Here is a 56,965-nt window from a genome sequence, read left to right as displayed (position 1 = left end):
GCCGCCTGCAGGATCAGCTGGCAGGCCTCCGGGATGGTCATGAAGTAGCGACTGACCTCCGGATCGGTGACGGTCACCGGCCCGCCACGCAGGATCTGTTCGCGGAACAACGGCACCACGCTGCCAGCCGAGGCCAGCACGTTGCCGAAGCGCACCGTGACGAAACGGGTATGCGTGGACTTCTGGTCCAGGCTCTGGCAGATCATCTCCGCATAGCGCTTGCTGGCGCCCAGCGCATTGACCGGGTCGACCGCCTTGTCGGTGGAGATGAACACGAAATGCTCCACGTGTGCCTCCAGGCAGGCGCGGGCCACGTTCTCGGTAGCCAGGATGTTGTTGCGCACCGCTTCGCGCAGCTGCCGCTCCAGCACCGGCACATGCTTGTAGGCGGCGGCATGGAAGGCGGTGTCGACGGGGTGCAGCGACAGGGCGTGGCGGATCACCGCCGGGTCACCGCAGTCGCCCAGCACCGCTTCGACCTCGACATCCGGAAAGCTGCGCCGCAGCTCGCCCTCGATGGTCAGCAGCAGCAGTTCGCTGATCTCGAGCAGGATGATGCGGCCGGCGCCGTGACGCGCGCACTGGCGGCACAGCTCGGAGCCGATCGAACCACCGGCGCCGGTGACCATCACCGTACGCCCGCCCAACCAGCCACGGATCAGGTTCCAGTCCGGCATGATCGGCTTGCGGCCGAGCAGGTCCTCGATCGCCACTTCCTTCAACTGCCCGGGCAGCGACTGGCCCTGCAGGATATCGCTGAGCTTGGGCACGGTGCGGAACGGCACGCCGGTGCTTTCGCAGATGGCGACGATGCGCTGCATGCCCGCAGCGTCCAGCGACGGAATGGCGATCACCAGCAGCTTGGCCGCAGTCTCGCGGACCACTGTCGGCGCATCGTCCAGGGTGCCGAGGATCGGCAGGCCCTGCAGCTTGGCACCGCGCAGGTGCGGCGCGTCGTCCAGCAGGCCGACCGGCTCGAAATTGCCTGAACGGCGCAGGTCGCGGACCAGGGTCTCGGCGGCCTGGCCGGCACCCAGGATCAGCACGCGACGCGCGGACGAGTCCGACTGCAGCGCCTGATAGTCCTTCCAGGCCCGGTACAGCAGGCGCGGCGCGCCCAGCAGCGCCGACAGCGCGAACGGATAGATCACCAGCACCGACATCGGCACGCCGTCGAAGCGCTTCCACATCAGCACCAGCACGATGGCGACCATGCCGATGAAGCTGGCCTTGAAGATGTTCAGCAGGTCGCTGACGCTGGCGAACCGCCACAGGCCGCGATAGAGCCCCACGCGCCAGAACACCATGCCCTGCAGCAGCAGCACCAGCGTGGTGTCGACATTCCAGAGTGGGAGCTCGGGGGCGTTGGCCAGGATCGAGTACCGCCCCGCGTGGAGCAGCTGCCAGCACGCCCAGACCATGAACAGGTCATGGCAGACGATGGCCGAACGCGGCATCAGGCCGAGGATTCTGTCCCGCCAGGGTGAAGCCATAAGTCAGGTATTTCCTTTTGGGTGGCGCAATCCATTGCGCAGGAGGAGCCAGAGGACGCTCAGCGCGGTGAACCACGCGATCGCCACGGCAGCCTCCCACCTCGGCTGCAAATTGGAGCAGACATTAAGCACTGTAATACTGAACAGGCCCAAAGCAAAGTACATCCCTGTTACCTGGGCGTGACTGGCTCCTGCCTGCACCGCGCGCTGGTAAACGTGCTGGGTATGGGGTTCCATCCAGCGTTGTCCGGAAATGATGCGCGCCAGCAGTGTGAAGCCCGCGTCCACAAGGAAGGGCGATGCCGACACCAGCAGCAGGATCCAGTGGATGTCGGTCTTTACGCTGGCCAGTGCCAGCACTGCCGCCACCGCGTAGCCCAGCGCGCCACTTCCGACATCGCCCATGAAGATCCGGGCCCGCGGGAAGTTGAACGGCAGGAAGCCAAGGCAGGCCAGGCCCAACGCGACCGCCGCCAGCGAGTACGGCCAAGGCAGCAGCGGCGCCAGCCCCAGCGCGACCACGATGGCCTGGCTGGCGGCGATGCCGTTGATCCCATCCATGAAATTCCAGATGTTGATCAGCGAGGCAGTGAACAGCAGAACCAGTACGGCCAGCAGCCAGCTGCCGCCATGGACCTTGACCAGCGCGGCCAGCAGCGCGGCGGCGATGAAGTGCACCATCAGGCGGCGCATGGCCGGAAGCGGCCGGTGGTCGTCCCACCAGCCGATACCCGCCACCAGCGCCAGGCCAAGGCCGGCGACCAACAGGCTCGGACGCGCTTCGGGCCAGGCCCACATGGCAGCACCGGCGGTCACCAGCAGGCTGATGACGATGGCGATGCCGCCGCCACGCGGGGTCGCCACGCTATGACTGCGGCGTTCGCCCGGCTGGTCAAACAGTTGCCGGCGCAGCGCGTAGCCCCGCGCTGCCCAGGTCAGTGCCGCACTCAGCAGGGCCAGACCCAGCAGCGCGCCCATCACGAGCCACGGCATGGATCAGAGCACCGCGTAGTTCAGCAGCGGCTTGACCGTACCCCACTCCTTGCAGCTCGGGCACTGCCAGTGGTGGGTGCGCGCACCGAAACCACAACGGGTGCAGCGATAGGCCGGATTGCGCACCAGCAACTGGTCGGTGATGTGCTTGAGGTCGTGCAGGGTCGCCGTGGAATCGGCACCTTCAGCCAGGGTCAGGTCGATCAGCGCGGACTCGCCACGCACCGACGGACGATCCTTGAGCTGGCGGCCCAGGTAGGCACGGGCCGGGGCCACGCCCTCCTGCTCTTCCATCAGACGGGTCAGCGCCAGCACCGGGGCAATGCCACGGTAATGCTCGGTCATCTCCGACAGGAAGGCGCGCGCGCCGGCCAGATCGCCCACCTTGCGGTAGTTCTGCATCAGCGCCGGCAGCAGCTCCGGCAGATACTCCGGATCGTTGCGCGCCGCGCGCTCGAAGGCGCGCACGGCCGCTTCCGGATTGCCGGCATCGGTTTCCAGGCGGCCTTCAATGATGCCGGCACGGACCGACATCGCATCGGCCTGGTAGGCCCGGGCAATCGCTGCCCTCGCCTCTTCCAGCTTGCCGGCACCGCGGAAGCGTTCGGCCAGTTCGCATTCGAACTGCCCGATCAGCTTGCCCATCGGCTCGCCGGTGACATCCTCGAAACGGGTGGCGTTGTCGATCGCCTTTTCCCAGTCGCGCTCGGCCTGGTAGATGCCGATCAGGTGCTTGAGTGCCTGCGGGGCACGCTGGTCCAGCTGGGCCAGTTCGGTGAACACGGTTTCGGCGCGGTCCAGCAGGCCGGACTTCATGTAGTCCTCGCCCAGCGCCAGCAGCGCCTGCACGCGTTGCGCATCGCTGAGGTCGTGGCGGTTGACCAGGCCCTGATGCAGGCGGATGGCGCGGTCGACTTCGCCGCGGCGACGGAACAGATGGCCCAGCGCGACCTGGGTCTCGAAGGTTTCCTTGTCCAGCTCGGCGATGTGCAGGAACAGCTCGATGGCCTTGTCCGGCTGCTCGTTGAGCAGGTAGTTCAGGCCACGGAAATAGGTGCTCGACAGGCGGCTGACCTGGCTGTCACCGTGGCGTTGACCACCACGCCGTCCGATCACCCACCCGGCCAGTGCGGCCAGCGGAACGAACAGGAAGAACCAGAACCACTCGGTGACGAAATCCATCTTCGATCAGCGTCCATCAAAAGATTGGGGGGAAGCAACCGGTGCCGGCGTGGCGACAGCGGACTTGTTGGCGCGGCGCAACTGGCTGTAGAGCGGAATGACCACGCTCACCAGCACCAGGCCAGCGCCGACGATGACACCCACCAGCAGCGCGGCGATCAGGGCCACGCCCACCGAGGTGTGCAGTTGGGTAAACAGCAGGTTGATCGACATCGCGGTCATGTTGACCGCACCGATGATCAATCCAAGGATCAGTACCGCCAGCAGGACCAGCAGACGAAAAACCTTCATGCGACAGCTCCAGTGGCAGGAGTCCGTAGCTTATCCGACTCGCGGCTGGATTCGCACGCGGTGGCGCGACGGCAGGCTCAGGCCGGATCGGCGTCCAGCGGCAGCACACTGCTGACCCGCTCGCGCAGTTCCTTGCCCGGCTTGAAATGGGGGACATGCTTGCCCGGCAGGGCAACCGATTCGCCGGTCTTCGGGTTGCGACCCAGGCGCGGCGGACGATAGTGCAGCGAGAAGCTGCCAAAACCACGGATTTCGATGCGATCCCCGGCGGACAGCGATCCGCCCATCATTTCCAGCAACGACTTCACCGCCAGATCGACATCATCGGCCTTCAGGTGCGCCTGGCGGCGCGCAAGGATTTCGATCAGTTCGGATTTGGTCATTACCGGCTCACATCAGGGGTATCCCAGCCTGAAACGGCCCGGGCAATGCCCGGGCCGTCCAGGAAACAACGAACAGCGTAAGGCCGATTACTCGGACTTGTTGCCGTTCAGCTGTGCACGCAGCAGCGCGCCCAGCTGGGTGGTGCCGCTGGAAGCCGAAGAGGACTGGTATTCCTCCAGCACTTCGCGCATTTCAGCGTCGTCCTTGGCCTTGATCGACAGCTGCAGGGTACGGCCCTTGCGGTCCATGCCCACGAACTTGGCTTCGACCTTGTCGCCGACCTTCAGGTGCTGGGTGGCGTCGTCAACGCGCTCGTTGGCGATGTCGCGGGCCGAGACGTAACCTTCGATGCCGTCAGCCAGCTCGATGATCGCGCCCTTGGCGTCGACTTCCTTCACCACGCCTTCGACCTTGGAGCCCTTCGGATTGGCAGCCATGTACTGGCCGAACGGATCCTGCTCCAGCTGCTTCACGCCCAGGGAGATGCGCTCGCGCTCCGGATCGACAGCCAGGACGACGGCGTCCAGGGTATCGCCCTTCTTGAAGTTGCGAACGACGTCTTCGCCGGTGGTGTTCCAGCTGATGTCGGACAGGTGGACCAGGCCGTCGATGCCGCCGTCCAGGCCGATGAAGATGCCGAAGTCGGTGATCGACTTGATCTGGCCCGACACCTTGTCACCCTTCTTGTGGGTGGCAGCGAAGGTTTCCCACGGATTGGCGGCAACCTGCTTCATGCCCAGCGAGATACGGCGACGCTCTTCATCGACGTCCAGCACCATCACTTCGACTTCATCACCAACCTGGACAACCTTGGACGGGTTGACGTTCTTGTTGGTCCAATCCATCTCGGAGACGTGCACCAGGCCTTCGACGCCCGGCTCGATCTCAACGAACGCACCGTAATCGGTGACGTTGGAGACCTTACCGAAGACGCGGCTGTTGGCCGGGTAACGACGGCCGATGTTGTCCCACGGATCCTCGCCCAGCTGCTTCAGGCCCAGCGAAACGCGGTTGCGCTCGCGGTCGAACTTCAGCACGCGGACGTCCAGCTCGTCGCCGACGTTCACGACTTCCGACGGGTGACGCACGCGCTTCCACGCCATGTCGGTGATGTGCAGCAGGCCGTCGATACCGCCCAGGTCCACGAACGCGCCGTAATCGGTCAGGTTCTTGACGACACCCTTCAGGATCGCGCCTTCCTGCAGCTTGTCCATCAGCTGCTCGCGCTCTTCCGAGTGCTCGCTTTCGACGACAGCGCGGCGCGAGACCACGACGTTGTTACGCTTGCGGTCCAGCTTGATGAGCTTGAACTCGAGTTCCTTGCCTTCCAGGTAGGCCGGATCGCGCACCGGGCGCACATCGACCAGGGAACCCGGCAGGAAGGCGCGGACATCCTTGATGTCCACGGTGAAACCACCCTTGACCTTGCCGCTGATGCGGCCGGTGATGGTTTCGTTCTTTTCCAACGCTTCTTCCAGCTCGTCCCACACCATCGCGCGCTTGGCCTTCTCGCGCGACAGGACGGTTTCGCCGAAGCCGTTCTCGATCGAGTCGAGGGCGACCTTGACGATGTCGCCTTCGGCGACGTCGATTTCGCCAGCGTCGTTACGGAACTGTTCGATCGGCACGATGCCTTCGGACTTCAGGCCAGCGTTGATCACCACGACGTCGCCGCGGACTTCAACAACGGTACCGCTGACGATGGCGCCCGGCTTCAGCTTGGCCAGGTTGGCCTGGCTGGCTTCAAACAGTTCGGCAAATGATTCGGTCATTAGATTTACTCTGTTGGACACATGGGTCGGTGGCGTCCCCTTCAGGGGAATGGCGACCGCCCGCCTGTTGGTCGACCCCGGAAACGCAGGTCGTGTGTAGTAGGAAAACCGCCACGCATCATTGCGCGACGGAGCTGGTACAGCACTGCTATGCGCGACCACCACCGATGTTGCTGGCAGTGCTCCCGCGCGAACGGATCAGGCAGCCGGAACCGGAAGCAGATCCATCACTCTGGCAACGACATCTGCGATGCCGATGCCTGTGGTGTCGATGAGGACAGCATCGTCTGCCGGCTTCAGGGGCGCCACGGTACGCTGAGCATCACGGGCGTCGCGGGCCATGATCTCGCGCAGGAGGTCATCAAAGTTAACAGAAACCCCCTTGTCTTTCAACTGCTTATGCCGGCGCTCGGCGCGCTCCTCGGCACTGGCGGTCAGGAAGACCTTGTAGGGGGCGTCCTTGAAGATCACCGTGCCCATGTCGCGGCCGTCGGCGACCAGGCCGGGCAGCTCCCTGAATGCGCGCTGGCGCTCCTTCAGGGCCGCTCGGACCTCCGGAATGGCGGCAATGGCCGAGGCCAGGGCGCCGGTGGTCTCCAGGCGCAGCTCGTCGGTGGCATCGGTGCCATTGACCATGACCCGCATCGACTCGCCCTGTTCAACAAACTGAACATGGGTATCGAAGGTGCAGCGCACCAGCGCCGAGGCGTCGGAGGTGTCGATGTCTGCCCAGCTCGCGGCCACGCCCACTGCGCGGTACAGCGCGCCCGAATCCAGGTAATGCCAGCCCATCCGGCGCGCGATGATGCGGCTGATGGTACCCTTGCCGGCCCCGGAAGGGCCGTCGATGGTCAGGACGGGGGCGAGTGGATTCATGGGGGTCCCAGAGCGTGTGAAGGGGTCATTCTAGCCCCTGCCAGACACCCCCAGCGGGATCTTTTGTGCAACCACTTGAAACCACGAGGAAAAGCCCGGTAGAATGGCGGGCTTGAACGAGCGTCAACTGCCGATTGTCTTTCGCATATCGCGGCCACGCTCCACCCGAACAACTACTGTTTACGCCGAGGTATGCCATGAAAGTCCTGTCCTCCCTGAAGTCGGCGAAGGCCCGTCACCGTGACTGCAAGGTCGTGCGTCGTCGTGGCAAGATCTTCGTCATCTGCAAGTCGAACCCGCGTTTCAAGGCGCGTCAGCGCTAAGCCCAACAGCCTTCGCGGCTGCGGCTGGCCCTACGCGGGGCCGACCCGATTCAAAAAGCCGCCTTCGGGCGGTTTTTTGTTTATGCGGCTTTTTCCTGCCGTTTTTGCTGTAATCGCCTTTCTTGACCACTGGGGAGTAGATCGAGATGAAGCGTTACCTGTCCGCCCTGGCCGTGATGGCCACCTTGGCCGCCGCCACACCGGCACTGGCCGATACCCTGCTTGTCGACCGCGCCCGCGAGAAGCCGGCCGGTGCCCTGCCCGTGCGCGGCCAGAGCATGCAGCAGGTGCAGGCGCAGTTCGGCGCGCCGAGCGAACAGCTGCAGCCGCGCGGTGGGCAGAAGCGGCAATGGCCGACCATCAACCGCTGGGTGTACCCGCAGTTCACCGTCTACTTCGAGAAGCAGAAGGTGATCGAAGTGGTGGCCAACCAAGCGGACCCGAACGAAATCGGCCCGAAACCGCCGATCCGTTGATCCCTTTACCCGCCGTGGGCGGGCCTGTGTAGCGAGACCATGAACCAGACCCTTCGTTTTCCTGCCGAGTGGGAAGCCCAGAGCGGCGTCCTGATTGCCTGGCCCACTGCCGACACCGACTGGGCTGACCGCCTGGGCCAGGTGGAAGAGACCTACATCGCCCTGGTCGCGGCCATCACCCGCTTCCAGCCGGTGCTGATCTGCGTGGCCGACGATGATGTGGAGACCTACGCCGAGATGCGGCTGCGCTCCAACCGCATCGACATGGACAAGGTCCACTTCACCACGGCGGCCTACGACGATACCTGGCTGCGCGACTCCGGCCCGATCACCCTGCGCCGCGCCGATGGCGGTTTCCAGCTGCTGGATTTCCGCTTCACCGGCTGGGGCGGCAAGTTCGACGCCACCCTGGATGACCAGCTGGTGGGCGTGCTCGACCAGGCCGGCGTGTTCAACAACGCCCCGGTGCGCAGCATTCCGTTCGCGCTGGAAGGCGGCGGCATCGAGACCGACGGTGAAGGCACCCTGCTGACCACCTGGAAGTGCCTGCACGAGCGCCACCCGGACCGCGACCGCGCCAGCCTGAGCGCCGACCTGGCCGACTGGCTGCAGCAGGACCGCGTGCTGTGGCTGGACCACGGCTACCTGGAAGGCGACGACACCGACGCACACATCGACACCCTCGCCCGCTTCGCCTCGGCTGACAGCATCGTCTACCAGGCCTGCGACGACGAGAGCGACTCGCACTACGCCGAACTGCAGGCGATGGGCAATGAGCTGGCGGCGCTGCGCACCAAGGACGGCCAGCCGTACCGCCTGTTCCCGTTGCCGTGGGCACAGCCGGTGATCGACGAAGGCCGTCGCCTGGCCGCGTCGTACGCGAACTACCTGATCGTCAATGGCGCGGTGCTGATGCCGGCCTATGGCGATCCCGCCGACGACCTGGCCCGCGATGTGCTGGCGCAGGCGCACCCGGGCCGCGAGATCGTGCAGGTGCCCTGCCGCTCGCTGATCTGGCAGAACGGCAGCCTGCACTGCATCACCATGCAGCTGCCGGAAGGCCTGCTGAAGGCATGACGGATGATGCCGGGCCCCGCCCGGCACCGCTTTTGTAGCGTCGAGCCATGCTCGACTGGCTTCTTGTAGAGCCGAGCCCACGCTCGGCTGGCCGCTCGCGCGATCGAAGCAGAGCGCAGCCGAGCATGGGCTCGGCTCTACAACACCGGCCATTCAGCACGCGACACGCCGTCGCCGCCCATCCGCGCTAACATGCTGGTTTTCCCCCGCAGGAACGCCCCGCATGAACTCGCGCAGCCCCCTTACCGTCGCCCTGATCCAGGAGCGCAACCACGGTGATGCCGCCGCCAACCTGGCGGTGATCGAAGCACGCGTGGCCGAGGCGGCTGCGCAGGGTGCCAAGCTGGTGCTGCTGCAGGAACTGCATAACGGTCCGTACTTCTGCCAGCACGAGTCGGTGGACGAGTTCGACCTGGCCGAGCCGATTCCGGGCCCGAGCACCGAGCGCCTTGGCGCACTGGCGAAGAAGCATGGCGTGGTGCTGGTCGGCTCGCTGTTCGAGCGCCGCGCTGCCGGCCTGTACCACAACACCGCCGTCGTCTTCGAGAAGGACGGTACGTTGCTGGGCAAGTACCGCAAGATGCATATCCCGGACGACCCGGGCTTCTACGAGAAGTTCTACTTCACCCCGGGCGACATCGGCTTCAAGCCGATCGATACCTCGGTGGGTCGCCTCGGTGTGCTGGTCTGCTGGGACCAGTGGTACCCGGAAGCGGCGCGCCTGATGGCGCTGGCCGGTGCCGAGCTGCTGCTGTACCCGACCGCGATCGGCTGGGATCCGGACGACGTGCAGGACGAGAAGACCCGCCAGCGCGACGCCTGGGTGCTGAGCCACCGCGGCCACGCCGTGGCCAATGGTCTGCCGGTGCTGAGCTGCAACCGCGTCGGCCATGAAGCCTCCCCGCTGGGTGCGTCGGGCATCCAGTTCTGGGGCAACAGCCACGTGCTGGGCCCGCAGGGTGAGTTCCTGGCCGAAGCCGGCACCGATGCCACCGTGCTGCTGTGCGACGTTGACCTGCAGCGCAGCGAGCACGTGCGCCGCATCTGGCCGTTCCTGCGCGACCGTCGCATCGATGCGTACGGTGACCTGCTCAAGCGCTACATCGACTGAGCCGGAGCCCGCGCATGGCCGTCCTCATCCGTGATGCCGGCCCGGCCGACATCGCCGCGATCACCGCAATCTATGCGGTGGAAGTGACCGACTTCGTCAACACCTACGAGTACGACATCCCGGACGCGACCGAGATGCTGCGCCGCATGCGCGACATCATCGATCGCGGCTTCCCCTACCTGGTCGCCGAGATCGACGGCCAGGTGGCCGGCTATGCCTATGCCAACACCTACCGCACCCGCGTCGCCTACCAGTGGACCGTGGAAAACTCGGTCTACGTCGATGCCGGCTTCCAGGGCAAGGGCGTCGGCACCGGCCTGCTGCAGGCCCTGATCGACGCCTGCGTGGCGCGTGGCTACCGGCAGATGGTGGCGGTGATCGGCGAACCGACCAATACCGCTTCAATCAAGCTGCACGAACGCTTCGGCTTCGAGCTGGTCGGCGTGTTCCGTGGCCTCGGCCGCAAGCACGGCCGCTGGCTGGATACCGTGCAGATGCAGCGCGCGCTCGGCGATGGCGCCGACACCGCACCTTCCAATGAATGAACCCATGACCGAAACCCTTCCCGAGACCGGCGACGACCTGTTCGCCGGCCAGCCGGTACGCGTCGTCGAACGCGACGGCGTGCGCTACACCCTGCTGGGCACTGCCCACGTTTCGCGCGCCAGCGTCTTGGCGGTGGAAAAAGCCATCGACAGCGGCCGCTTCGATGCCGTTGCCGTTGAACTGGACCCGCAGCGCCTGCAGGCACTGAGTGATCCGGACACGCTGGCCAAGCTCGACCTGGTCGAGGTGATCCGCAAGGGCCGCGTCGCCCTGTTCGCGGCCAACCTGGCGCTGTCCGCCTACCAGCGCCGCTTGGCCGAACAGCTGGACATCGAGCCGGGCGCCGAACTGAAGCGCGCGGTGGAACTGGCCCGCGAACGCGACCTGCCGGTGTACCTGATCGACCGCGAGGTCGGCCTGACCTTCCGCCGCGCCTCGCAGCGGCTGGGTTTCTTCGGCAAGCTGAAGCTGGTCGCCGGCCTCGGCGCCGGCCTGTTCTCGTCCGAGGAAGTGGGCGAGAACGAGATCGAGAAGCTCAAGCAGGGCGACATGCTGGAATCGAGCTTCGGTGAGTTCGCCAGCGAGAGCCCAGCGCTGTACGAGACCATCATCGGCGAGCGTGACCGTTACATGGCCACGCGCCTGCGCGAGGAGCACAACCCGCAGCAGCGTGAAGTGCTGGCGGTTGTCGGTGCCGGTCACCTTGCAGGGCTGGCGCGTTACCTGGAAACCGACACCGAGGCACCGGCGCCGCTGCGCGCCGAGCTGGAAGCGGTACCGAAGAAGCGCAACATTCCGTGGTTCACGCTGGGCATCCTGGCCATTGTGGCGACCGGCATCGGCGTGGGCTTCTACCGCGGCGGCCTCGGCGTCGGTACCGAACTGCTGGCGACCTGGGCGATGTATACCGGCGGCCTGGCGGGCCTGGGCTGCCTGCTGGCCGGCGGCCATCCGCTGAGCATCCTCACTGCAATCGCGGTGGCGCCGTTCAAGCCGTTCCGCCTGAGCATCCCCACCGGCGCGTTCTCGGCGCTGGTGGAAGCGCGCCTGCGCAAGCCGGCCTACGAGGATTTCCTCAAGCTGCGTGACGATGCGCAGAGCCTGAAAGGCTGGTACCGCAACCGCGTTACCCGCGTGGTGCTGACCTTCATGCTGACCAACATCGGCAGCATGCTCGGCCTGTGGCTGACCACCTTCAAGGTGTGGGGCAAGGTCGCGGGGTAGGCCTTTCAACCGGCCACAGAATCTGTAGCGCCCGAGCCCATGCTCGGGCGACGCCGCGACGCGGCGAACAGCAGCCGAGCATGGCTATGCCGGCCGTCCTGGCCGACACCCTCCGGGCCCTCGCAAGCGACGTTGGCAGCGGCTCCTGCCGCTGCCTTCGGCTCTACAGAGGCAAACAGACGCGACGAGCGAAAAAAAGGGGGAGGCCGCCCCACTACGACCGGCCTCCCCCACACCACAACACGTTGTCGCGCATTACGGTCGAGCAAGCTCGACCACTACACCGGGGTACCCGCCACGACCTCCAGGCCGCGCGCACGGCGGATCAGCCGCGTCACGGCATTGCGCAGGTCATCCAGCACCGCGTAGATGGTCGGCAGGAACAGCAGGCTGACCACGGTCGAGAACGCCAGGCCGCCAGCAATCGCGCGCGCCATCGGCGCGTACTCCGGGCCGTTGCCAAACATCTGCGTATTGGTCAGCGAGATCGGCACCATCGCCAGGATTGCCGTGCCCATGGTCATCATGATCGGGCGCAGGCGCTCGCGCGAGCCTTCAACCAATGCCTGCGTGCGGCCCATGCCGCCGCGCCGCAGGTTGTTGATGTGCTCGATCATCACGATGCCGTTGTTCACCACCACGCCCATCAGCACCAGGATGCCGATGAAGGACATGATCCCGAACGAGGTGCCGGTGATCCAGAACAGCCAGAACACGCCGAAGATCGAGAACAGCACGCCACTCATGATTGCCGCCGGGAACAGCAGCGACTCGAACACCGCCGCCATCACCACGTAGATCATCACCAGCGCGATCAACAGGTTGAACACCATCTGCTGCATCGCTTCGTCATCGTTGCCGTAGTCACCGCCATCGAAGGTGAAGCCATAGCCGGCCGGGAAGTTCATCGGCTTGAGCACCGACTCCATCGCCTTGCGGCCATCCGGTGCGGTGACCTTCTCGGCCAGGTTGGCCTTGATGGTCAGCGTGGTCTGGCGGTTGGTGCGGCCAATCTGGGTGGCCGACGAGCCGACGTCAACGGTGACCAGGCTCAGTAGTGGCACGGTGCGGCCATCGCCGGTACGCACGCTGAAACCGGCCAGGTCTTCCGGGCTGCTCTGCTCGGCGCCAGCGAAGCGCACCCATACCGGTACTTCGTTGTCGCCGCGGCGGAACTCGCGCATCGGCGCACCGCGCAGCGCCAGGCCGACGAAGCTCGCCACCTGCTCGGCATTGAAACCAAACGCCGCCGCACGCTCGCGGTCAACGCGCACCTTCAGCTCGCCGCCCTTCTCGCCATTGTCGATGCGCACATCGCGCAGCTCGGCGCGCTGGGCCAGCAGCGGCACTACTTCCTGGCCGATCTCCTGCAGCATCGAACTGGAGTCGCCGACCAGCTGCACCTGCACGCCCTGGTTGCCGCCACCACCGCCGTCGCCACCCTGGTTGCCGACGAAGTAGTCGGTACGCGCCGACTTCGGCAGGCCCTTGCGCAGTTCTTCCTGCAGCGCCTTGATGTCCTTGGCGTACTTCTCGTCCAGGGTGACCACGGTCGAGCTGCCTTCCTGCTCGCTGTACCAGGAATAGACCTGCTTGACGTGCAGGCGTTCACGGTTGGCGTCGATCCAGTTCTCCACCCGCGCCACTTCCTCGGACATCTGCCGGTAGGTGTAGGCGCCCTTCCACATGTAGCCGATGAAGATGTCCTTGCCGCCGTCACCACCGAACATGTCGATCTTGGTCAGCTTCATCGGCACCAGGCTGACCAGCACCACCAGCAGAATGCCGAGCAGGCTCCAGCCACGATGGTGCAGCGACCAGTCCAGCAGCCTGGCGTAGCGGCGCTGCAGGCGCGCGATCATGCCGGTCTGCGAGTGAACCAGCTTGGGCGTGGCCATGCGCGCGGACAGCATCGGGATCAGGCTGACCGCGACCAGCCACGAGGCCAGCAGCGAGACCGAGATGGTGATCGCGATCTGCGCCATGAAGATGCTGATGTTGTTGGTCTCGCCGAACAGGTTCGGCACGAACACGATGCAGTGGCACAGCGTGCCGGCGCTGAGCGCGATGGCCACGTTGCGGGTGCCGATGATCGAGGCCAGCCGCGGCTGCCCGGGCAGGCGCTCGCGCTCCTGGTAGATGCTCTCCACCACCACCACGGCGTTGTCGACCAGCATGCCGACGGCCAGCAGCAGGCCCATCATGGTCAGGATGTTCAGCGTCACCCCGACGAAGTACATGAAGCCCAGGGTGATGGTGAAGCAGATCGGGATGGCCAGGGTGACCATCAGCGTGGACGGCCAATGGCGCAGGAAGAAGAACAGCACCGTCACCGACAGGATCAGGCCGACCGCACCGGCCTCGGCCAGTTCCAGCAGCGAGGAGGTCACCGCCTTGCCCTGGTTGTCGATCACCTTGATCTGCACGTCGCGCATCGACGCCTCCGCACGGATCGACTCGACCTCGGCCAGCGCCGCGCGCGAGACTTCCACCAGGTTGGCGCTGCGCTCCTTGAAAATATCCAGGCCGACGGCCGGGTTGCCATCGAGGCGGCGCCCATAGTTCATCCGCGCCGGCTTCAGGCGCACGTCAGCGATATCCCCAAGGCGCAGGCCCTTGGCGTTGATCACCAGGTCGCGCATTTCCTGCAGGTCGGTGATCTCGCCCACCGGCTGCACGCGCACGCGCTGGCCGTTATCGTCGATCTGCCCGGCGGAGATGGAGAAGTTCAGCGTGCGCAGGCGCTCGCTCAGCTCATTGATGCTCAGACCGTGCGCGTTGAGGCGGTTCGGATCGATGGCGATCTCCACCTCGTTCGGCGGCGCGCCGGTGATGTCGACGCGGGCCACGCCGGGGATGCGCTCGATGCGCCGCTTGAACTCGCGGTCGAGCATGTCATAGGCAGTGGTCAGGTCGGTGGTGCTGGCCAGCCGCACCTTCAGCACCGGCTGGTCACTGCTGGACCACTTGAACACGTTGTAGCGCTGCAGGTCATCGGGCAGGTCGCTGCGGATCGCATCGATGCGTTCGCGTGCATCGGAGGCGGCGATGGCGATGTCGCGGTCCCAGTCGCTGAACTCGATGAAGATCAGCGCCGCCTCGGAGGTGGCCGACGAGCGCATGCGCTTGATGCCGGTCATCGTCGCCAGCGATTCCTCCACCGGGCGGATGATGGTCCGCTCCACTTCCTCCGGGGTTGAACCGGTGTACGGGATCTGCACGAACAGGAACGGCGCGGAGATGTCCGGCAGCGCTTCCAGCGGCAGCCGGAACGAGGCGATCAGGCCGATCACCACCAGTGACACAAAACACATGATGGTGGTGACCGGACGGCGGATGGAGAATTCGGCAACACTCATGCCGGCTCCTCCACACCCGCCGCGCTGCCTGCTGCACCCGGCTCGATCTCACCGGCGTGCTTGCGGCCACGCTCGCGGTAGTAGGCATCACCGCGGCGATCCATCAGGTCGTACACCACCGGGATCACCAGCAGGGTGAGCAGGGTCGACACCAGCAGGCCACCGATCACGGTGATTGCCATCGGCGCACGCACTTCAGCACCCTCGCCCATCGCCACCGCCAGCGGCAGGAAGCCGAACAGCGTGCACAGCGTGGTCATGATGATCGGCCGCAGGCGCGAGCGCGCACCTTCCACCAGGGCCTCATGCTTGGCCACGCCGGCCTCGCGCAGCTGGTTGACCTTGTCGATCAGGATGATCGCGTTCTTGGTGACCAGGCCCACCAGCAGGATCAGGCCGATGAACACCACCACCGAGATGGGCTTGCCGGTCAGCATCAGTGCCAGGATCGCGCCGACCAGCGCCAGCGGGATGGTGAACAGGATCACGAACGGATGCAGCAGCGACTCGAACTGCGACGCCATCACCAGGTAGACCAGGAAGATCGCCAGGCCGAAGGCGAAGATCAGCGACTTCGCAGCTTGCGCCAGCTCCTCACCCTGGCCGCCGATGTGCAGGCCGACACCCGCGCCCAGCGGTTGCTCGGCGACCATCTGCTGCACTTCACGCATGGCCGCCCCCAGATCGATGTCGCGCAGGTTGGCCGAGACCACGGCCACGCGGGTCTGGTCGGCACGATGGATCTCGCTGGGGCCGGTGGTGGCAACCACTTCGGCAACCGCGTCCAGCGTCACCGGACGGGTACTGCCGGGATTGACGATCAGGCGACGGATGCTTTCCACGCTGGCACGATCACCTTCCTGTGCACGCACCAGCACGTCGATCTTGCGGTCGCGGAAGCTGTAACGGGTGGCGACATCACCGCGCACCTTCTTGACCACCACATCGGCGATCTGGCGGGTGGTCAGGCCCAGCGCACCCGCGCGTTCCTGGTCGAAGCGGATCTGGATTTCCGGGAAGCCCTCCTCCACCGTCGACTTCACGTCGGCGTAGTGCGCGTTGCCGCGCAGCATCGCCGCCAGGCGCTGGCCGGCCACTTCCAGGGTCGCCATGTCCTGCCCGCGCAGCTCGATTTCCAGCGGCGTGGAGAAGCTGAACAACGCCGGGCGCGCGAAGTCGACCTGGGCACCCGGATGCTGGGTCATGGTGTCGCGCAGGCGCTCGGTGATCTCCGCTTCGGTGCGCGCGTTGCCGCCGCCTTCCATCACCACGGTCAGCTTGCCGATGTTCTCGCCGCTTTCGGTCGGGCTGGCATCCAGGCGGGTGCCGCTGCCACTGACACCATACAGCGAGGCCACGCCTTCACCCTTGCCATGCGCCAGCTGCAGCTCGCGCACCAGCGCATCGGTCTGCTTCAGCGGCGTGCCGGCCGGCAGCTTCACCGTCATTTCGAAGCGGTCCTGTGCCAGCTGCGGAATCAGGTCGGCACCGAGCATCGGCACCAGCGCCATGGTCGCCACGAAGATGATCGTGGCCACGCCCAGCACCTTGCCCGGATGCGCCAGCGCGCTCGGCAGCAGTCGCAGGTAGCCGCGCTCGGCACCGGCATAGGGCTTCATCGCCAGATCGCTGGCCTTGCGCATCACCGGGCCAACCACCGCCACCACGCCACGCCACGCCCGCACGACCAGCCAGGCCAGTGCATAGAAGCTCCAGCGCGCGGTCGCCACGGCACCACGGCGACCCAGCGCCACCGGCTTCTGCCAGCGGTTCTGCGGCTGCCACGGCTCGTTCGGTGCCTCTTCCGGGAACGCCAGCGGCGGCCGTCCCTTCAGCGAGCTCAGCATCGGGATCAGCGTCATCGACACCAGCAGCGAGATCGCAATGGCGATCGCCACGGTCAGTGCCTGGTCGCGGAACAGCTGGCCGGCGATGCCGTCGACGAACACCAGCGGCAGGAACACCGCGATGGTGGTCAGGGTCGAGGCGACCACCGCCATGCTCACTTCGCGGGTACCGACGATGGCCGCCTGCAGGATGCCCAGGCCACGCTCGCGGGCCTTGGCGATGCTCTCCAGCACCACGATCGAGTCGTCCACCACCAGGCCGGTGGCCAATGCCAAACCGCCCAGCGACATCACGTTCAAGCTCAGGCCGAGCTGGCCCATGAAGAAGAACGTGGCGATGATCGAGACCGGCAGCGACAGGCTGATCACGAACGTGCTCCAGCCATCACGCAGGAACAGGAAGATGATCAGGATCGCCAGCAGGCCACCGATCACCGCATCCTTCTTGACATCGGCGATGGCGTGCTCGATGAAGCGCGACTGGTCCTCGATGGTGGTCATCTCGACGTCGGACGGGAACGTGCCCTTGATCTGCTCCAGGCGCTTGCGCAGCGCTTCGGCGGTGGACACGGTATTGGCGTCGCCTTCCTTGTAGATCGCCAGTTCGACCGATTCCTTGCCGCCCAGGCGGATCACCGCTTCGCGCTCCTTGTAGCCCTGGCGCACGGTGGCCACGTCCTTCAGGCGCACCGGCACACCGTTGGCGACCACGCTGGAGCCACCACCGGACGATGCGCTCTGCGCCGCCGAGGCCGCCGCGATGGCTGCCGCCGAACCGGTCGAGGCGGCGATGTTGAACATCTGCTGCAACGCCGAGTCGGCGGCGCTGCCGTTCGACGCCTGGGTGGTGACCAGCAGGTTGCGGATCTCCTCCAGATCGGCGAACTGGTTGACGGTACGCACCAGGAAGCGCTGCGAACCTTCCTCCAGGCGGCCGCCGGAGATGTTGATGTTCTCGTCCTTCAGGCGCTTGATGACGGTGTCGATTGGCAGGTTCAACTGAGCCAGCTTCTGCTGGTCGATGTCGACCTGGATCTCGTCCTCGAGGCCACCGCCAACCTTGACCGCCGCCACGCCGGTGACCGGCTCCAGCTTCTTCTTCAGGTCTTCATCGGCATAGCGGCGCAGGCCGGTCAGCTCGCGGATCGCGTCGGCATCGCTGGCCGGTGCCGCCTTGTTCGACAGCACCAGGCGCATGATCGGCTCGGTGGACGGATTGAAGCGCAGCAGCACCGGGGCCTTGGCCTCCAGTGGCAGGTTCAGCGCTTCCATCTTGTCGCGCACCTCCAGGCTGGCCTGGTCCATGTTGGTGCCCCAGGCGAACTCCAGCACCACATCGCTCTGGCCGGTGCGCGAGACCGACTTCAGCTTGCGCAGGTTCTTGACCACGCCGACCGCTTCTTCGACCGGCTGGGTGATCAGGGTTTCGATTTCGGTCGGCGCCGCACCGGTGTACTCGGTGCGCACGGTCAGCGTCGGGTAGCTCAGGTCGGGCAGCAGGTTGACCTTGAGGTTGCCCAGCGCGATCAGCCCGAACAGCAGCAGGGTGACCGTGCACATGGCGATGGTCACGCGGCGGCGGGTGGCGAATTCCACCAGGCCGCCGCGCATGCCCGCGGCGGCGCCGTCACTCGCCGGCGAGGCACCGTGGTCGTGGCCCGGGGCGGTCATTGCTTGCTCCCGGCCTTGTCTGCCGGCTTGGCGGCCGCTGCGACCGTCTTCGCCTTTGCCTTCGGATCGGCGATCACCTGCACTGCGGTGCCGTCGCGCAGCGCGACCTTGCCGGCGGTGACCACCTGATCACCGGCCGCCAGGCCATCACGGATCTCCACCCACGGGCCCTCGGCGTAACCCAGCTTGACCGGAACGCGTGCGACCTTGCCTTCGCGCACCCGGAACACCGCCGGCTCACCGTCGTCGAGCAGCGCCAAGCGCGGCACCACCAGCGCATCGGCACGCTGGTCGTAATCGATGCGGATGCGCCCGAACATGCCGGGCTGCAGCGCATGGGCCGCGCCATCGAAGGCGCTGACCACGCGAAACGTGCCGCTGCCCGAATCCACCACCGGCGCGATGCGGTCGACGGTGCCGGTGAAGCTCTGGCCCGGCAGCGCGTCGGCCGCCAGCGTCACCGGCTGGCCGGCGCGCAGGGTGGCCAGCTCACGCTCGGGCACGTTGAGGGTGGCTTCCAGGCGCGAGTTGTCGACGATGCGGAAGATCGGCGTGTTGATCTGCACGAAGTTGCCGGTCTTGATCGAGCGCGAGGCGATCACGCCGGAGATCGGCGCCACCACCGTGGTGTAGGACAGCTCCAGCGTGGCCAGGCGGTACTGCGCACGGACGTTTTCCAGGTCGTAGCGCAGCTGGTCAACGCTGGCCGCACTGACCAGCTGCTGGACGACCAGCTTCTGTGCACGCTGATAGTCGTTTTCCAGCTTGCGCATCTGCGCTTCGCTCTGCGCCACGGCCAGGCGTGCGCGGTCCGGGTCCAGGCGCACCAGCGGCTGGCCAGCGGTCACCCGCTGGCCTTCCTCGACCAGCACCGCCAGCGCCACGCCGGAGGTCTTGGCGACCACCTGCGATTCGGCGCGTGGTTCCAACGCGGCGGTACCGGTGTAGCTGGCCGCGACGGCACGGTGGCTGGCCACGGCCACTTCGACCGGGACCGCGTCGACCTTCTTCTCCTCCTTGGTCTCGGCGGCCTTGGCTTCGGAATTGGGCCCTGCGGCGCAACCGCCCAGCAGCAGGGAGGTGGAGATCAGCAGTGCGGCAGCGCAGATTCCGCTGCGACGGCCGGACAGGAAGGTTGGGTGCGACATCGTCAGGTCCCTGGAGGATGCGTGGACAGGTGTGGTAGCAAAGTAATGCACCACTTCACGGCAACACCATATCCCAAAGGTCATGGTGCCTTCGTGCCACTGGTCGGCCCGCCCCCCATTTCAGCTAGATGAAACCTGGGGCTATACTCGGGTCGTTCCGTACCCCACGCCGGAACGACCAGACCCGAATCCCCGGAAACGACACCATGCGCCCGCAGCCGCTCGCCGCTTGTCTCGCTCTGGCCGTCCTCCTGCCCCTTGGGGCCGCCGCACAGCCCGCTCCTGCTCCTGCCACACCGGCCCCGGCCCCGGCTCCCGCCGCTGCGCCAGCGCCTGCCGCACCCACCGGCAACTTCGACAATGGCCGCGTCCTGGCCTACACCTGCCAGGGCTGCCACGGCATCACCGGCTACAAGAACGCCTACCCCAGTTACCGGGTGCCGAAGATCGGCGGCCAGACCCAGCAGTACCTGGCCCAGGCCCTGACCGAGTACCGCCAGGGCAAGCGCCGGCATCCGACGATGCAGGCGCAGTCGATGAGTTTCAGCGAACAGGAGATCGCCGATCTCTCTGTTTACCTGTCCACCGTCAAGTAAGGCCCGCCCATGTCGAAAGCCGCGCATCCGATGCGTCACGCCATCGCCCTGTCCGTTGCCCTGCTGCTGGCCGCCTGTTCACAGTCGCAGGTGGAAAACAGCGAGAAATCCGCCGCCGACCCGGGCCATGCCAGCGGCGAACACGGCTCTTCTTCTTCGGCCGGCCTGCCCGCAGGCCGCGAGGCCGCCGGCGAAGCCCGCGCCAAGGTGAAGGGCAAGGCCACCAACCAGAGCTGCATCGACTGCCACGGGGCCGACGGCAATGCGCCGATCGATCCGACTTACCCGAAGCTGGGTGGGCAGTACGGCGATTATCTTGCGCACGCACTGCAGGCCTACCGCGCGGGTGACCGTCAGCACATGCTGATGACACCGCAGGCGAAGGACCTCAGTGATCAGGACATCGCCGATCTGGCGGCGTATTTCGGTAGCCGGCCGAGCCAGTTGCGGGATCTGCACGGGGTCAAATGACCGCTCTGCGCGGATCATGACTGCTGCAATCTGATGCGTTCATGGGCGTTACTTTTCTTTGCGCGCAAAGAAAAGTAACCAAAAGAAACGCTCCGCCGTCCGCGAGCCGATGCTACGCACCGGTACCCTGCGCTCCTCGGTCCACCGAGGGACGGCGCGGGAACTCGCTGCGCTCAGACACCCGCGCCTCTTCGCCCTCGCCGGACCTGCGGTGCTCGGCTCGCTTCAAGGCGGAATCAGATCAAAAACCACAGCCGCCCGCAGGGCGAGACGGCCGTGGTAGCCGCTCAGCCTTCCAGCTCTTCCCAGCGTGCGTACGCGGCATCCAGCTCGGCCTGCACCTTGGCCAGCTGCTGGGTGTGCGCGGTCACTTCGGCGCTGCTGCGGGTGTAGAACGACGGATCGTTCATCGCCGAGGTCAGCCCTTCGACATCGCCTTCCAGCTTCTCGATGGTCTTCGGCAACTGCTCCAGTTCGCGCGCTTCCTTGTAGGCCAGCTTGCGCTTCGCTGCGGCCGGAACTGCGGCCGTCGGGGTGGCCGGTGCAGCAACCGCCGGCTTGGCTGCCGGAGCCGCAGCAGGCGCTGCGATGCTGGCCGCATAACGCTGCCAGTCGCTGTAGCCGCCGACGTACTCACCGATCACGCCGTCGTCTTCCATCACCAGCGTGGAGGTCACCACGTTGTCGATGAAGTCACGGTCGTGGCTGACCAACAGCAACGTGCCGGTGTAGTCGCCCAGCAGCTCTTCCAGCAGCTCCAGGGTTTCCACGTCGAGGTCGTTGGTCGGTTCGTCCATCACCAGCAGGTTGGACGGCTGCGCGAACAGCTTGGCCAGCAGCAGGCGGTTGCGTTCGCCACCGGACAGGCGGGTGATCGGTGCGCGCGCACGTTCCGGGGTGAACATGAAGTCCTGCAGGTAGGCATGCACGTGCTTGCGCTTGCCGTTGAACTCGAGGAAATCGCGGCCTTCGGCCACGTTCTCGATCGCGCTCCAGTCTTCGCGCAGCACCGCGCGGTACTGGTCGAAATAGGCGATCTGCAGGTTGGTGCCGGCGTTGACTTCGCCCTTGGCCGGCTGCAGTTCACCCAGCAGCAGTTTCAGCAGCGTGGTCTTGCCGCTGCCGTTGGGGCCGATCAGGCCGATGCGGTCGCCACGCAGGATGGTGGTGGTGAAGTCGCGGACCATGGTGCGCTCGCCGAAGGCGAACGAAATGTCCTTGACGTCGATGACCTTCTTGCCGGAGCTGACGCCCTGCGCGGCTTCCATCTTGACGTTGCCACTGAGATCGCGGCGCTGCGAACGCTCGGTGCGCATCGCCTTCAGGCGGCGCACGCGGCCTTCGTCGCGGGTGCGGCGGGCCTTGATGCCCTGGCGGATCCACACTTCTTCCTGCGCCAGCAGCTTGTCGAAGCGCGCGTTTTCCTGCGCCTGCGCATTGAGGCGTTCCTCGCGGCGGCGCTCGTAGTTCGCCCAGTCGCCCGGCCAGCTGGTGACCTGGCCGCGGTCGATCTCGACGATGCGGGTGGCCAGCGCACGCAGGAAGCGGCGGTCATGGGTGACGAACACCACGCTGCCACTCCAGCCCTTCAGGAACGCTTCGAGCCAGTCGATGGCTTCGATGTCGAGGTGGTTGGTCGGTTCGTCCAGCAGCAGCACATCCGGGCTGGACACCAGCGCGCGGGCCAGCAGCACGCGGCGCTTCATGCCGCCGGACAGGCGGCCGAACTCGGCCTCGCCGTCCAGGTCGAGCTTGGTCAGGGTTTCGCTGACGCGCTGGTCCAGGCCCCAGCCGTTGGCGGCGTCGATCTTGGCCTGCACGTTGCCGAGGGCTTCACCATCGAAGACCTCGGCATGGCTGAGGTGGTGGAATTCGGCCAGCCACTGGCCCAGTTCGCCGAGGCCATCGGCGACGACGTCGAACACCGAGCCGGCCGCGCCGTGCGGCACTTCCTGCTCCAGGCGGGTGACACGCACGCCCTGCTGCACGCGGACTTCGCCGTCATCGGGCTTGTGGTCGCCGGACAGCAGCTTGAGCAGGGTGGATTTGCCGGCGCCGTTGCGGCCGATCAGGGCGATGCGTTCGCCCGGCTCGATCGACAGTTCGGCCTTTTCCAGCAACAACGGGCCGCCGACGCTGAAGTCGACGTTCTGTAGGGTAATCAGAGGCATCCGGATATTGTACGGGTTGGGGGCGTCGGCCGGGTTGCACCCGGCACCCGCAGAGGCAACGTCAACCGCCGAAGCAACAGCTGAAGCAGGTTTCCTGTGGGCTGGCGAGGCGGTGTGGGTCTGCAGGACACGCCGTAAACCCATCCTTGGGGGCTCGATGGCGCCATCCGTGGCGCCAACGGTCCTGCAAACCCACACCGCCCCGCCTCTGACAGCTTCCCGCGATCTGTCGGAACGGCATTCTGCTCTGGTGGGTGTCGAACTTGGTCGACACGGTAGATCCACGCCATGCGTGGATGAACGCTGGAGGGACTGTCGATGGATGGGATCCACTGGGGTTCTGATGGATTACCCCACCTCCCCCAACAACGCCTGCAACCCCGGCAACCATTGCTTGCCCGGGTGGCGGACCAGCCACAGGGTGCGTTGCAGGGCGGGCAACGGGGTTTCGAGCACACGCAGGCGGCCCAGGGCCAGGGGCTCTTCCAGCGCGTGACGCGAAAGACAGGCCAGGCCGAGGCCGGCGATGGCGGCCTGCTTGATTGCTTCGGTATTGCCCAGTTGCAGGGTCTGGGCGAAGCCGCGCAGATGCGGCAGCAGGGCCTGTTCGACGGCTTCGCGGGTGCCGGAGCCGGGCTCGCGCAGCAGCCAGCGAGCGCGGCGCAGTTCGTCCAGCGACCAGCGCGCGGGGGTGTCGGCGGCAGCCACGATCACCAGCGGATCCTGCTGCCAGGCCGTGACCTGCAGGCCGCGTTCGTGGCAGGGGCCTTCGATCAGGCCTGCGTCGACGTCCAGGCGCTGCACAGCGGCGACCACGCCGGCACTGTTGTCGATGCGCAGATCAACCTCGGCCTGCGGCGCCTGGCGCAGCAGCTCGGCGATGCGTGGTGGCAGCAGGTAGTTGCCGATGGTGGTACTGGCCGCCAGCACCAGCCGCAGCGGTGCCCCCTGTGACGGGTCGCCGCCGGCGGCCAGCTGCCGCTCCAGATCGGCGGCGTTGACCAGCAAGGTACGCGCCGGCTCCAGCAGTGCGCGGCCGTGCCCGTTCAGCGCCAGGCGGCGGCCGATGCGGTCGAACAGCGGGGTACCGAAGTGCGCTTCCAACTCCTGCAGGGCGGCGCTGCTGGCCGATTGCGAAAGCGCGATGGCCTGGCCGGCGGCGGTGGTGCTGCCGTGATCGGCGATGGCGACGAAGACCTGCAGCTGGCGCAAGGTCAGGCGCATGGCACTTACCTCCTTGATGGGTAGGTTTCACCCATATTATTCGTTTTACAGGTCATCGTCTCAGGCGCACGCTTGCCCCATCTCTCCAGCGCTGCCCGTGCCATGAACGCCCCTGCCCTCTCCCCCTGGTCCCTGCCCGCCCTGCGCCAACGCTGGCAGCCGCGCCTGCCCGGCCTTCTGCTGGTCGGCCTGATCGCGGCGGCGTCGCTGTACCTGGCCGAGCTGCCCTGGTTGCAGGCACACGGCCTGAGTGCGCTGACCGTGGCCATCGTCGCCGGCATCGTGGTCGGCAACACGTTCTACCCGCGGCTGGCGCCGAGCAGCGCGGCCGGTGTCGGCTTTTCCAAGCACTGGCTGCTGCGCGCTGGCATCGTGCTGTACGGCCTGCGCCTGACCTTCCAGGACATCGGCCATGTCGGCGTCACTGGCGTGCTGATGGACGTGCTGGTGGTCGCCAGCACCTTCGGCCTGGCCTGCTGGCTTGGTGTGCGCGTGTTCAAGATGGAGCGTGAGGCAGCGATGCTGATCGGTGCTGGCAGCGCGATCTGCGGTGCGGCAGCGGTGATGGCCGCCGAACCGGTGGTGCGCGGCCGCGCTGCGCAGGTCACGGTCGCGGTCTCTACGGTGGTGGTGTTCGGCACGCTGGCAATGTTCCTGTATCCGGCGTTGTATGCACTGGTGCAGTCGCACGGCTGGCTGGCAATGGACGCGCGCGAATACGGTCTGTTCACCGGTGCGACGGTGCATGAAGTGGCACAGGTGGTGGCGGCAGGCCGCGCGGTCAACGAAGCGGCGGCCGACACGGCGGTGATCACCAAGATGGTGCGGGTGATGCTGCTGGCACCGTTCCTGGTCGCACTGTCGCTGTGGCTGGCGCGCGGCGGCAAGGCCAGCGCCGACGGCAGCAAGGCGCGCATCGTGGTGCCGTGGTTCGCGTTCGGTTTCGTGGCGGTGGCCGGTTTCAACTCGCTGCATCTGCTGCCGGCGGGCCTGCAGGCCGGGCTGGTGCAGCTGGATACCGTGCTGCTGGCGATGGCAATGGCCGCGCTGGGCCTGACCACCCACGTCTCAGCGCTGCGCCAGGCGGGCCTGAAGCCGCTGCTGCTGGCGCTGATCCTTTTCGCCTGGCTGCTGTTCGGGGGGTTGGCGATTCATCAGGGCGTGTTGGCGGTGCTGGGCTGAGCCTACCCCCGATGTAGAGCCGAGCCGACGCTCGGCTTCAGAGGTGAAGCAGCCGAGCATCGGCTCGGCTCTACAAAGGGCAGCCGCGCGCGACCGGACGGGTACAATGCGTCATGACTGACTTCTCGACCCTGCCGCTGAGCCCGGCCCTGCAGCCCGGCCTGGATGCCCTCGGCTACACCACCCTCACCCCCGTGCAGGCGCAGAGCCTGCCGGCCATCCTGGATGGCCGCGATGTGATCGCACAGGCGCCGACCGGCAGCGGCAAGACCGCCGCCTTCGGCCTGGGCCTGCTGCAGGCCATCGACCCCAGCCTGATCCGCGTGCAGGCGCTGGTGCTGTGCCCGACCCGCGAACTGGCCGACCAGGTCGGCAAGCAGATCCGCAAGCTGGCGACCGGCATCCCCAACCTGAAGCTGTTGCTGCTGGTCGGTGGCGTGCCGCTGGGCCCGCAGCTGGCGTCGCTGGAAGGCCATGACCCGCACGTGGTGGTCGGCACGCCCGGCCGCGTGCAGGAGCTGGCACGCAAGCGCGCGCTGAACCTGGGCGCGGTGCGCACGCTGGTGCTGGACGAGGCCGACCGCATGCTCGACATGGGCTTCGAGGAGCCGATCCGCGAGATCGCCGGCCGCACCCACAGGGATCGCCAGAGCCTGCTGTTCTCCGCCACCTTCCCCGACAGCATCCGCGCCATGGCGCGTGACCTGCTGCGCGATGCGGTGGAAGTGACCGTGGAAGGTGCCGACCAGGCACCGGCCATCCGCCACCTGTTCTGCGAGGTGGAACCGGCACATCGCCAGAAGGCGCTGGCCGGCCTGCTGCTGAAGTACACGCCGGAGTCGGCGGTGGTGTTCTGCAACACCCGCAAGGACGTGGACGAAGTGGCCAACTCGCTGCAGCAGTTTGGCTTCTCCGCACTCGCCCTGCACGGCGACATGGAACAGCGCGACCGCGAGGAAGTGCTGTTGCTGCTGGCCAACCGCAGCTGCAACGTGCTGGTGGCCAGCGACGTGGCCGCACGTGGCCTCGATGTGGAAGAGCTGGCGGCGGTGATCAATTACGAGCTGCCAACCGACGTGGAAAGCTACCAGCACCGCGTGGGCCGTACCGGCCGTGCCGGTGCCAGTGGCCTGGCGATCAGCCTGGTGGCCGGTCGTGAAAAGACCCGTGCCGAAGCCATTGAAGCGCAGATGGGGCAGCCGCTGGACTGGCAGAAGACGCCGCTGGCAACCTCGCGCCCGGCCGAATTGCCGCAGGCGGCGATGCGCACCCTGCGCATTGATGGTGGCAAGACCGACAAGCTGCGCCCGGGCGACATCCTTGGCGCGCTGACCGGTGATGCCGGCCTGTCAGCCAAGTTCATCGGCAAGATCGCGATCTTCCCGACCCGCTCCTACGTGGCGATCGCCCGAGAGCAGGCCAACAAGGCCGTCGCCAAGCTGGAAGCCGGCAAGATCAAGGGCCGTCGCTTCCGCGTGCGGATGATGTGATTGAAGCAGCGTTGCCAACCACAGTTGGCAACGACCTGACCCGGTAGTGACCAACCTTGGTTGGCCCATTCCGTGGCGTCAGTCGCGAAAGGTGCTGCCAACCAAGGTTGGCAACTACCGGTTCGCAGATACCTGCCTGATCAGAACACCAGTTCAGTATGCAGCGGCAGGTCCGATTCCCAGCGCGCACGACCGCCGAGGCCATCGAGCTCGACCAGCACGCCGGCACCGACCACGTCAACGCCCAGGCGGCGCACCAGCGACAACGCAGCGACCAGCGTGCCGCCCGTGGCCAGCACGTCGTCGATGATCGCCACGCGGGCACCGGCCGGGAGCGCATCGGCGTGCACTTCGATGCAGTCGCTGCGGTATTCCAGCGTGTATTCCTCGCGCAGCACCTGACCCGGCAGCTTGCCCGGCTTGCGCACCGGCACGAAGCCCACGCCCAGTTCCAGCGCCATGGCGGCACCGAGGATGAAACCACGCGATTCGATGCCAACCACCGCGTCCAGCTTCTGGTCGCGCCAACGGTCGGCCATCGCGGTGATGGCACCGCGGAAGTCCTCGCCATGGGCGAGCAGCGGCATGATGTCCTTGAAGAGGATGCCGGGCTTGGGGAAGTCGGCGATGTCGCGCAGGCGGGAGGCCCACTGCGGAGCGACGAGGGCGTCGGTCATGTCACGTTGGCTATCTGATGGCGGCATAGGGTACCTGTTCCGGGCGCCGGCTGCCTGTTGGGGGTGTTCGGCCGGGCTGCGCCCGGCACCTGCAGAGGCTTCAAGCAACGGCAACGGCAACAGCAGAAGCTGGTTTCCTGTGGGATGGCGGGGTGGGTCCGGTTGCGGGGGCCGCTGCAAGTACGTCCATGTAAGCTCGGTCGCCGCATCCATGCGGCTCACGCCCCCGCAACCGGACCCACCCCGCCTTCGACAGGTTCCTGCGATCTGTCGTAGATCCACGCCATGCGTGGATGAATCTCCATCGAAATCGAATATTTCGAGAATTGAACAAAAAGCATTCACGCATGGCGTGGATCGACCGTGTCGACCAAGGTCGACACCTACCCACAGCGGCGGGAATCTGTCGGAGGTGGGGCGGGGGGGGGGGGGGGGGGCCGGGGGGGGGCGGGGGGGGGGGGCGGGCCCCCCCCCCCGGGGGGGGGGGGGGGGGGGCCCCCCCCCCCCCCCCCCGCCCCGCCAGACCATCAGCAATCCAACGCCGCTTTGGCTTTGGCTTTGGCTTTGGCTTTGGATTCGGCCATTGCCTCTGCGGGTGCAGGGCGCAGCCCTGCCGAAACCTACCCTCAGGAACTGCAGGACAGCATCGAGCAGCCGGCGCGATTGTCGGCCCAGGCCGGGCGCTTGCTGGCGAAGTGTTCCAGGCCGGCACGCTCGGTGTATGGATCGCGCAGTACGTCCTGCAACGCATGAACACCGCCGAGGTCGCCCTGCTCCGCGCGATCGATGGCTTCCTGGGCCAGCCAGTTGCGCAGCACGTACAGCGGGTTGGCCGCTGTCATCTTCGCCAGGCGCTCGCTGGCCGGCAGCGGATCGGCCTGCAACCGCGCCGCATAGTCCTGCAGCCACTGCTGCAACAGCGCCTGCACCGCCTGCTGGCGCGCCTCGTCGTAGTACACCGCATCCAGCAGCGCCGCATCCGGTGCCGCCGGATCGATCTGCATCAGCGCACGCGAGGCCAGCGTCATGTCCATGCTGCCGTCCTGCATCAGCTGCTGCCAGCGCAGGTAGAGCTGCAGGTCGTCATCGTCGGCGGCGGCCAGGCCGAGCTTGGCTGCGACATCGCGGCGCGTGCAGGCCACGAAGGTGGACTGGTATGCAGCCAATCCAGCCTGCAGCGGTGCCACATCGGCAAACAACGGCGACAGTGCCTGCGCCAATCGGCTCAGGTTCCAGTACGCCACCTGCGGCTGGGTGCCGAAGCGGTAGCGGCGACCCTGCGCGTCGGTGGTGTTCGGCGTCCAGTCCGGATCGAAATCCTCGACCCAGCCGTAGGGACCGTAGTCGAGCGTGAGACCAAGAACGGACAGGTTGTCGGTGTTCATCACGCCATGCACGAAGCCGACGCGCATCCAGTGCGCGATCATCTCGGCGGTACGCACCGCGATCTGCGCGAACCAGTCGCCATACAGCGCCTCGCCCTGCCCTTCCAGTTCGGGGAAATCACGCGCGATGCAGGCATCAACCAGCTGCTGCAGCATGGCGGTTTCCCCGCGCGACGCCGGCAGTTCGAAGGAACCAAAGCGCAGGAACGACGGCGACACGCGGCATACGATCGCGCCGGGCTCGGCACGCGGATGGCCGTCGTAGAACATGTCGCGCACCACGTCGTCGCCGGTGCCGACCAGCGACAGCGCGCGCGTGGTCGGCACGCCAAGGTAGTGCATCGCCTCGCTGCACAGGAATTCGCGGATGGATGAGCGCAGCACTGCGCGCCCATCGGCGCCGCGCGAGTATGGCGTCGGGCCAGCACCTTTCAGCTGCAGCTCCCAGTGGCGGCCATCCGGCGCGACAAGTTCGCCCAGCGAGATCGCACGGCCGTCGCCGAGCTGGCCGGCCCAGTGGCCAAACTGATGGCCGCCGTAGTTGGCGGCCCATGGCTGCATGCCGGCATACAGTGCATTGCCGCCAAACACCTGCGCGAAGCCTTCGCTCTCGACTTCAGCGGTATCGAAACCAAGCATGGCGGCGACGTCCGGTGCCCAGGCCAACAGCGTGGGCGCCGTCACCGGGGTCGGCATCACCGGCGACCAGGCCGCACCCAGCACTTCGCGCCGGCGCGGGCCGGATTCGGGATCGCCCGGCAGGGTATGCAGCAGGCGGTTGTCGAAACGGGGGCTGTCGGTATCCATGGTGCTGAAGATGGGGGCGACGGCCGCCCTCCTCAATTGCCGCTGAGCGCCTGCAGGTGACCGCCGTGGGCCTCGGCACGCTGGTACGCTGGACGCTCACCGATACGCTTGAGGAAGCCACGCAGTGCCGGCTTGTCGTCGAGGCCACCACCCCGTGCGGCCGCAGCCTGGATCGGGAAGCTCATCTGGATGTCGGCTGCGCTGAACCGCTCACCCGCGAACCACTGGCTTTCGGCCAGGCGGCGCTCCATCCAGTCCAGGTGCAGGCGCCGCTGTGGGCCGATGAAGCCACGTTCGGCCTTGTCGGCAATGCTGCGCGCGATCGGACGGGCGAAGAACGGCATCGGCGCGTTGCGGATGCGGCCCATCACCAGGGTCAGCAGCAGCGGCGGCATCGCCGAGCCTTCGGCGTAGTGCAGCCAATAGCGGTAGGCGATGCGCTCGGCGCCATCGGCCGGCATCGGTGACGGCGACAGCTGGCGTTGGGTGTCATAGCGATCCGCGAGGTAGTCGAGGATGGCACCGGACTCGGCCAGTACCAGCTCGCCATCCTGCAGTACCGGCGACTTGCCCAGCGGATGCACGTTGCGCAGCTCCGGCGGCGCCAGCAGCGTCTTCGGATCGCGCGGATAGCGGCGCAGTTCGTAGTCCAGCCCCAGCTCCTCCAGCATCCACAGCACACGCAGGGAACGGGAGTTTTCCAGGTGATGGACGATGCGCATGGGGATGATCCTTGGGGAGGCCCGCATCGTACCGCGCGCAGTGCATGTCCCATGTAGAGTCGAACCATGCTCGACGCTACAGAACAGCAGGCAACAAAAAACGCCGGAAGCTTTCGCTTCCGGCGTTCTGGCTACCAAACGGTAGCAGACGGATTAGACCGCCTGCACCTGGTCAGCCTGCATACCCTTCTGGCCCTGGACGGCGATGAAGGTAACCTTCTGGCCTTCCTGCAGGGTCTTGAAGCCGGTGCCCTGGATGGCACGGAAGTGCACGAACAGGTCCGGGCCGCTTTCCGGGGTGATGAAGCCGAAGCCCTTGGCGTCGTTGAACCACTTGACGGTGCCGGTCTGACGATCAGACATTTGACTAACTCCTGAAACACATGTTGAAAAAAATCGCAGCCACCGGGTATCGGGGCCGAGACTGAGTTGCAGGCGTTGGTAAAGCGGATCGATGAGCGGATCGTGAGATCAACTGCACCAGGCCACGATTCACGGTGACCCTAGCAAACACAGTGGGTCGAACGATACGCGTGTTTTCTGCAAAAAGCGATAGCCCGGACGTTCATGGGCAAACCCTGCCCGCTAGGCGTGACAAGGCTTGGCAGCCGATCAAGCCTAACTCCGAGTCCCCATTCAGGTTTTTCCTACCCTACACTGGGTAAATGACTGAAGCTGAAACCCAAGCTGAACCCGCCCTGCCCCGCATCTGGGTGGACGCGGATGCCTGCCCCACCGTCATTCGCGACATCCTGTTCCGTGCCGCTGAACGCGTCGGGATCGAGCTGACCCTGGTCGCCAACCAGTGGATCCGCACCCCGCCATCGCGCCGGCTGCGCTCGATCCAGGTGCCGCAGGGCCTGGACGTGGCCGACAGCGCCATCGTCGAGCGGGTCGCCGCCGGAGACCTGGTGGTCACCCAGGACATTCCGTTGGCCGCCCTGGTGCTGGAGAAGAAGGCCGTGGCGCTGAACCCGCGCGGCCAGCTGTACACCCCGAACAACATGGCCGAGCGGCTGTCGATGCGCAATTTCATGGAAGAGCTGCGCGGCGCCGGGGTGCAGACCGGCGGCCCGCCGCCGCTGGGCCCGCGCGACCGACAGCTGTTCGCTGCCGAGCTGGACCGCTGGTTGGCCCGACGCCCGGTTCGCTGAACGGCCCTACCCGCCCTGGCCGGGCAGGCACAGGCGGCGCCGGCTGCTGAACCGCCGGGGCTCCCCGCTCAATGGGTCATCGAAGGCCAGCCCCTGCGCCAGCAGCTGCAGGGGCGACTCGACCGTTTCATCCGGGCGCGGCCTCAGCAGCGGATACAGGTCATCGCCCTCGATCGGCGCGCCCAGCGCCGCCATGTGCACGCGCAGCTGGTGCTTGCGGCCGGTTTCCGGCAGCAGCCGGTAGCGCCAGACCGGCCCTTCGACCTCGATCAGCTCGATCCGGCTGCGCGCATTGGGCTCGCCCGGCACTTCGGCCATGCGGAAGAATGGCTCCCCCGGCACCAGGCGGCTGTCCCGCTGCAACGGAAACGCCAGCCCGGGCAGCGCCGGTGCCAGCGCCTCATAGGTCTTCTCGATGCGCCGTTCGCGGAACAGCCGTTGATAGGCATCACGCGTGGCTGCCTGGGTCGAGAACAGCACCAGGCCGGCGGTCAGCCGGTCCAAGCGGTGCAACGGCGCCAGTTCGGTGTTGCCGGTGCGTGCGACCAGGCGCGCCAGCAGGGTTTCGCGCACATAGCCACCGGCCGGCGTCACCGGCAGGAAGTGCGGCTTGTCCGCCACCAGCAGGTGCGCATCCAGATGCAGGATGGTCTCGGCGAAGGGAATCACCGGCTCGTCGGCCACCTCGCGGAAGTACTGGATCTCCAGCCCCACCTGCCAGGGCATGTCCGGCGCCAGTGCCCTGCCCTGCGCATCCTGCACACGGCCCCGGGCGAAGCGGTCCTGCCATTGCGCGCGGTCGATGCGCGGGAAGCGCGCACACAGGCCATCGAGCAGGCTGCGCCAGTGGCCGGGCGGCAGCTGCAGGCGGCTGGGCAGGATCATCGGTGGCACTCCTGCGGCAGGAAAGAGCGCAAGAGTGCCACCGTTGACGCTGCGCAGACAGACCGGCAACGGACACCTCTGGAGCAAACCTCTATCATTGTCGTCTTTAGTCCACGGACCCCCCATGGCTCTCACCGCCACCATCCGCAAGGCCGAACTGCAGATCAGCGACATGGATCGCGGCTACTACGTGACCCACAACCTGACCATGGCCCAGCACCCGTCCGAGACCGACGATCGCCTGATGGTGCGCCTGCTCGCCTTCGCGCTGAACGCCGGCGACCGCCTGGAATTCGGCCGTGGCCTGAGTACCGATGACGAGCCGGACCTGTGGGAACACGACTACACCGGCGACATCCTGCAGTGGATCGACCTGGGTCATCCGGACGAATCGCGCATCCGCAAGGCCAGCAACCGCAGCCGCCAGGTGCAGGTGGTGAACTACGGCGGCAACGCTTCGGACATCTGGTGGAGCAAGCAGAGCAAGGGCCTGGCGCGCTTCGACAACCTTTCGGTGGTCGACCTCGATGGTGCCTTCGTCGAACTGTGGGGCCAGCAGATCCAGCGCGCCATGCGCTGGAGCGTGCTGATCCAGGACGGCGAAGTGCAGCTGCTCAACGACCAGATCCAGCTCGACGTGATCCCGAACTGGCGCAAGCGCGCCAAGGCATGAGCACCATCCGTTGCGATGTGGTGGTCATCGGCGCCGGCGCGGCCGGGCTGATGACCGCAATCACGGCTGGCCAGCGCGGCCGCCAGGTGCAGGTGATCGACCATGCCAACAAGGTCGGCAAGAAGATCCTGATGTCCGGCGGTGGTCGCTGCAACTTCACCAACACCGGTACCACTCCGGCCAACTTCCTGTCGGCCAACCCGCACTTCTGCAAATCGGCGCTGGCGCGCTACACGCCCTGGCACTTCATCGAGCTGGTGCACAAGCACGGCATCGCGTATCACGAAAAAGAGCTGGGCCAGCTGTTCTGCGATGTCTCGTCCAAGCAGATCGTGAAGATGCTGGTGGACGAATGCCAGGCGGCAGGCGTGCAGGTGCGTACCGAGTGCAGCGTGCAGCGCATCGAGCACGGCAGCGATGGCTTCCGCGTGCACACCACCCATGGCCTGTTCCATTGCGCCTCGCTGGTGGTTGCCACCGGCGGTCTGTCCATTCCCAGCATGGGTGCCACCGGCTTTGGTTATGAAGTGGCCCGACAGTTCGGCCACCAGGTGCTGCCGACCCGCGCCGGGCTGGTGCCGCTGACACTCAGCGGCAAGCACCAGGAACGGCTGGCCGATCTGAGTGGTGTCGCCCTGCCGATCGAGGCGCGCTGCAACGGCAGGAGCTTCCAGAACTTCATGCTGCTGACCCACCGTGGCGTGAGTGGCCCGGCGATCCTGCAGATCTCCTCGTTCTGGCAACCCGGCGATGCGCTGGAGCTGGACCTGCTGCCCGGCCAGGATGCCGGCGAGTGGCTGCGGCAGATGAAGCGCGAACGACCCGCCGCTGAACTGCGCACGGTGCTGGGCGAGGTACTGCCGAAGCGGCTGGCACAGCGGCTGTGCGAACACTGGCTGCCCGACCGGCCCGTGCGCCAGCTGGACGAGCCGGTGCTGCGCCAGGCCGCGCAGCTGCTGGGCGCGTTCCCGCTGGTGGCCAGTGGCACCGAGGGCTACCGAACCGCTGAAGTCACGCTCGGCGGCGTGGACACCGCCGAGGTCTCGTCTTCGACGATGGAATCCAAGCGCGTACCCGGCCTGCATTTCGTCGGCGAGGTGCTGGATGTGACCGGCTGGCTGGGCGGCTACAACTTCCAGTGGGCCTGGGCCAGCGGCCACGCGGCCGGTGGCGTGGTGTGAACCACATCGCCGTTCGATGCGTGCAAGGGGCGCGCGCATGGACGGTTCGGCGCGCATCGTGTATCTAGATTTGCAGATTGGGGAGCAGTGCATGCAGAACGCGAACGACATCACCATCCGCCTGCTGATCGTCGATGACAGCGGCGAAAATGCCGAAGCCATCGTCAGCACGCTGCGCAACAGCGGCATCGCAGTACGCCCATGGCGCCCTCAGGATGCAGCCGAGCTGGCCCAGGTCCTGGCCAGCCAGGCCATCGACCTGGTGCTGGCTTCGCCCTCCCAGGGCATCCCGCTGCCACTGGTGGCCCAGCATATTGCTGCCAGCGGCAAGGACATTCCGCTGGTGCTGCTGGCCGAGCGCATCGACGAAGACGAACTGGTGCAGGCCAGCAGCCACGGCATCCGTGCCCTCGCCCTGCGCCAGCGTTCCGAGCACCTGCTCGCCGTGGTCCGCGACCAATGGGTGGACCTGCAGGCGCGTCGCGGCCTGCGCCGCATCGAGGCGCAGATGCGCGAGACCGAGCGCCGCTGCGATGCCCTGATCGCCTCCTCCCGCGACCCCATCGCCTACGTGCATGAGGGCATGCACATCCGCGCCAACGACGCCTACTTGGAGATGTTCGGCTACGAGCAGTTCGACGACATCGAAGGCATCTCGCTGCTGGACATGGTCGCCGCCCAGCATGTGGAAGGCTTCAAGCAGCTGCTGAAGGGCCTCAGCCGTGGCGAGGCGCCGCCGCCGCAGTACCAGCTCGATGCGCGCCACGAGGATGGCAGCGCGTTCCCGGCAACGATGGAATTCACCCCCGCCACCTACGAGGGCGAATCCTGCCTGCAGGTGGTACTCCGCCGCCGCATGGAATTCGATCCGGAACTGGCGCGCGAGGTCGAGGACCTGCGCCAGCGCGACCAGGTCACCGGCCTGCTCAACCGACCGACCTTCATGCTGCAGCTGGAAAGCGCGGTGGCCCAGGCAGGGCGCAGCGAAGGCCAGTTCGGCCTGCTGCTGATCGAGCCGGACCACTACGCGCGCCTGCTGCCGGATATCGGCCTGGCCTCGGCCGACATCCTGATCGGCGCCCTCGCCGCCCTGCTGGCCGAGGTGGTTGGCGAGGACGCGCAGCTGGCCCGTTTCGGCGAACACAATTTCGCCGTGCTGCAGGCCGGGCCCTACTCGCAGACCGTGGCACTGGCCGAGCGCATCCGCGAAGCCTACGCCGCACACGTCTTCAGCATCGGCGCGCGTTCGGCCACGGTAACGGTCAGCATCGGTGGCGTGCAGGTGGGCGAGAAGATCGCCAGCATCGGCCAGGTGCTGGCACGCGCCAGCGAATGCACGCAGGCCGCCGCCGAACTGGGTAACACCTGCCGCATCTTCGACCCGGCCGCTGCCGACCGCGTCGAGGAAGAACGCGTGCTGCGCTGGGTCGCCCGAATCCGTGAAGCGCTGGCCGGTGACGGCTTCCAGCTGCACTACCAGCCGGTGCTGAACCTGCAGGGTGAGTCGCTGGAGCTGTATGAGGCCTACCTGCGCCTTGAGCACAATGGTGAACTGCTGAGCCCGACTGCGTTCCTGGGCATCGCGGAGGAACACGGCCTGCTGGCCGACATCAACCGCTGGGTGGTGTCACGGGCGATCGCTGTGCTGGGCCAACGTGCACGCGAAGGCCATGCCACGCAGATGCTGGTGAAGGTGACGCCAGAGTCGTTCGACGACCCGCAGATGATCGCCACCCTGCGCCGGGAACTGCAGGCACAGGGTGTGCCCGGCGAACGGCTGTGGCTGCATGCGCCGGAAGCGAAGGTGTTCACCCATCTGCGCAGTGCGCAGCAGTTCCTTGCCGAAGTGGCGCCGCTGGGCTGCCGCATCGGCCTGGAGCAGTTCGGATCGGGGCTGGATTCGTTCCAGCTGCTGGCCCACTTCCAGCCGCAGTTCCTCAAGCTGGACCGCGGCTTCACCAGCGATCTGGCCGCCACCCGCGAGAACATCGACCGCATCAGCCAGATCACCGCTCGCGCGCAGGAGGCCGGCATCCGCACCATCGCCGAGTTCGTCAGCGATGCCAACTCGATGACCCTGCTGTTCAGTGCCGGCGTGGATTACGTGCAGGGCGACTTCGTTGGCCCGGCGTTGCCGGAGATGGGCTTCGAGTTTGGTTGACGCCTCTCTGTAGAGCCGGGCCATGCTCGGCTGCGGGACTCAAGCGAAGAGCAGCCGAGCATGGCTCGGCTCTACACAAACGAGAAGGCCGGCTTTCGCCGGCCTTTTCGTTGATCAGGTCATGTCGACCAGATTGTCGATCTTCACGTCCGGGTTGACGTCGGCCTCGTAGTCGACGCCCTCCACGCCAAAGCCGAACAAGCGCAGGAAGTCGGCCTTGTAACCGGCCAGATCGCTGATCTCGTACAGGTTCTCGTTGGTGACCTGCGGCCACAGTGCGACCACCTTGCCCTGCACGTCTGCCGCCATCTCCTTGTAGTCGGCACGCAGGCGGCCTTCCTCATCGACCAGCGCAACGGTATGGCCCTCGCCATCGACCAGGTCGTGACGCAGGCGATCGATCGCCACGCCGTCGGCCTTGCCGCCGTAGAGGATGTCGTACAGCACATCCAACTGCTCGATGCAGCCTTCGTGGGTGCCCTTTTCCTTCATCACCTTGAACAGCAGCGACAGGTACAGCGGCATGGTCGGAATGGCCGAGCTGGCCTGGGTGACCACGGCCTTCAACACCGAGACTCGCGCGTCGCCGCCGATTTTCGCCAGCTTTTCGCGCAGGCCCAGCACCTTGGTGTCCAGGTCCTTCTTGGCGGCACCGATGGAACCGTTCCAGTAGATCGCCTGGGTGATTTCTTCGCCCACGTAGGTGAAGGCGGTGGTGGTGCAGCCGTTGGCCAGCACGCCGGCATCGGCCAGCGCGTCGATCCACATCTGCCAGTCCTCACCGCCCATCACCGCGACGGTACCGGCGATTTCTTCCGGGGTGGCCGGCTGCAGATGGGTCTCGGTCAGCACTTCCTTGTCGGTATCCAGGCCACGCAGCGTGATCGGCTCGCCGATCGGTTTCAGCGTGGAGCTGATGATTTCACCGGTCTTGGGGTGCTTGCGGCGCGGCGCCGCCAGGCTGTAGACGACCTGATCGACCTGGCCGAGATCGGCCTTGATCATTTCGATGGTCTTCGCCTTCACTTCATCGGAGAAGGCATCGCCGTTGATGCTCTTGGCGTACAGGCCGGCTTCGTCGGCGTACTTGTGGAACGCGGCCGAGTTGTACCAGCCCGCCGTGCCCGGCTTGGTTTCGCTGCCCGGACGTTCGAAGAAGATGCCCAGGGTTGCGGCGCCACTGCCGAAGGCAGCGGTGATGCGCGCGGCCAGGCCGTAGCCGGTGGAGGCGCCGATCACCAGCACGCGCTTGGGGCCGTTCTGGATCGGCGGACGCGCGCGGATGTAGTCGATCTGCTGCTTGACCGCGGCCTCGCAGCCGGTCGGGTGGGTGGTGACGCAGATGAAGCCGCGGACGCGCGGTTTGATGACCATGGATACCTCGGGTTGGCAGATGCGGCGCGCGGGGCGCTCAGCAGGAATATGGGTGCGCGCCTGCGCGCGCGAACCGCAGGATCGTAGTGCGCGGGGGAAGATTGCACAACCGACGCTGGCGTAGGGTGGTGTTTCTTTTGCGCAGGGTTGCACCCTGCACCCGCAGAGGCAACGTCAACGGCGGAAGCCGGGTTCCTGTGGGTTGGCGGGGCGGGTCCGGTTGCGGGGGACGCCGTAAACCCATCCTTGGGGGCTTGGCCGCGGCATCCATGCCGCGGACACCCCCGCAACCGGACCCACCCCGCTTTCGACAGTTCTCCGCGATCTGCAAGGACGGCGTGCGGCCCTGGTAGGTGTCGACCTTGGTCGACACGGCTGAATTCATTCGATATCTGACAGATGTGTCGACCAAGGTCGACACCTACCGACAGCCGCAGGAATCTGTCAAAGGTGGGGCGGTGTCGGAGTGCGGGGTGTCAGCCGCATGGATGCGGCTGCCAAGCCTACAAGGACGTACTTGCGGCGTCCCCGCAATCCGACACCGCCCCGCCAACCCACGGAATGCCCGCTGTTGCTGTTGCTGTTGCCTCGGCGGGTGCCGGGTGCAACCCGGCCAACAAAAAACCCCGCTTGCGCGGGGTTCTCTGTGTGTTGCGTGTAGCGCGAACGCTTACGGGCGACGGGCCAGGGCCTCGACGTCCTTCGCCTTCGGCAGCAGGTCCTGCTTGCTGACGCGCAGGAAACCGATCGTCAGCATCGGCACCGCCACCAGGATCGACGACAGCACCACGATCACTGCGCCGATCATGTGCGTCTCGGCCAGGCCTTCCATCGAGCTGCCGCCGTACATGTACAGGGCCAGTGCCGACAGGAAGAACATCACCGCGGTGATCACTGTACGCGACAGCGTCTGGTTGATCGAACGGTTCAACACTTCCATCGAGTCCACGCGCAGGCTGCGGAAGTTCTCGCGGACGCGGTCGAAGACCACGATGATGTCGTTGATCGCAAAGCCCATCACCGACAGCAGGCCGGCCAGCACGGTCAGGTCGAACTCACGGCCCAGCAGGGACACGTAAGCCACCGTCACGATCAGGTCGAACATGGCCACGATGCTGGCGGTGACCGCGAACTTCCATTCGAAGCGCACGGCGATGTAGATCAGGAAGCCGGCCAGCATGAAGATGGTGGCGTACAGGCCATTCATCGCCAGGTCCTTGCCGATCTGCGGGCCGACGAACTCGTTGCGCAGCACGGTGGCCTGGTTGTCAGCCGTGGACAGTGCCTTCACTACAGCGGCAGCGGTAGCCTTGTCTTCGGTGGCGGCAGCACCCGTGCCCGGAGCATGCTCGCCGTGCGGCGCCAGGCGGATCAGCAGGTCGGTGTTGCCACCGACGCTCTGTACCTGGGCGCCATCGAAGCCGTTCTGCTCCAGCTTGGTACGGACCTGCTCGACGTCCACCGCCTTGTCGAAGCGGGCTTCGATCAAGGTACCGCCGGTGAAGTCCAGTGCGTAGTTGAAGCCCTTGAAGCCGATGATGGCGACCGACGCCAGGAACACCACGATGGTGACCGCCATGGCGACATGGCGCCAGCGCATGAAGTCGATTTTGGTGTCGTTCGGGAGGATGTGCAGCGGAAACAGTTTCATTGTGCGTGTCGTCCCGTCAGATGGCCACGTTCTGGAGCTTCTTGCGACGGCCGTAGATCAGCGTCGCCAGCGCACGCGACACGGTGATCGCAGTGAACATGGAGGCGAAAATACCGATGATCATGGTCAGCGCGAAGCCCTTCAGCGGACCGGTACCGAATGCGAACAGCGCCACACCGACGATCAAGCCGGTCAGGTTGGCGTCGAGGATGGTGCCGGAGGCACGCTCGTAACCGGTCACGATCGCGGTCTTGCCCGGCACGCCGGCACGCAGCTCTTCACGGATACGCTCGTTGATCAGCACGTTGGCGTCCACCGACAGGCCGACCGACAACGCCAGGCCGGCGAAGCCCGGCAGGGTCATGGTCGCGCCGAACAGCGACATCACCGCCACCACGATCAGCAGGTTGAACAACATCGCGATCGAAGTGATCACGCCGAACATGCGGTAGTAGACGCTGAAGAACACCAGGGTGAACAGGAATGCGAACACCACCGCGCGCATACCGTTCTTGACGTTCTCGGCACCCAGGCTCGGGCCGACCACGCGCTCTTCCACGAAGTCCATCGGCGCGGCCAGCGAGCCGGACTTCAGCAGCTTGGCCAGGTCCTCGGCTTCCTTCTTCTGCAGGCCGGTGGTCTGGAAGTTCTTGCCGAACACGCCGTTGATGTTGGCCACCGAGATCACTTCCTCGTTGACCTTGAAGCCACGCACTTCCTGGCCGTCGACGACGGTCACGGTCGGCACGCGCTCGGTGTAGACCACCGCCATCGGCTTGTTCACGTTGGCGCTGGTGAAGTCGAACATGCGCTGGCCGCCGACATTGTTCAGCGTCACGCTGACCGCCGGAGAGCCGCTGTTCGAATCAGTCACCGCCTGCGCGCCGACCATCTGGTCACCGGTGACGATCACGCGCTTGTTCAGCAGGACCGGACCACCGCCATCACGACGCTGGTAGACCTTCGCTTCCGGCGGGATGCGACCGGAGTTGATGGCGTCCTGTGCATTGCCGTCAACCACCGCGCGGTACTCGAGGGTAGCGGTGGCGCCGATCATGCGCTTGGCTTCGGCCGTGTCCTGCACGCCCGGCAGCTGCACCACCACGCGGTCGGCACCCTGGCGCTGGATGATCGGCTCGGCCACGCCCAGCTGGTTCACGCGGTTGCGCAGGGTGTTGATGTTCTGCTCGATGGCGCCGTTGGCGATCTGGGTGATCTCGGTTTCCGGCACGGTCACCGTGATGCGATTGCCACTGACGTCGTAGCCGAGCGTCGGCTGCGCCTTGACCAGGGCGGTGCGGGCACGCTGCGCGGCGTCGTCACCGGCGGACGGGCTCAGATTCGCCACGATGCTGTTGTCAGCACGGCGTTCCACCGACTGGTACGGAATGCGCGCGTCGCGCAGGGTGCTGCGCACGTCTTCGGTGTAGGCGTCCAGGCGCTTGTCCAGGGCGGCCTTCTGGTCGACCTGCAGCACGAAGTGCACACCACCCTGCAGGTCCAGGCCCAGCACCATCGGGCGGCCGCCGAGGTTGGCCAGCCAGTCCGGCACGGTCGAGGCCAGGTTCAGGGCCACGGTGTACTTTTCGCCGACCGTGTCACGCAGGGCGTCGCTGGCAGCGGACTGCGCCTTCAGGTCCGGCAGGCGGACGATCAGGCTTTCCCCTTCCTTCTCGACACCGATGGTGGTGACACCGGCCGTCTTCAGGTCGGCCAGCACACGGTCACGCAGCGCATCGTCGATCTGGCCGCCACGGTTGGCGGTGATCTGGACGGCCGGGTCCTTCTGGTAGATGTTGGGCAGCGCGTACAGCGCGCTGAGCGCCAGTACGATCAGGATGACGACGTACTTCCAGCGTGGAAATTCGAGCATTGCTTGGGTCCCGCGCGGCGCCATCCCCGGCGCCGCGGTTGTGCATCGGAAAGGGAGTGGCTTACTGGGCCGACTTCAGGGTACCGGCCGGCAGCACGTTGCCGACAGCGCCCTTCTGCACGCGGATGCGCACGTTGTCAGCCACTTCAATGGTGATGAAGTTGTCGCCGATGTCGGTGACGATGCCGGCGATGCCGCCGTTGGTCAGCACTTCATCGCCACGCTTGATCTTCTCCAGCATGGCCTTGTGCTCCTTCTGCCGCTTCATCTGCGGGCGGATCATCAGGAAGTACATGATGGCGATCAGGATGACCGGGAACAGCAGCGTGGTCAGGCCCATGCCCTGCGGTTGGCCGCCGGCGGCCTGGGCGTGGGCGGCGGGAATCAGGAAAGCAAGCAGGTTCATCGTTGGTCCTTTGGTTGGGCGGCGCTCCGGCCCTTTCACGGGCACGGGGTGTCGACCGCGGATCTGGGTCAGCCTTGAAGTATGCCACGGCCCCGGGCGTTCGTCCTTGGGCCGTTTGGCAGGGGGTACTCGGTTTACAGGGGCGGCGCGACCGCCCCGCGTGCCGCGTAGAAAGACTCACGGAAGGCCAGGAAGGTTCCCGCTTCGATGGCCGCACGGATGTCGGCCATCAGCTTTTCGTAATAGAACAGGTTGTGCAGGGTACCCAGCATCGGCGCCAGCATCTCGTTGCAGCGGTCCAGGTGGCGCAGGTAGGAACGGGTGTAGCCACCGGTGCAGGCCACGCAGCCGCAGCCGGGCTCGATCGGATCCATGTCGCGCGCGTACTGCGAGTTGCGGATGCGGACGGTGCCGAACGAGGTGAAATAGTGGCCGTTGCGCGCGTTGCGGGTGGGCATCACGCAATCGAACATGTCCACGCCACGTGCGACACCCTCGACCAGGTCTTCCGGCCGGCCCACGCCCATCAGGTAGCGCGGGCGGTCACCCGGCAGCTCCGGGTCCAGGTGGTCGAGCATGGCATTGCGCTCGTGCTCCGGCTCGCCCACGGCGAGGCCGCCGATGGCGTAACCGTCGAAGCCGATCGCCTGCAGGGCCTCGGCCGAGCGGCTGCGCAGGTCGGTGTGCACGCCACCCTGGACGATGCCGAACAGGGCCGCGTCGTTGCCCAGCTCGTCATGCGCGTTGCGGCTGCGCTGCGCCCAGCGCAGGCTCAGTTCCATGGAACGGCGGGCGACGTCTTCGGTGGCCGGGTACGGGGTGCACTCGTCGAAGATCATCACCACGTCCGAATCGAGCACCTTCTGGATCTTCATGCTCTCCTCCGGGCCCAGGAACACGCGAGCGCCGTCGGTGGGCGAGGCGAAGGTCACGCCCTGCTCGGTGATCTTGCGCCGGTGGGCCAGCGAGAACACCTGGAAGCCGCCGGAGTCGGTCAGGATCGGGCCATCCCAGCGGCAGAAGCCGTGCAGGCCGCCGTGGTCGGCGATGATGTCCAGGCCCGGGCGCAGGTACAGGTGGAAGGTGTTGCCGAGGATGATCTCGGCGCCCAGCGCGCGCACCTGGTCCGGCAGGATGCCCTTGACCGAGCCATAGGTCCCCACCGGCATGAACGCCGGCGTTTCCACCGTGCCACGCGGGAAGGTCAGGCGGCCACGGCGGGCACGGCCGTCGCGGGTCTGGAGCTGGAACTGCAATCGGGACATGGAGCGGTCATTCAGGCAAATAGTCGCTCATTGTCTCCCAAAACCGGCTCGACCGCCCATTCAGGCCTGAACGGCACGGCAGTATAGCCACGCCATGCGTGGCTTTCCTGGTCTCCAGGCACCTGCAAGTGCGCACCAACGGTGCGCACCCACCACAAGCAGGCAGAGGTCAGCGCCCTACCCCGCTTGCGGGAACAGCAGCATGGCGTCGCCGTAGCTGAAGAAGCGGTAGCGCTTCTCGATCGCGTGCTGGTACGCCTCGAATACCCTTTCCTTGCCGGCGAACGCGGAGATCATCATCAGCAGCGTGCTTTCCGGCAGGTGGAAGTTGGTCACCATCGCGTCGACGCTGCGGATGCGGTAGCCCGGGGTGATGAAGATCTGCGTTTCACCGGCGAACGGCAGCAGCTCGCCATCGCGCATCGCGCTTTCCAGCGCGCGTACCACGGTGGTGCCGACGCCGATCACCCGGCCGCCGGCCGCGCGCGTGCGCCGTACCTGCTGCACCAGCTCAGCGCCGACGTTCAGCCACTCGCGGTGCATCACGTGGTCCTTCAGGTCATCGGCACGCACCGGCTGGAAGGTGCCTGCGCCGACATGCAGGGTGACGTGGCCGAACTCCACGCCCTTGGCCTTCAGCGCTGCCAGCAGCGGCTCGTCGAAATGCAGGCCAGCGGTCGGTGCCGCCACCGCGCCCACTTCACGTGCGAACACGGTCTGGTAGCGCTCGCGGTCGTCCACGCCCGGCTCGCGCTGGATGTACGGCGGCAGCGGCAGGCGGCCGGCATGCAGCAGCCACTGCTCCAGCGATTCCGGCACGTGGAACTGCAGCACGTAGAACTCGCCGTCGCGGCCCAGCACCTCGGCTTCGCCACCTGCATCCAGCGCGATGCGGCTGCCGGCCTTTGGCGACTTGCTGGCGCCGACCTGGGCACGGGCCTGCTGGCCGCCGAGCAGGCGCTCGATCAGGATCTCCACGCGGCCACCGCTGGCCTTCTGCCCGAACAGGCGCGCCGGGATCACCCGGGTGTCGTTGAACACCAGCAGGTCGCCCGGCTGCAGCAGCGACGGCAAGTCGCGCACCTGCAGATCGGTGAAGGCGGCCGGTGCCGGTGGCACCAGCAGCAGGCGGCTTGCGGAACGTTCGGCCAGGGGCGCCTGCGCGATCAGTTCAGCCGGCAGGTCGTAGTGGAAATCGGACTTCTTCAAGGCAGTGGGCGGCAACAGGTCGACAATGGCGCGCATTGTACGTCCAGCGTCTGCGAGCCGGCGCGCTTCGCGGCGAACGTCGCGCAAAATGCTGCTATGCAGCAGGTTTCTGCGGGGTTATCGCGCAAAAAAACAAGTGCTAGCATCGAGCCGGAAGTCCGCTGCACGAGCCTGCCCCCAAGCGCGCGTGATGACGCGCGTTTTGCTTTTGAAGACCCGTGCGACCCATTGTTTCAGGAGATCTGCAATGAGCTTCATCGAACGCCTCGCCCCCCTGCGCAACCAGCCCGGCACCCGCCTCACCTCCGGTCTGGACGATGCCACCCTGACCACCCTGTCCGCCAACCACCCGCAGCTGATCGCCGCGGTGAACGCCGCCGCCGAGGAATTCGCGCGCGTGCAGGCCGACCTGGGGCCGCTGCTGGCGCAGGACGAACAGGCGCAGATCGACGCGATGCAGGACGGTTTCGTCAATTTCTATGCCGATGACGCGGTGACCCCGTACGTGGCACTGGCCGCGCGCGGCCCGTGGGTGGTCACCCTGAAGGGCGCCGTGCTGTACGACGCCGGCGGCTACGGCATGCTCGGCTTCGGACACACCCCGGACGCCGTGCTGGAGGCGATGGCCCGCCCGCAGGTGATGGCCAACATCATGACCCCCAGCCTGTCACAGCAGCGCTTCATTACTGCCCTGCGCGCCGAGATCGGCCACCGCCGTGGCGGCTGCCCGTTCGCCCGTTTCATGTGCCTGAATTCCGGTTCCGAGGCCGTTGGCCTGGCCGCCCGCATCGCCGACGTCAACGCCAAGCTGCAGACCGACCCCGGCGCGCGTCACGCCGGCGCTGCGATCAAGCGCGTGGTGGTCAAGGGCAGCTTCCACGGCCGTACCGACCGCCCTGCCCTCTATTCGGATTCCAGCCGCAAGAGCTACATGCAGCACCTGGCCAGCTATCGCGGCGAGGACTCGGTGATCACCGTGGCGCCGTACGACGAGGCCGGCCTGCGCAAGGTATTCGAGGATGCCGCACGCAACCAGTGGTTCATCGAGGCGGTGTTCCTGGAACCGGTGATGGGCGAAGGCGACCCGGGGCGCTCGGTGCCGCCGTCGTTCTATGCCGTGGCCCGTGAACTGACTCGTGCGCATGGCAGCCTGCTGCTGCTCGACTCGATCCAGGCCGGCCTGCGCGCGCATGGCGTGCTCTCGGTGGTGGACTACCCGGGCTTCGAAGGCCTGGACCCGCCGGACATGGAAACCTATTCGAAGGCACTGAACGCCGCGCAGTACCCGCTGTCGGTGCTGGCGGTGACCGAGCATGCCGCGCAGCTGTACCGCAAGGGTATCTACGGCAACACCATGACCAGCAATCCGCGTGCGCTGGACGTGGCCTGCGCCACCCTGGCCCAGCTGACCCCGCAGGTGCGCGCCAACATCGCCGAACGCGGTGCCGAGGCCGTGCGCAAGCTGGAGCAGCTCAAGAGCGAGCTGGGCGGGCTGATCACCAAGGTGCAGGGTACCGGCCTGCTGTTCTCGTGCGAGCTGGCACCGCAGTTCAAGTGCTACGGCGCCAACTCCACCGAGGAATGGCTGCGCCAGCACGGCATCAACGTGATCCATGGTGGCGAGAACTCGCTGCGCTTCACCCCGCACTTCGGCATGGACAGCGAAGAGCTGGACCTGCTGGTGGGCTTGGTCGGCCGCGCCCTGCGTGAAGGCCCGCGCCGCGAGCAGGCCGCGGCGGCGTAAGCCCCCGCTTTTTGTAGAGCCGAAGGCAGCGGCAGGAGCCGCTGCCAACGTCGCTGGCGACGGCCCGAAGGGTGCCGGGCAGGACGACCGGCATAGCCCATGCTCGGCTGGCGCCTTTGCCGCGATCTGAACGAAGAGCAGCCGAGCGCGGCTCGGCTCTACAGAAGGCCTCTCAAGGCCTCATAATCCTTGAACACCCCGTCCCTGACCGCCCTGCGGTCGGCGACGGGGCGTTTTCGTTTCCGGCCAAGAGACAGGAAGATCCATGAAATCGATCTGTGTGTACTGTGGTTCCAACGCTGGCAGCAAGCCGGCCTATACCGAACGCGCCATTGCACTGGGCGACCGCATCGCCCGCGACGGCCTGCGCCTGGTGTATGGCGGCGGCAACGTCGGCCTGATGGGAACCGTGGCCAATGCCGTGCTCGCCGCTGGCGGCGAGGTGACCGGCGTGATCCCGCGTCAGCTGGCCGACTGGGAAGTGGCCCACCGTGGCCTGACCGAACTGGAGATCGTCGGTTCGATGCATGAGCGCAAGTCGCGCATGTTCGACCTCGCCGATGGCTTCGTCACCCTGCCCGGCGGCTTCGGCACCATGGAAGAGATCTTCGAGATGCTGACGTGGCGCCAGCTGGGCATCGGCAACAAGCCATGCGCGTTCCTCGACGTGGAAGGTTTCTACGCCCCGTTGATCGGCATGATCGACCGCATGGTGGAAGAGCGCTTCCTGCACCCGGACCAGCGCCAGGATCTGTGGTACGGCTCGGACATCGAAGCGATGCTGGAGTGGATGAAGAACTACCAGCCGGCCCAGGCCTCGAAGTGGATCGACGAGAAGCGTCGCGCCGCCCTGCGTTGATGCAACTGCACGCGGTGGCTCAGGCCGCCTCGTGCGACCACGGGGCGGGCCGCCCCAGCAGATAGCCCTGGCCGTAATCGCAGCCCAGTTCGCGCAGGGTCTGCCGCTGCGCCTCGGTCTCGATGCCTTCACCGATGGTCTCGATGCCCAGCGTGCGCGCCAGCGACAGTACGCCTTCGACCAGCGCGCGCGTGCTCTGCACTTCCGGTCCATGCAGGCCGGCGATGAAGCTCTGGTCGATCTTCAGCGTACTGATCGGGAAACGGTGCAGGTAGGACAGCGCGGAGAAGCCGGTACCGAAATCGTCCAGCTGCACCTGGATTCCGCGCTCGCGCAGCCCCTGCAGGATGCGCAGCGTGTGCGGGCCATCGTCCAGCAGCGCCACCTCGGTGATCTCCAGGCGCAGCCGGCGCGGATCGGCACCGCAGCTGTCGAGCAGGCCGAACAGGCGGTCACTGAATTCGGCGGAGCGGAAATGCCGGGGTGAGACGTTCACCGAGACGTAGCCTTCGCCCCCCTGCGCCAACCCTGCGATGACCTGCTCGTAGATCAGCCAGTCGACCTGTTCGATCAGGCCGCTCTCTTCACCCAGCTCCAGGAACGCGCCCGGCAGCAGCAGGCCACGGCGTTCGTGCTGCCAACGCAGCAGCGCCTCATGACCGACCACTTCGCCATCGGACAGGCGCACGATCGGCTGGTAGAACGGCACGAAATCGCGGTTGTTGATCGCACGACGCAGGTCGGCCTCCAGGTCGAGGCTGCGCATGGCCTGCTCGCGCATGTCTTCGTCGAAGATCGCGCAGCGGTCATGACCCTGCGCCTTGGCCCGGTACATGGCCGCGTCGGCGTCGCGCAGCAGCTCTTCGCCGGTGCGGTAGCGCGGGTTCCACAGGGCGATGCCCAGGCTGCCGGACGGGAACAGTTCGCGCCCGGCGATCCACATCGATTCCTGCAGCGCCAGCAGCAGGCGCTGGCCAAAGTCCAGCGCCTGTGCCAGGCCCTGCGGGCATTGCAGCAGCACCGCGAATTCATCACCGCCCAGCCGCGCCACAACGTCCTCGGCGCCAGCCATCGATACGATGCGCTTGGCCACCTCCACCAGCATGCGGTCACCGGCAGCGTGGCCGATACTGTCGTTGACCAGCTTGAAGCGGTCCAGGTCGAGGAACAGCACGGCGAACACCGGCCCACCATCACGCTTGGCCAGCGCCAGCGCATCCTGTAGGCGGTCCAGCAGGTGCAGGCGATTGGGCAGGCCGGTCAGCGCATCGTGCATGGCCTGATGGGTCAGGCGCTGCTCGGCACGCAGCCGCTCGCCGATCTGCCCGAGCAACTTCTCGTTGACCTCGGCCAGCTCGCGGGTACGTTCTTCCACGCGCTTTTCCAGCTCGGCATGCGCCGAGCGCAGCCGTTGCTGGTCGCGCTGACGGGCCAGGCCGGTACCGATGTTCTGCGCAACGAAGGTCAGCAGGCGCTGGTCATGCACGCTGAAAATGCTGTTCTCGCTGTAGCTCTGCACCACGATCGCGCCGACCACTTCGTCGTCGCGCAGCAGTGGTACGCCCAGCCAGCAGTGCGAACGCGCACCGGATTCACGCACCTCGCCACTGGCCAGCAGTGCATCGATCTGCGCGCGCGAGGCCAGCAGCGGGCGCCGGTTGCGCACCACGTATTCGGTCAGGCCCCGGCTGAAGGGCCGTGGCGCGCGGCTGGCATTGTGCTCGTCCACCGAATACACGAAATCCAGGCCGTTGCCGGCCGGGTTGACCAGGGCGATGTAGAAATTGCGCGCGTCGAGCAGACGCCCAACCACGCCATGCACCTGTCCGTAGAACTGGGCCAGGCTGTCGGCTGACATCGCCATCTCGGCAATGTTGTAGAGCGCGGTCTGCAGCTGTTCGGCGCGACGCCGCTCGGTTACTTCGTCCTGCAGGCTGTGGTTGGCCCGCTGCAGTTCCTGGGTACGCCGCTCTACCTGCTGCTCCAGCCGCACCTGCGCCTGGCGCCGGTCCATCGCGGTCTGCACATGCTGCGCAACGAAACCCAGCAATGCGCGCTCAGCCTCGCCATAGCGGGCCGCCTGTTCATAGCTCTGAACCACGATGGCACCGCATACACGGCCATCGCGCAGCATCGGCACGCCCAGCCAGTCCAGGCTTTCCGGCCCACGCTGCGGGTCGTGCTCCTGTTCCATCACCTGCGCCAGCAGTTTGCGCGAGGGACCACTGAGCGGTTTGCCATGGCGCAGCAGCGCCACGGTCAGGCTGCGCGGCATCTCGCTGGCGTCATGGCTCTGCGTGGGATCGGCGACGAAGTCATCGACCTGATCGGCGAAGTACAGGAACCGGATCTGGTCGCGCACATCGTCGTATTCCACGATGTAGCAGTTCTCGGCATACATCAGCGTGCCCAGCACACCATGCACGTGGCGCAGCATCTCGGGCATTTCCAGGTCGGCACCGGCCAGGTCTGCAATCTGGAACAGGGCCTGCTGCAACCGCTCGGCCTCTTCCAGTGCCTTGATCTGGCCGGCCTGGCGGCCGCGCTGCAGCGCCAGCTCCATCGCCTGCCGGGCAACGCCCCACCATGCCGGCGAAGGCACTGCGCCTTCGACCGACAACAGCAGGCGCGCACCATCATGTTCCCAGCCGTGCTGGCCATCGCCCGCGCCGGGTGCCGCCGCATCACCTCCGGCAGCCGCTGTCGGCCAGCCCCCCTGGCCACGACCGAGCTGCGGGTCGTCCCAGCCGACGCGGACCAAGGCCGTTTCCGGCAAAAGCGCATGCAACGCGCGCACCAGCGCCGTGCTCAGCACGGCCTCGTGTGGTGGCTCTTCCGCCGGTTCAGCATGCGTGGACAAATGACAATCTCTTGGCGCCGTCTGTGCGTCGCCTCCCCTGAGCCGCCGAGCATAGCGCGCCACCCGGGGGGCAATGGAAGCCCGTAAACCCCGAATCGTGCGCCCGTACGTTTTTCCTGCTGTCCGTAGCCCCTTCCGAGCCATGACCCTCGCCCTGCCCGCCCCCGCTACCGGCTATGCGCCATCGCCTGCAGGCCTTACCCTGTACGCCGTGGAAGCCAGCGCACTGCCAACCGATGAAGCCTTGATGCTGGCCTGGGCCGGTGGCGACCTGCGCGCATTCGAAAGCCTGTATGCGCGCCATCGCAAGCGCCTGTTCGGCTTCCTGCTGCGGCAACTGCGCGACAACGCGCTGGCCGAGGAGATCTTCCAGGACGTCTGGCAGCGGGTGATCAGCGCCCGCGCCGGCTGGCAGCCCGAGGCGGCGTTCAGCACCTGGTTGTTCCGCATCGCGCACAACCGCCTGAATGACCATTGGCGTGCCGCCCGTCATCGCCCCGCCGCGCCGGCCGACGCCGATCTGCGCCTGGCCGCGATCGAGGATGGGCAGACCCCGGAAGGTGAGCTTTCCGAATTCGAACAACGTCGCCGCATCCAGCTGGCGATGGAACAACTGCCGCCGGAGCAGCGCGAGGTGCTGCAACTGCGGCTGGATCAGGAACTGAGCCTGGAGGAGATCGGCCAGATCACCGGCGTAGGCCGGGAAACCGTGAAATCGCGGCTGCGCTATGCGATGGACAAGCTGCGTGCGGGATTGAACGCATGAACCGAGACGAACCGCTGACGCCGGAAGAACGCGAGCTGGCCCGGCTGCTCGGCCGTCGCGCCGAGCAGGCACCGCCCGCCGCACTGGACGCCGCCATCCTGGCCGCGGCCCGCGCTGCCGTGGACGCTCCGGCTGCCGATGCGGTCGCCTCTCCCGAGGCGCCGCGCACGCAGCGCACACGCCCGCGTTGGCCGGCGGTGTTCGGCATCGCCGCCTCGATGGTGTTCGCCATTGGCATCGCCTGGCAGCTGCGTCCGGAACCGCCGCCGGTTCCGGCCGGTGAGGCCGCTGTTGCTGCGGCACCGGCTGCGGCAGAAGACGTTGCGGCTGCCGATCAGGCCGCTGACAGCAGTGCAGCCGACAGCGCGGTGGCGGCTGCGGAACCGGCCGCTGCGCCCGCAGCGCCCGAGGCAGGCCCTGTTGCCGCTGCCCCGGCACCGGCACCGGCCATCGCGCGCACGCGCAAGCCTGCGCCGGCCGAGACCGCTGAAGCGCCGGCCCAGGCTGCACGATCGATGGCTGCAGATGCGGTCGCCGATACCTCCTTTGCGGCCCTTCCGCCCGCTCCGGCCGCAGCGCCGCCTGCGCCACCGGCCCCCGCCGCCTACTCGGCACCGGCACCGGCATTCGCGCCGGCAGCGTCCGGGGCGCTGAAAGCACGCACGGCCGCAGCACCGGCAGCCAATGCCGCCGAAGTCGAGCGGGCGCAGGCGCTGGACCGGGTAGAAATCACCTCGATGAAGCGTGAGGCTCCCAGCCGTTCCGCACCAGGCATCATGCGCCGCGGCAGCGATGCGGGCCTGAGCGCGGACGCCGTGCAGGCCGAGGTGGACGCCGACGCACGACTGCCGCGTCGGCAGTGGCTGCAGAAAATCCGCACACGACGCGACGACGGCCAGCGTGATCTGGCCCGTGCCAGCCTGGAGCGTTACATGCAGCAGTACCCGGAAGCGCGCCTGCCACGCGACCTGCGCCCACTGCTGGACGACTGAAGCGGACGGGAATACCCGGCAACCCCGTAGAATGGCGGGAATGCTCGATACTCTCGCCCAGCCGGTCAGCCACACGCTGGAAGTCAAACACAGCCGTTTCATCGCCCAGGCCGCGCCGATCGACGGCGCCGCAGCGGCCATGGCGTTCCTGCAGCAGGTCGCGGTGGCCGATGCCACCCACAACTGCTGGGCCTACCGGCACGGGCAGGACTATCGCTCCAGCGACGATGGCGAGCCGGCCGGCACGGCTGGACGTCCGATCCTGGCGGCGATCGACGGCCAGGGTTTCGACCGGGTGATGGTGGTGGTGACCCGCTGGTTCGGCGGTATCAAGCTCGGCGCCGGTGGCCTTGTACGCGCCTACGGTGGCGCCGCCGCCGAGTGCCTGCGTACCGCGCCGCGCCTGCCGCTGGTAGCGATGGCCCGGCTGCAGCTGCTGGCCGGCTTCGAGGACCTGGGTACCCTGCACGCCACCCTGCCCGCCTTCGGCGCCGAAAAGCGAGATGAACAGTTCGACGCCAACGGCGTGTGCCTGCGGATCGAATTGCCTGCCGATCAGGTCGACGCATTGAAAATCCGCCTGCGCGACGCCACCCGTGACCGTATCCGCATAGAAGACGACGACCAGGATGACTGACAAGGACGACGCCCCCGCTTCGACCCCGCCGCTGCGGCGCCTCGGCAGCCTGCGCACGTTGTGGCCATTCGTGCGCCGCCATAGCGGGCTGTTCACCGCCTGGCTGCTGGCCCTGGCGGTGTCTTCGGCCGCCACGCTGAGCCTGCCTCCGGCGGTGAAGCAGATGATCGATCATGGTTTCAGCAGTGGCGGTCAGATCAACCGCGCCTTCGCCCTGCTGATGCTGGTGGCGGTCGTGATGGCGTTGGGCACGGCCGCGCGTTTCTACTTCGTGTCGCTGCTCGGCGAAAAAGTCGTGGCCGACCTGCGCAGCCAGCTGTATGCCCACCTGATCCAGCTGGGCGCCGGCTTCCACGACCGCAGCCGCAGCGGCGAGCTGGTCTCGCGCCTGACCGCGGACACCGAACTGCTGCGCAGCGTGGTCGGCTCGACCATGTCCGTAGCATTGCGCAGCACGGTCACCGTCATCGGCAGCCTGGCGATGCTGTTCGTCACCAGCCCGCGGTTGGCCGCATGGTCGCTGCTTGGCATTCCACTGGCGGTGCTGCCCATCATCATCGGCGCGCGCAAGCTGCGCACGGTCGCGCGCAACAGCCAGGACCGCATCGCCGATGCCAACAGCCTGGCCAGCGAGACGCTGGGCGCGGTGCGCACGGTGCAGGCACATGCACGCGAGCCATACGAACGCGGGCGCTTCGACAAGGCGCTCGGTGATGCCATCGGCGCCGCCCGCCGCCGCATCGGTGCACAGTCGCTGGTCACCGCCAGCGCCATCCTGCTGGTGTTCGGCGCCATCGTCGGTGTGCTGTGGCTGGGCGCGCACGACGTCATCGACGGCCGCCTCAGCGCCGGTACGCTGGGCCAGTTCGTGCTGTATGCATTGATCGGCGGCGGCTCGGTGGGCGCGCTGGCCGAAGTATGGAACGAGCTGCAGCGCGCGGCGGGCGGCATGGGCCGCATCGGCGAACTGCTGCAGGAAGACATCGAGATCCGCGCGCCGGCACAGCCGCACGCGCTGCCGCAACCGCTGCGTGGCGAGATCCAGTTCAACGACGTGGTGTTCCACTACCCGCAGCGACCGGACCAGGCCGCACTGGACCACTTCAACCTGCACGTGCGCCCGGGCGAGACCGTGGCGCTGGTGGGTCCGTCAGGGGCGGGCAAGAGCACGGTGCTTTCGATGCTGCTGCGCTTCCATGACCCAGCCAGCGGCCGCATCGACGTGGACGGCATCGACGTGCGCCAGGTCGACCCGGCCGAGCTGCGTGCACAGCTGGCGCTGGTGCCACAGCAGCCTACGCTGTTCGCGGCCAGTGCACGCGACAACATCCGCTATGGCCGCCTGCAGGCCAGCGACGCCGAGGTCGAGGATGCCGCACGAGCGGCCGAGGCCGACGGATTCCTGCGCGCGTTGCCGCAGGGCTATGACAGCGAGCTGGGTGAGCGCGGTGCCCGCCTGTCCGGTGGCCAGCAGCAGCGTGTGGCGATTGCCCGTGCGCTGCTGAAGGATGCGCCGATCCTGCTGCTGGATGAAGCCACCAGCGCGCTGGATGCACAGAGCGAACACAGCGTGCAGCAGGCGCTGGAGCGCCTGATGGCGGGCCGCACCACGCTGGTCATCGCCCACCGCCTGGCCACCGTGCTCAAGGCCGACCGCATCGTGGTGATGGACCAGGGCCGCATCGTCGCCGAGGGCACGCACGCACAGCTGCTGGCCGAAGACGGACTGTACGCTGAACTGGCACGCCTGCAGTTCATCGATTGATGACGTCCGGCTAACATCGGCGCGGCCAAGCTGGCCGCGCAACTGCAGCATCCGCTTAAGGAGGTGCACGATGTCGTTCCGTCAGTTCCCCGCCGTCGACAGCAACGGCGAAAGCCACATCATCATCGAGTTCAAGCCCGAGGCGAATGGCAGCGGGCACCATTCCGAAGCCACGCCGCGCTACGAGCTGGATGATGGGCGGCCGCTGGTGCGCGATGGCCGCGAGTTCACCACCAGTGGCGGCGAGTTGAGGTTGACGATTTGAGGTTCGCCGGGCATGGCCCGGCGCTACCGGATTTCATTCCGCCCCGCTCTGGTGGGTGTCGACCTTGGTCGACATGCTTTTTGCCAAAGGCGGTCGAGCATGGCTCGACGCTACAAAAAAGCATGGTCAATTTTTCACCAAGCATCTTGACAGCCTTGGCTTCCAAGGGCTGCGCGCGGTTATCCACACCTTTGCTCAGAAACCATCCACATCGCCTGTGGATGAATTCAGCCCAGCACCCGTCCGATGCCGGTGGCGTCCACCTCGGCCGCCGCCCGGGTGATCGCCGCCGGATCGCTGCCGGCCACGAATCCGATACGGAAATGCACTTCGCCGCCAGGCGTTCGCGAAGAATGGATCGACGCCAGGCTGATGCGGTGCTGCTCGAACACGTTCAGCAGCTCACGCAGCGAGCCCGGCCGGTCTTCCGGCAGGTGCACCGACAACGCATTGCGCTCGGTCAGGTCAGCCAGCAGATAACCCACGCGTTCGAATGTGTAATTGCCGTCCGCAAGCGCCTGCTCGCCGAAGGCATTGCGATTGGCCGACAGCAGCTGCTCCCGGAATGCAGCACGTGCACCGTCGTCACCCTGACCGACCTGCGCCTGCAGGGACTGCAGCTGGCCGACCAGCCGCTCCAGCATCGGCGCTACGTATGGGTTGCCGAACTGGATGTCTTCGTAGATCGCCGGGTTGAGCGACAGGATGCGCGAGATGATCGCCGTATCCAGCTCGAACGATGCCGACCGGTACGGCATCATCGCGGCCAGATTGCCCAGCTGCGGCTGGTACTGGCGCAGCACGCCGGCCTGGGCCAGGTGAGTGGCATGCACCATCGCCTGTACCAGCGCCATCATCTGGTCGTGGTGCTGCGGCGTGGCGCGCACGCACTCAGCCTGCAACGCCGTGCACAGCGTATCGACCCACGGCTGCCAGTGCAGCAGCCGCGCTTCGCAGACCACCATCACCCGGCCCTTCAGGGTCGGCGCCTTGGGCGGAGCGGTCATCGGGTGCAGGCCGACCACTTCGGCTTGAGAGGCCAACATCGCCTGGACCGGCGCTTCCTTTACCGAGGTCACGTCCAGCCACAGCCGGTCCTGCTCGCGGCCGGCCGACTGCTGCACGTACTCGGCAATCAGAGCCGGCGTATGCCGGATCGGTGCCGAGAACACCAGCACGTCGGCCTGCGCCAGCAGCTGTTGCGGCGTATGCGAGTCCGGATCGGCCGGATCGTGGCCGATGACCTGCAGCTGCATGTGCTGCTGGAAGAAGCGGGTCAGCCAGCGCCCATAGGCGCCGGCACTGCCGATGATGCCGACCGTGCGCGGCGTACGTTCGAGCAGGCCGCTCATGCCACGCGTTCGGCGCGGAAGCGCGACCCTTCGGCCAGCGCGGCAGGCGCTGCCGCGATCACGTCGAACTCTTCGAAGCCGTTGTCCAGGGTCGCCTCCAGCGCCGCGTGGGTGCCCGCAATCGCACGCGAGATCGCCTGCTGCATCGATTCGCCGCGCAGCAGGAACGACACCACCAGCGACATCAGCACGTCGCCGGTACCGGCCACGTCCACCGGCAGCAGGGGCGAGGTCCAGCGCCAGGTCTCCTCGCGGCCGACCGCCAGGGTCACCAGTTCACCCGGGTTGCCGCCCACGCTGTGCGCGATCACCCAGTGCGGGCCACGGTCCAGCAGCGTGCGTGCGGCGGCGATGGCATCGGCCTCGGCGAGTGCTGGCATGCCGGTCAGGCGATTCAATTCAAAGGCGTTCGGGGTCACCAGCCAGGCATGCGGCAACAACCGCTCTGCGAAGATCGCTTCCAGGCCCGGTTCCACGTAGGGGCCGGTGTGAGTATCACCGATCACCGGATCCAGGCAGTAACGCAGCTGCGGGCAGGCCGGCAGGATGTCGTCCAGCCAGTCGGCGAAGGCAGCACCGTTGGCCGTGCTGCCAAAGTAGCCGGAGACGAGCATCTTCGCCCGCTGCGGCAGGCCGCGCTCGTGGGTGCCCAGCAGCAGGTCGGTGAACCAGTCGGCGGGCAGCACACGGCCGCGGGTGGTGTCGTAGAACGGCGCATTGCTCAGCAACACGGTCGGGATCTCCGCCACGCGCACGCCGAGTGCGCGCATCGGCGGTACCGCGGCGCTGTTGCCGGCATGGCCGTAGACAAGTTGCGACTGGACCGAGATGACATCGATCGGCGACGGGCCGTCGGGCCGCTGGCGGCGGCCGTGGACCAGGTGGTTATCAAGGGATTCGCTCATGGCCGCATTCTACGCTCAAGGGGGTTTTCGGCAGGGCTTGCAGCCCTGCACCTGCCAAAGCTTCAAGCAACGGCAAAGGCAAAAGCCAAAGCGAGCTATCCGTGGGATGGCGGGGCGGTGTCGGAGTGCGGGGACGCCGTGAACCCGTCCATGGGGGCTTGGCCGCGGCATCCATGCCGCGGACACCCCGCACTCCGACACCGCCCCACCTTCGACAGGTTCACGCGGCTGTTGGTAACTGCGGCTGTTGTGCCGCACGGCTGTTGGTAGGTGTCGACCTTGGTCGACACATCTGTCAGACATCGAATGAATTCATCCACGCATGGCATGGATCTACCGTGTCGACCAAGGTCGACACCTACCAGAGCAGTAAGCCGTTCCGGCAGATCACGGAAAACTGTCGAAGGCGGGGTGGGGGGGGGGGGGGGGGGGGGGGGGGCCCGGGGGGCCCGGCCCCGCCCCCCCCCCGCGGGGGAAGGGCGGGCCACCC

At 66.7% G+C, this 56,965-nt stretch carries 47 protein-coding genes (1 of these 47 running past the window's edge); 21 read left to right on the top strand and 26 right to left on the bottom strand.

Annotated features, from left to right (window positions below; translation table 11 throughout):
* The 7 genes from AC13FN_RS05935 to cmk form a co-directional block, all read right to left on the bottom strand.
* A protein-coding gene (locus AC13FN_RS05935) for a polysaccharide biosynthesis protein (protein ID WP_049437230.1) crosses the window boundary here: on the bottom strand, positions 1 to 1,493 show its 5' portion. Its footprint begins 421 nt before the window's first position; 1,493 of the gene's 1,914 nt are visible here — the first part of the coding sequence; its start codon is at positions 1,491 to 1,493; its stop codon lies beyond the left edge, outside the window.
* Between the two features lie 3 nt (positions 1,494 to 1,496).
* On the bottom strand, positions 1,497 to 2,486 hold the full coding sequence (locus AC13FN_RS05930; protein WP_482984852.1) for an MraY family glycosyltransferase: 990 nt from the start codon (positions 2,484 to 2,486) through the stop codon (positions 1,497 to 1,499).
* 3 nt (positions 2,487 to 2,489) lie between these two features.
* The gene (gene lapB, locus AC13FN_RS05925) at positions 2,490 to 3,668 is read right to left on the bottom strand and encodes a lipopolysaccharide assembly protein LapB (RefSeq protein WP_005416232.1); all 1,179 of its coding nucleotides are present in this window, start codon (positions 3,666 to 3,668) and stop codon (positions 2,490 to 2,492) included.
* Between the two features lie 6 nt (positions 3,669 to 3,674).
* Complete coding sequence (locus AC13FN_RS05920) at positions 3,675 to 3,959, bottom strand: LapA family protein (RefSeq protein WP_010484569.1); 285 nt, start codon at positions 3,957 to 3,959, stop codon at positions 3,675 to 3,677.
* A gap of 77 nt (positions 3,960 to 4,036) precedes the next feature.
* Complete coding sequence (locus AC13FN_RS05915) at positions 4,037 to 4,342, bottom strand: integration host factor subunit beta (RefSeq protein WP_005409286.1); 306 nt, start codon at positions 4,340 to 4,342, stop codon at positions 4,037 to 4,039.
* Positions 4,343 to 4,429: 87 nt separating this feature from the next.
* Positions 4,430 to 6,115 (bottom strand): 30S ribosomal protein S1, encoded by a 1,686-nt coding sequence (gene rpsA / locus AC13FN_RS05910; protein WP_005416230.1) that lies wholly within the window; start codon positions 6,113 to 6,115, stop codon positions 4,430 to 4,432.
* A 198-nt stretch (positions 6,116 to 6,313) separates the two neighbouring features.
* A complete protein-coding gene (cmk, locus tag AC13FN_RS05905) occupies positions 6,314 to 6,991 on the bottom strand; it encodes a (d)CMP kinase (protein WP_010484566.1) in 678 nt (225 codons plus the stop codon).
* 197 nt (positions 6,992 to 7,188) lie between these two features.
* Between cmk and ykgO the strand changes: the two genes are divergently transcribed.
* The 6 genes from ykgO (at position 7,189) to AC13FN_RS05875 (ending at position 11,748) form a co-directional block, all read left to right on the top strand.
* The gene (gene ykgO / locus AC13FN_RS05900; protein ID WP_005409283.1) at positions 7,189 to 7,314 is read left to right on the top strand and encodes a type B 50S ribosomal protein L36; all 126 of its coding nucleotides are present in this window, start codon (positions 7,189 to 7,191) and stop codon (positions 7,312 to 7,314) included.
* A 176-nt stretch (positions 7,315 to 7,490) separates the two neighbouring features.
* Complete coding sequence (locus tag AC13FN_RS05895; protein WP_482984859.1) at positions 7,491 to 7,790, top strand: hypothetical protein; 300 nt, start codon at positions 7,491 to 7,493, stop codon at positions 7,788 to 7,790.
* Positions 7,791 to 7,829: 39 nt separating this feature from the next.
* Complete coding sequence (locus tag AC13FN_RS05890; protein WP_088480442.1) at positions 7,830 to 8,867, top strand: agmatine deiminase family protein; 1,038 nt, start codon at positions 7,830 to 7,832, stop codon at positions 8,865 to 8,867.
* A gap of 223 nt (positions 8,868 to 9,090) precedes the next feature.
* Positions 9,091 to 9,978: a carbon-nitrogen hydrolase gene (locus AC13FN_RS05885; RefSeq protein WP_005409280.1), complete on the top strand. Its 888-nt coding sequence runs from the start codon at positions 9,091 to 9,093 to the stop codon at positions 9,976 to 9,978.
* Between the two features lie 14 nt (positions 9,979 to 9,992).
* A complete protein-coding gene (locus tag AC13FN_RS05880) occupies positions 9,993 to 10,523 on the top strand; it encodes a GNAT family N-acetyltransferase (protein WP_049437233.1) in 531 nt (176 codons plus the stop codon).
* 4 nt (positions 10,524 to 10,527) lie between these two features.
* A complete protein-coding gene (locus AC13FN_RS05875; protein WP_482984853.1) occupies positions 10,528 to 11,748 on the top strand; it encodes a TraB/GumN family protein in 1,221 nt (406 codons plus the stop codon).
* Between the two features lie 278 nt (positions 11,749 to 12,026).
* Here AC13FN_RS05875 and AC13FN_RS05870 read toward each other — a convergent pair whose 3' ends face one another.
* Genes AC13FN_RS05870 through AC13FN_RS05860 form a run of 3 tightly spaced genes read right to left on the bottom strand, consistent with a single transcriptional unit; the run spans position 12,027 to position 19,773 of the window.
* Positions 12,027 to 15,107 (bottom strand): efflux RND transporter permease subunit, encoded by a 3,081-nt coding sequence (locus tag AC13FN_RS05870; RefSeq protein WP_482984854.1) that lies wholly within the window; start codon positions 15,105 to 15,107, stop codon positions 12,027 to 12,029.
* On the bottom strand, positions 15,104 to 18,625 hold the full coding sequence (locus AC13FN_RS05865; RefSeq protein WP_482984855.1) for an efflux RND transporter permease subunit: 3,522 nt from the start codon (positions 18,623 to 18,625) through the stop codon (positions 15,104 to 15,106). Before AC13FN_RS05865 ends, AC13FN_RS05870 begins: the two co-directional genes overlap by 4 nt.
* Positions 18,622 to 19,773, bottom strand: a complete 1,152-nt coding sequence (locus AC13FN_RS05860; protein ID WP_010484552.1) for an efflux RND transporter periplasmic adaptor subunit — start codon at positions 19,771 to 19,773, stop codon at positions 18,622 to 18,624. The genes AC13FN_RS05865 and AC13FN_RS05860 overlap by 4 nt, the downstream gene beginning before the upstream one ends.
* A 206-nt stretch (positions 19,774 to 19,979) precedes the next feature.
* Between AC13FN_RS05860 and AC13FN_RS05855 the strand changes: the two genes are divergently transcribed.
* On the top strand, positions 19,980 to 20,369 hold the full coding sequence (locus AC13FN_RS05855; protein ID WP_005413034.1) for a c-type cytochrome: 390 nt from the start codon (positions 19,980 to 19,982) through the stop codon (positions 20,367 to 20,369).
* A gap of 9 nt (positions 20,370 to 20,378) precedes the next feature.
* Entirely contained in the window at positions 20,379 to 20,840 is a 462-nt protein-coding gene (locus AC13FN_RS05850) for a c-type cytochrome (RefSeq protein WP_019661289.1), read from the top strand.
* A 287-nt stretch (positions 20,841 to 21,127) separates the two neighbouring features.
* Here AC13FN_RS05850 and AC13FN_RS05845 read toward each other — a convergent pair whose 3' ends face one another.
* Positions 21,128 to 23,011, bottom strand: a complete 1,884-nt coding sequence (locus AC13FN_RS05845) for an ATP-binding cassette domain-containing protein (protein WP_482984856.1) — start codon at positions 23,009 to 23,011, stop codon at positions 21,128 to 21,130.
* Positions 23,012 to 23,359: 348 nt separating this feature from the next.
* Entirely contained in the window at positions 23,360 to 24,235 is an 876-nt protein-coding gene (locus AC13FN_RS05840) for a LysR family transcriptional regulator (protein WP_049437239.1), read from the bottom strand.
* Positions 24,236 to 24,337: 102 nt separating this feature from the next.
* Here AC13FN_RS05840 and AC13FN_RS05835 point away from each other — a divergent pair, with 102 nt between their 5' ends.
* Both AC13FN_RS05835 and dbpA read left to right on the top strand, forming a co-directional pair.
* Positions 24,338 to 25,417 (top strand): YeiH family protein, encoded by a 1,080-nt coding sequence (locus AC13FN_RS05835; protein WP_329922336.1) that lies wholly within the window; start codon positions 24,338 to 24,340, stop codon positions 25,415 to 25,417.
* 113 nt (positions 25,418 to 25,530) lie between these two features.
* On the top strand, positions 25,531 to 26,907 hold the full coding sequence (gene dbpA, locus AC13FN_RS05830; RefSeq protein WP_054171514.1) for an ATP-dependent RNA helicase DbpA: 1,377 nt from the start codon (positions 25,531 to 25,533) through the stop codon (positions 26,905 to 26,907).
* Positions 26,908 to 27,047: 140 nt separating this feature from the next.
* On the opposite strand, the gene AC13FN_RS05825 is transcribed toward dbpA, so the two are convergent.
* The 4 genes from AC13FN_RS05825 to AC13FN_RS05810 all read right to left on the bottom strand — a co-directional run bounded on the left by AC13FN_RS05825 (position 27,048) and on the right by AC13FN_RS05810 (position 30,861).
* Positions 27,048 to 27,584 (bottom strand): adenine phosphoribosyltransferase, encoded by a 537-nt coding sequence (locus AC13FN_RS05825; protein ID WP_043397250.1) that lies wholly within the window; start codon positions 27,582 to 27,584, stop codon positions 27,048 to 27,050.
* 626 nt (positions 27,585 to 28,210) lie between these two features.
* On the bottom strand, positions 28,211 to 29,776 hold the full coding sequence (locus AC13FN_RS05820) for a protein adenylyltransferase SelO (RefSeq protein ID WP_482985259.1): 1,566 nt from the start codon (positions 29,774 to 29,776) through the stop codon (positions 28,211 to 28,213).
* A 32-nt stretch (positions 29,777 to 29,808) separates the two neighbouring features.
* Entirely contained in the window at positions 29,809 to 30,498 is a 690-nt protein-coding gene (locus AC13FN_RS05815; protein ID WP_049437247.1) for a glutathione S-transferase family protein, read from the bottom strand.
* 153 nt (positions 30,499 to 30,651) lie between these two features.
* Positions 30,652 to 30,861, bottom strand: coding sequence for a cold-shock protein (locus AC13FN_RS05810; RefSeq protein WP_004153307.1), 210 nt, complete (start codon positions 30,859 to 30,861; stop codon positions 30,652 to 30,654).
* A gap of 302 nt (positions 30,862 to 31,163) precedes the next feature.
* Here AC13FN_RS05810 and AC13FN_RS05805 point away from each other — a divergent pair, with 302 nt between their 5' ends.
* Complete coding sequence (locus AC13FN_RS05805; protein ID WP_482985258.1) at positions 31,164 to 31,652, top strand: YaiI/YqxD family protein; 489 nt, start codon at positions 31,164 to 31,166, stop codon at positions 31,650 to 31,652.
* Between the two features lie 6 nt (positions 31,653 to 31,658).
* Here AC13FN_RS05805 and AC13FN_RS05800 read toward each other — a convergent pair whose 3' ends face one another.
* Positions 31,659 to 32,537, bottom strand: coding sequence for a pseudouridine synthase (locus AC13FN_RS05800; protein ID WP_482985257.1), 879 nt, complete (start codon positions 32,535 to 32,537; stop codon positions 31,659 to 31,661).
* Between the two features lie 124 nt (positions 32,538 to 32,661).
* On the opposite strand from AC13FN_RS05800, the gene AC13FN_RS05795 reads away from it, so the two are divergent.
* The 3 genes from AC13FN_RS05795 to AC13FN_RS05785 all read left to right on the top strand — a co-directional run bounded on the left by AC13FN_RS05795 (position 32,662) and on the right by AC13FN_RS05785 (position 36,552).
* On the top strand, positions 32,662 to 33,210 hold the full coding sequence (locus AC13FN_RS05795) for a YaeQ family protein (RefSeq protein WP_482985256.1): 549 nt from the start codon (positions 32,662 to 32,664) through the stop codon (positions 33,208 to 33,210).
* Positions 33,207 to 34,391, top strand: coding sequence for a BaiN/RdsA family NAD(P)/FAD-dependent oxidoreductase (locus tag AC13FN_RS05790; RefSeq protein ID WP_197646834.1), 1,185 nt, complete (start codon positions 33,207 to 33,209; stop codon positions 34,389 to 34,391). The genes AC13FN_RS05795 and AC13FN_RS05790 overlap by 4 nt, the downstream gene beginning before the upstream one ends.
* Before the next feature lie 91 nt (positions 34,392 to 34,482).
* Positions 34,483 to 36,552 carry an EAL domain-containing response regulator gene (locus AC13FN_RS05785; RefSeq protein WP_482985255.1) on the top strand — a complete coding sequence of 690 codons (2,070 nt, stop codon included), beginning with the start codon at positions 34,483 to 34,485 and terminating at the stop codon, positions 36,550 to 36,552.
* Between the two features lie 114 nt (positions 36,553 to 36,666).
* Here AC13FN_RS05785 and fabV read toward each other — a convergent pair whose 3' ends face one another.
* The 6 genes from fabV to queA all read right to left on the bottom strand — a co-directional run bounded on the left by fabV (position 36,667) and on the right by queA (position 44,366).
* On the bottom strand, positions 36,667 to 37,926 hold the full coding sequence (gene fabV, locus AC13FN_RS05780) for an enoyl-ACP reductase FabV (protein ID WP_043403212.1): 1,260 nt from the start codon (positions 37,924 to 37,926) through the stop codon (positions 36,667 to 36,669).
* Positions 37,927 to 38,596: 670 nt separating this feature from the next.
* On the bottom strand, positions 38,597 to 39,577 hold the full coding sequence (gene secF / locus AC13FN_RS05775; RefSeq protein ID WP_054171508.1) for a protein translocase subunit SecF: 981 nt from the start codon (positions 39,575 to 39,577) through the stop codon (positions 38,597 to 38,599).
* 16 nt (positions 39,578 to 39,593) lie between these two features.
* Positions 39,594 to 41,450 carry a protein translocase subunit SecD gene (gene secD, locus AC13FN_RS05770; RefSeq protein ID WP_401744186.1) on the bottom strand — a complete coding sequence of 619 codons (1,857 nt, stop codon included), beginning with the start codon at positions 41,448 to 41,450 and terminating at the stop codon, positions 39,594 to 39,596.
* Positions 41,451 to 41,511: 61 nt separating this feature from the next.
* Positions 41,512 to 41,856: a preprotein translocase subunit YajC gene (gene yajC, locus AC13FN_RS05765; protein ID WP_005409257.1), complete on the bottom strand. Its 345-nt coding sequence runs from the start codon at positions 41,854 to 41,856 to the stop codon at positions 41,512 to 41,514.
* Between the two features lie 134 nt (positions 41,857 to 41,990).
* Positions 41,991 to 43,121 (bottom strand): tRNA guanosine(34) transglycosylase Tgt, encoded by a 1,131-nt coding sequence (gene tgt, locus AC13FN_RS05760; RefSeq protein WP_029379947.1) that lies wholly within the window; start codon positions 43,119 to 43,121, stop codon positions 41,991 to 41,993.
* Positions 43,122 to 43,298: 177 nt separating this feature from the next.
* On the bottom strand, positions 43,299 to 44,366 hold the full coding sequence (queA, locus tag AC13FN_RS05755) for a tRNA preQ1(34) S-adenosylmethionine ribosyltransferase-isomerase QueA (RefSeq protein ID WP_482985254.1): 1,068 nt from the start codon (positions 44,364 to 44,366) through the stop codon (positions 43,299 to 43,301).
* 211 nt (positions 44,367 to 44,577) lie between these two features.
* On the opposite strand from queA, the gene AC13FN_RS05750 reads away from it, so the two are divergent.
* Entirely contained in the window at positions 44,578 to 46,074 is a 1,497-nt protein-coding gene (locus tag AC13FN_RS05750; protein WP_482985253.1) for an aminotransferase class III-fold pyridoxal phosphate-dependent enzyme, read from the top strand.
* 265 nt (positions 46,075 to 46,339) lie between these two features.
* On the top strand, positions 46,340 to 46,933 hold the full coding sequence (locus tag AC13FN_RS05745) for an LOG family protein (RefSeq protein WP_010484495.1): 594 nt from the start codon (positions 46,340 to 46,342) through the stop codon (positions 46,931 to 46,933).
* 19 nt (positions 46,934 to 46,952) lie between these two features.
* Here AC13FN_RS05745 and AC13FN_RS05740 read toward each other — a convergent pair whose 3' ends face one another.
* Entirely contained in the window at positions 46,953 to 49,793 is a 2,841-nt protein-coding gene (locus AC13FN_RS05740; protein WP_482985252.1) for a bifunctional diguanylate cyclase/phosphodiesterase, read from the bottom strand.
* Positions 49,794 to 50,040: 247 nt separating this feature from the next.
* Between AC13FN_RS05740 and AC13FN_RS05735 the strand changes: the two genes are divergently transcribed.
* The 5 genes from AC13FN_RS05735 to AC13FN_RS05715 all read left to right on the top strand — a co-directional run bounded on the left by AC13FN_RS05735 (position 50,041) and on the right by AC13FN_RS05715 (position 54,218).
* Complete coding sequence (locus AC13FN_RS05735; protein WP_229301621.1) at positions 50,041 to 50,559, top strand: RNA polymerase sigma factor; 519 nt, start codon at positions 50,041 to 50,043, stop codon at positions 50,557 to 50,559.
* Positions 50,556 to 51,551, top strand: a complete 996-nt coding sequence (locus AC13FN_RS05730) for a hypothetical protein (RefSeq protein WP_049437265.1) — start codon at positions 50,556 to 50,558, stop codon at positions 51,549 to 51,551. Before AC13FN_RS05735 ends, AC13FN_RS05730 begins: the two co-directional genes overlap by 4 nt.
* Before the next feature lie 40 nt (positions 51,552 to 51,591).
* On the top strand, positions 51,592 to 52,188 hold the full coding sequence (locus AC13FN_RS05725; RefSeq protein WP_049437266.1) for an IMPACT family protein: 597 nt from the start codon (positions 51,592 to 51,594) through the stop codon (positions 52,186 to 52,188).
* Positions 52,181 to 53,953 (top strand): ABC transporter transmembrane domain-containing protein, encoded by a 1,773-nt coding sequence (locus AC13FN_RS05720; protein ID WP_217015658.1) that lies wholly within the window; start codon positions 52,181 to 52,183, stop codon positions 53,951 to 53,953. Before AC13FN_RS05725 ends, AC13FN_RS05720 begins: the two co-directional genes overlap by 8 nt.
* A gap of 70 nt (positions 53,954 to 54,023) precedes the next feature.
* Entirely contained in the window at positions 54,024 to 54,218 is a 195-nt protein-coding gene (locus tag AC13FN_RS05715; RefSeq protein ID WP_005409247.1) for a hypothetical protein, read from the top strand.
* A 227-nt stretch (positions 54,219 to 54,445) separates the two neighbouring features.
* Here AC13FN_RS05715 and AC13FN_RS05710 read toward each other — a convergent pair whose 3' ends face one another.
* Both AC13FN_RS05710 and pdxY read right to left on the bottom strand, forming a co-directional pair.
* Entirely contained in the window at positions 54,446 to 55,570 is a 1,125-nt protein-coding gene (locus AC13FN_RS05710) for a prephenate dehydrogenase (protein WP_482985251.1), read from the bottom strand.
* A complete protein-coding gene (gene pdxY, locus AC13FN_RS05705) occupies positions 55,567 to 56,475 on the bottom strand; it encodes a pyridoxal kinase (RefSeq protein ID WP_217015656.1) in 909 nt (302 codons plus the stop codon). The genes AC13FN_RS05710 and pdxY overlap by 4 nt, the downstream gene beginning before the upstream one ends.
* Positions 56,476 to 56,965: the final 490 nt, after the last annotated feature.

The sequence above is a fragment of the Stenotrophomonas sp. 115C5 genome, from assembly GCF_056861055.1.
Note: the sequence above shows the minus strand (reverse complement) of the source record. Positions and strands in the feature narration are given on the sequence as shown.

What these genes read in the sequence shown, in the direction of transcription:
- AC13FN_RS05930 (WP_482984852.1), bottom strand. Translation starts at nt 2,486, where the DNA reads ATGCCGTGGCTCGTGATGGGCGCGCTGCTGGGTCTGGCCCTGCTGAGT.
- lapB (WP_005416232.1), bottom strand. Translation starts at nt 3,668, where the DNA reads ATGGATTTCGTCACCGAGTGGTTCTGGTTCTTCCTGTTCGTTCCGCTG.
- AC13FN_RS05920 (WP_010484569.1), bottom strand. Translation starts at nt 3,959, where the DNA reads ATGAAGGTTTTTCGTCTGCTGGTCCTGCTGGCGGTACTGATCCTTGGA.
- AC13FN_RS05915 (WP_005409286.1), bottom strand. Translation starts at nt 4,342, where the DNA reads ATGACCAAATCCGAACTGATCGAAATCCTTGCGCGCCGCCAGGCGCAC.
- rpsA (WP_005416230.1), bottom strand. Translation starts at nt 6,115, where the DNA reads ATGACCGAATCATTTGCCGAACTGTTTGAAGCCAGCCAGGCCAACCTG.
- cmk (WP_010484566.1), bottom strand. Translation starts at nt 6,991, where the DNA reads ATGAATCCACTCGCCCCCGTCCTGACCATCGACGGCCCTTCCGGGGCC.
- ykgO (WP_005409283.1), top strand. Translation starts at nt 7,189, where the DNA reads ATGAAAGTCCTGTCCTCCCTGAAGTCGGCGAAGGCCCGTCACCGTGAC.
- AC13FN_RS05895 (WP_482984859.1), top strand. Translation starts at nt 7,491, where the DNA reads ATGGCCACCTTGGCCGCCGCCACACCGGCACTGGCCGATACCCTGCTT.
- AC13FN_RS05890 (WP_088480442.1), top strand. Translation starts at nt 7,830, where the DNA reads ATGAACCAGACCCTTCGTTTTCCTGCCGAGTGGGAAGCCCAGAGCGGC.
- AC13FN_RS05885 (WP_005409280.1), top strand. Translation starts at nt 9,091, where the DNA reads ATGAACTCGCGCAGCCCCCTTACCGTCGCCCTGATCCAGGAGCGCAAC.
- AC13FN_RS05880 (WP_049437233.1), top strand. Translation starts at nt 9,993, where the DNA reads ATGGCCGTCCTCATCCGTGATGCCGGCCCGGCCGACATCGCCGCGATC.
- AC13FN_RS05875 (WP_482984853.1), top strand. Translation starts at nt 10,528, where the DNA reads ATGACCGAAACCCTTCCCGAGACCGGCGACGACCTGTTCGCCGGCCAG.
- AC13FN_RS05870 (WP_482984854.1), bottom strand. Translation starts at nt 15,107, where the DNA reads ATGAGTGTTGCCGAATTCTCCATCCGCCGTCCGGTCACCACCATCATG.
- AC13FN_RS05865 (WP_482984855.1), bottom strand. Translation starts at nt 18,625, where the DNA reads ATGACCGCCCCGGGCCACGACCACGGTGCCTCGCCGGCGAGTGACGGC.
- AC13FN_RS05860 (WP_010484552.1), bottom strand. Translation starts at nt 19,773, where the DNA reads ATGTCGCACCCAACCTTCCTGTCCGGCCGTCGCAGCGGAATCTGCGCT.
- AC13FN_RS05855 (WP_005413034.1), top strand. Translation starts at nt 19,980, where the DNA reads ATGCGCCCGCAGCCGCTCGCCGCTTGTCTCGCTCTGGCCGTCCTCCTG.
- AC13FN_RS05850 (WP_019661289.1), top strand. Translation starts at nt 20,379, where the DNA reads ATGTCGAAAGCCGCGCATCCGATGCGTCACGCCATCGCCCTGTCCGTT.
- AC13FN_RS05845 (WP_482984856.1), bottom strand. Translation starts at nt 23,011, where the DNA reads ATGCCTCTGATTACCCTACAGAACGTCGACTTCAGCGTCGGCGGCCCG.
- AC13FN_RS05840 (WP_049437239.1), bottom strand. Translation starts at nt 24,235, where the DNA reads ATGCGCCTGACCTTGCGCCAGCTGCAGGTCTTCGTCGCCATCGCCGAT.
- AC13FN_RS05835 (WP_329922336.1), top strand. Translation starts at nt 24,338, where the DNA reads ATGAACGCCCCTGCCCTCTCCCCCTGGTCCCTGCCCGCCCTGCGCCAA.
- dbpA (WP_054171514.1), top strand. Translation starts at nt 25,531, where the DNA reads ATGACTGACTTCTCGACCCTGCCGCTGAGCCCGGCCCTGCAGCCCGGC.
- AC13FN_RS05825 (WP_043397250.1), bottom strand. Translation starts at nt 27,584, where the DNA reads ATGACCGACGCCCTCGTCGCTCCGCAGTGGGCCTCCCGCCTGCGCGAC.
- AC13FN_RS05820 (WP_482985259.1), bottom strand. Translation starts at nt 29,776, where the DNA reads ATGGATACCGACAGCCCCCGTTTCGACAACCGCCTGCTGCATACCCTG.
- AC13FN_RS05815 (WP_049437247.1), bottom strand. Translation starts at nt 30,498, where the DNA reads ATGCGCATCGTCCATCACCTGGAAAACTCCCGTTCCCTGCGTGTGCTG.
- AC13FN_RS05810 (WP_004153307.1), bottom strand. Translation starts at nt 30,861, where the DNA reads ATGTCTGATCGTCAGACCGGCACCGTCAAGTGGTTCAACGACGCCAAG.
- AC13FN_RS05805 (WP_482985258.1), top strand. Translation starts at nt 31,164, where the DNA reads ATGACTGAAGCTGAAACCCAAGCTGAACCCGCCCTGCCCCGCATCTGG.
- AC13FN_RS05800 (WP_482985257.1), bottom strand. Translation starts at nt 32,537, where the DNA reads ATGATCCTGCCCAGCCGCCTGCAGCTGCCGCCCGGCCACTGGCGCAGC.
- AC13FN_RS05795 (WP_482985256.1), top strand. Translation starts at nt 32,662, where the DNA reads ATGGCTCTCACCGCCACCATCCGCAAGGCCGAACTGCAGATCAGCGAC.
- AC13FN_RS05790 (WP_197646834.1), top strand. Translation starts at nt 33,207, where the DNA reads ATGAGCACCATCCGTTGCGATGTGGTGGTCATCGGCGCCGGCGCGGCC.
- AC13FN_RS05785 (WP_482985255.1), top strand. Translation starts at nt 34,483, where the DNA reads ATGCAGAACGCGAACGACATCACCATCCGCCTGCTGATCGTCGATGAC.
- fabV (WP_043403212.1), bottom strand. Translation starts at nt 37,926, where the DNA reads ATGGTCATCAAACCGCGCGTCCGCGGCTTCATCTGCGTCACCACCCAC.
- secF (WP_054171508.1), bottom strand. Translation starts at nt 39,577, where the DNA reads ATGAAACTGTTTCCGCTGCACATCCTCCCGAACGACACCAAAATCGAC.
- secD (WP_401744186.1), bottom strand. Translation starts at nt 41,450, where the DNA reads ATGCTCGAATTTCCACGCTGGAAGTACGTCGTCATCCTGATCGTACTG.
- yajC (WP_005409257.1), bottom strand. Translation starts at nt 41,856, where the DNA reads ATGAACCTGCTTGCTTTCCTGATTCCCGCCGCCCACGCCCAGGCCGCC.
- tgt (WP_029379947.1), bottom strand. Translation starts at nt 43,121, where the DNA reads ATGTCCCGATTGCAGTTCCAGCTCCAGACCCGCGACGGCCGTGCCCGC.
- queA (WP_482985254.1), bottom strand. Translation starts at nt 44,366, where the DNA reads ATGCGCGCCATTGTCGACCTGTTGCCGCCCACTGCCTTGAAGAAGTCC.
- AC13FN_RS05750 (WP_482985253.1), top strand. Translation starts at nt 44,578, where the DNA reads ATGAGCTTCATCGAACGCCTCGCCCCCCTGCGCAACCAGCCCGGCACC.
- AC13FN_RS05745 (WP_010484495.1), top strand. Translation starts at nt 46,340, where the DNA reads ATGAAATCGATCTGTGTGTACTGTGGTTCCAACGCTGGCAGCAAGCCG.
- AC13FN_RS05735 (WP_229301621.1), top strand. Translation starts at nt 50,041, where the DNA reads ATGCTGGCCTGGGCCGGTGGCGACCTGCGCGCATTCGAAAGCCTGTAT.
- AC13FN_RS05730 (WP_049437265.1), top strand. Translation starts at nt 50,556, where the DNA reads ATGAACCGAGACGAACCGCTGACGCCGGAAGAACGCGAGCTGGCCCGG.
- AC13FN_RS05725 (WP_049437266.1), top strand. Translation starts at nt 51,592, where the DNA reads ATGCTCGATACTCTCGCCCAGCCGGTCAGCCACACGCTGGAAGTCAAA.
- AC13FN_RS05720 (WP_217015658.1), top strand. Translation starts at nt 52,181, where the DNA reads ATGACTGACAAGGACGACGCCCCCGCTTCGACCCCGCCGCTGCGGCGC.
- AC13FN_RS05715 (WP_005409247.1), top strand. Translation starts at nt 54,024, where the DNA reads ATGTCGTTCCGTCAGTTCCCCGCCGTCGACAGCAACGGCGAAAGCCAC.
- AC13FN_RS05710 (WP_482985251.1), bottom strand. Translation starts at nt 55,570, where the DNA reads ATGAGCGGCCTGCTCGAACGTACGCCGCGCACGGTCGGCATCATCGGC.
- pdxY (WP_217015656.1), bottom strand. Translation starts at nt 56,475, where the DNA reads ATGAGCGAATCCCTTGATAACCACCTGGTCCACGGCCGCCGCCAGCGG.